A 48,564-nucleotide genomic window follows, 5' to 3' on the forward strand; every position below is an offset into this window, starting at 1 on the left:
TTTTAGAGCGGGAAAAGGGACTCGGACCCTCGACCCCGACCTTGGCAAGGTCGTGCTCTACCAACTGAGCTATTCCCGCGAGGGTGACCCAATTATAGAAATAAAAATTCCAATTGTAAAGGGTATAAGGTGAAAAAAAATGTTTTTTTTGAGATACGAAAAAGCCCCGCAAAAGCGGGGCTCAAACTCATAATCAACTCAATAATTACAATTTCATATCGCTCAGACGAGTGCTTTCAACCCTATCGAATTCCAGCTGGATTTCTGCAGAAGGTTCCTTGGTCAAGAGGCTCACGACGACGATCGTCACGAAGGAAAGGATAAAGCCCGGCACAAGTTCGTAAATCTGGAAGATTTCGGCGGAGAAGCCAGAGAGGTAGAATTTCCAGATAAACGTCGTAAGGCCGCCCACGAGCATACCGCTGACGGCGCCAGCGAGAGTCGTGCGCTTCCAGAAGAGAGCGAGCAACATGATCGGACCAAACGTTGCACCGAAACCGCCCCAGGCAAAGCTCACGAGGCTCATCACCACGTCAAGGAAGCTCTTGCCATGCTTCACGCCGTCGGCACTCGGAGCGCCCTGCATAGCGACAAGCACTGCGATAAGCGTAATCACCACGACCACGCCACGGCTCACCCACATCACTTCCTTGTTGCTTGCGTTCTTGCGGAAGAGGTGCTTGTAAAGGTCGTTACTGAAAGCGGATGCAGACACGAGGAGCTGGGAGTCGGAGGTACTCATAATGGCAGCGAGAATGGCGGCCATGAGGATGGCGGCAATTGCCGGATGGCAAAGAGCCTGGCAGAGAATCATGAAAATGCGTTCTGGGTCATCAACGGTGATGCCGTGAGCCGTCACGTAATAGCGTCCAAGGAGAGCAATCATCACGACTGCGGCAAGGCAGATAATCACCCAAGTCATGGCGATACGGCGAGAATCCTTGATTTCTTCGGCGTTCTTGATGGACATGAAGCGCACGAGGATGTGCGGCATGCCAAAGTAGCCAAGACCCCACGAGAGGCTAGAAATGAGCGCAATAAGGCCAATGGACTTACCCGTCGTTGCGTTCGTGAAAAGGCTCATCAAGTACGGATTCTGGGCGTTCACAGCATCCATCGTCGAAGCAAAACCGCCCGAGCCGCTCATGATCATCACAGGAATCACGAGGACTGCGATAAGCATCATCGAAGCCTGGATAAAGTCCGTCCAGCACACCGCAAAGAAGCCGCCCATGAACGTGTAGCTCACCACCACGACAGCACCGAGGATAAGGCCCGTCGTGTAGCTCATGCCGAAAATCGTGCTGAAAAGCTTTGCGCAAGCGACAAAGCCAGAGACCGTGTAGAACAGGAAGAACGCGAGAATGAAAATCGAGGCTATCACGCGGATGATGCCCTTATTGTCGCGGAAACGGTTCGAGAAAAAGTCCGGGAGTGTAATCGAGTCGCCGCAGAAATGGCTGTACTTGCGGAGCCTGCGACCGACGATTTTCCAGTTGAAGTACGTACCGATTACAAGGCCGATACCGATCCAAGCTTCGGAAAAACCGCTCACGAACACGGCGCCCGGGAGGCCCATCAGCATCCAGCCGCTCATGTCAGACGCCTGGGCGGACATGGCGACCACCCACTTGTTCATGCCGCGGTTACCGAGGTAATAGGCGTTCAGGCTGTTCGCCTTGCGAGAGAAATACGCTCCGATGCCAAGCATCATCAGCAGATAAAGGATAAAGACGACAATCGTCATAAGACCTCCGAAATGTTTTTCTAAAAGTTAAAAATTTTCTTCTATAAATAGAAGATGTCCGTAAAAACAAGGCTTGACTGGATTCCTCCGCCTCTTGGTCGTCGGAATGACGAACTATAATTCGCGAAGTTGGCGGTTATAGACAATGCGCTTGCCTTTTACACCATCGGTTGCGCAAACATGGTCTACGGGAGGCTTGAGCAAGTTCGCCACAAGATGCGCGGCAACGGTTTCTGCATGCACCGGGCGGAAATGCGCCGGAACCCATTCCGGGTGCGCCCCGAAAAGCTTTTGCATCAGCTCTTCGCCAAAGCGCTTGTCCTTGTGCTTCCCGAGGAGGAGCGATGGACGCACGAACGTAAGGCTATCGAAACCCATCATCGTAAGACCTTCTTCGAGTTGTCCCTTCAGGCGGTTATAGAAGAACGGCGAATGCGGATTTGCCCCCATCGCGCTAACGCACAGAAAATGTTTGACGCCCTGACGCTTTGCAAGTGCCGCAAGCGTGAGCGGCAAACGCAAATCGACTTTTTCCTGGGCGGGCTTACTCCCCGCCTGCTTGAGCGTCGTCCCCAGGCAGCAAATCACAGCGTCGCAACCGGTCAAGTTATTGCAAACGCTAGACGCCCATTGCTCTTCGGGCCTTGCACTCAAAAGAGCATCAAAATCCACCGCCTCAAAATTGAACTTCGATACGCCATTAAAAATGCCCAGCGCATTCAAGTCTGGGACCGAACGCACCGGGCAATAAGCAGATTCCACGTCATCTAAACGGGAAAGCAACTGAGCGACGCTCTTCCCGACAAGTCCTGTTGAACCAAGAAGAGCGACTTTCATTAGACACCTTCGTTGACTTCGTCTCTCGGACGCATCCAGCCCACTTCATCACCGCGAACCGGGAGCGCCGTCACAACTCCAGCCTCGTCAACGATTACGGCAATACCCGAAAGGTAATTGACCCAATGATTGGTCTCTTCGTAAATTTTCAAGTCAATCGTTCTCTTGGAAACGAGAATGATAAGCGGAGCCACCAGCATGTCATGGCTAATAAGGACGCTAACACGCTTCCAGTTCGGCATGTTCGCCACAACGACTTCGTTCACAAACTGGTTTCCGCGCTGGAAGAAGTCGTGGAAATAAGCAGGAATGGTCGCAGCAACAATTTCGTTCGTGTACGGAACACCATAAGCATACTGGGCGATATATCTCGGGTTTCCACCACGCTTAGAAACAAGCGCATCCAGTGTATCCGAAGGAACTGTCAGGAAGTAGCTGCCATAAATGCCTTCGTCCCAAGTAACCACTTCCACATCCGTTTCGCCACGGCCAGTAGCAATATTCTCGGCCGTTGCACGAGTGCGCACAAAGTCCGTCGAAGCATAATAGAAAGCTTCGTCGCCAGCAAGCTTCGTTCCGAGAGTCTGGGCCATCTGGATACCGATCGGAGTCAACGGGGAATTCTTACCCGTATTGTTCTTGGAACGCTTGGAATGGCGAAGCACAAACGCAATCTTACTCGTCTTAGGCACAGCCTTGTAGATATCACCAGCATCGTAGAAGCCATCAGCATCCGGAGCCAACGCAAGTGTGCCCGGAGTCGTTTCAAAAGTATAGAATTCCGTGCCTGGCGGAATGGCGCCATCACTTGAAGAAGTCACCGTAGAAGAATTGGCATCCGACGAACTTGCCGGAGCGCCAGAATCTGCAACCGAGGAACTGGAAACGGGGTTCAAAATATTTTCGCTCGAAGAAGACTGGGTATCGCCAGGCTGACTTTGCGGCTGATCGGCACTAGACGATGAAACAGCCCCCATATTCGGAGCAAGGGGGATCGTGCTAGACGTATCGTCACCGCAACCGGCAAACATGCAAAGCCCGACAAAAAGGGCACTCACAACATACTTAGCGGAAATATTTTTCATTTTCAAAAATCCTTATATACTAACATTGAAATTTAGATTATTCCCCAAAATTTCCTCGTAAAAATTTCCTAAACACGGCAAAACTATGTATATTTAGATCATCACTTTTATCAGAGGCTGGATGTTATCTAGTAAATATTGGTTCATTGTTTAGTGCCTTGGAAGACGAATGTTTTCAAGGCGGTCTTCCAAGGTGATTGTGCCGATTCACACAAAAATTTTGGAGATAAACAATGAAAAAATACAATATCCGCACGGAACAACCGCGCGACTTTAAAATCGTCGAAAATCTCACCCGAGAAGCATTCTGGAACGTTTACCGTCCCGGTTGCGTGGAGCATTTTGTCCTCCACCATTACAGGAACGACCCAGGCTTTATCCCGGAACTCTCGCTCGTCATGGAAGTTGACGGACAAATTATCGGACACGTAATGTACGCGTGGTCGAAAATCGATGTCGACGACGGACGCAAAATCCGCATGATGACCTTCGGGCCCATCAGCATCCACCCCGACTACAAGCGACAAGGATACGGTAAGGCGCTCCTCGACTATTCCATGGAACTCGCCCGCAAGATGGGCGCAGGTTGCCTGCTCATCGTTGGAAACATCGGATTCTACGGCAAGAGCGGTTTCGTCCCCGCTTACACCAAAGGTATCCGCTACGCCGACGACCCGAACAGCGACGCGCCATACTTCTTGTGCAAGGAACTCGACGAAGGGTTCTTGAACGGAGTGACCGGTTCGTACAAAGACCCCGAGGGCTACTTCGTGACCGAACAAATGCCCGAAGAATTCGAGAAGTACGAAGCAAATTTTCCGCATAAAGAAAAGCTAGTACTCCCCGGACAATTGTAATCAAGCGCTTTCCCCGCAATAACGAGATGCGCGGCGACGCAATCGGAACGTTCCGCAACACCCCGGGAATGCACGGAAAATAGCAACGGCAGCTCGCGCAAGAGGCGGGCTGTTTTTCTTGTTAAAAAATTACACTTCCTGAAAAGGCTTACAACAGTGGTTTACAGAATTAACGTATTGCAAATCTCGTAAAAATTTCTAAACTTTCCTTGGATTGAATAATCAACACCAGGCAGGTTAGATTTATGGCTAAAACCAAGAATGCAAGTGATATTACCGTGCTCGGTACCGATGCGGAAGCTTTCCGCAAGGCATTTACCGACCACATCCACCACACGCTCGCCCGCAGCAACTACACGGTGACGGACCACGAAAAGTTCCTCGCTGTGGCTTACGCCGTGCGTGACCGTCTTGTTGACCGTTGGATCAAGACGCAGAACACCTATTACGAAAAAGACGTCAAGCGCGTCTATTACCTCTCTCTCGAATTTTTGATTGGCCGTACGCTCGGCAACTCCGTGTTGAACCTCGACGTCGAAAGCGCCGTGACGGAAGCTCTTGACGAAATCGGCATGACGCTCGAAGAACTCCGCGAACAGGAAGTGGACGCAGGTCTCGGCAACGGCGGTCTCGGCCGCTTGGCAGCTTGCTTCCTCGACTCCATGGCTACGCTCGAACTCCCGGCAACCGGTATGGGCATCCGTTACGAATACGGTATGTTCAGCCAGAAGATCGTGAACGGCGAACAGGAAGAACAGCCGGATAACTGGCTGCGCCTCCCGAACCCATGGGAAATCGCCCGCCCGGCTAACGCTATCAAGGTGCCGTTCTACGGCTACGTGGTCAGCTGGATGGACGAAAACGGCCGTCTCCGCAACCGTTGGGAAACGAAGGACTACGTGATGGCCCTCCCGTACGATACGCCGATCCCGGGTTACAAGAACAACACTGTGAACAACCTCCGCCTCTGGAGTGCCAAGTCCGCCGACGACTTCGGCCTTAGCTACTTCAACAACGGTGACTACATCGCCGCTGTGCAGGACATGGAACTTTCCGAAACGATTTCCAAGGTCTTGTACCCGAACGACGCTTCCATGAACGGTAAGGAACTGCGCCTCAAGCAGCAGTACTTCCTCTGCTCTGCTTCTTTGCAGGACATCATCAAGCGCTTCAAGAAGCTCCACAACAACGACTGGAAGCTCTTCCCGGAAAAGGTCGCCATCCAGTTGAACGATACGCACCCGGCAATCTCCATCGCCGAAATGATGCGCATCCTCCTCGACATCGAAAACCTCGAATGGGACGAAGCTTGGGACATCGTAACGCACACGTTCGCTTATACGAACCACACGCTCATGCCGGAAGCTCTTGAAAAGTGGCCGGTAAGCTTGTTCGAAAAGCTCTTGCCGCGTCACCTCCAGATCATTTACGAAATCAACGCTCGCTTCCTCCGCATGGTTTCCATGAAGTGGCCTGGCGACAACGCTCGTCTCGCCCGCATGAGCCTTATCGAAGAAGGCGGCTGCAAGATGGTCCGCATGGCATACCTCTCCATCGTGGGTTCGTTTGCTGTGAACGGCGTGGCAGCTCTCCACTCCGACCTCCTCAAGACGACGCTCTTCAAGGACTTCTACGAACTGTGGCCTGAAAAGTTCAACAACAAGACGAACGGCGTGACGCCGCGTCGCTGGGTCCGCAAGGCTAACCCGGCTATGTCCGAACTCATCACTTCTAAGATTGGCGAATCCTGGGTCAAGGATTTGGACGATTTGAAGAAGCTCGAAAAGTTCGCCAAGGACGCCCAATTCCAGAAGGACTTCATGGCGGTCAAGAAGCAGAACAAGGAACGCCTCGCCAAGTACCTCAAGGCAACGCAGAATGTCGATGTTGACACGAACACGTTCTTCGACGTGCAGGTCAAGCGTATTCACGAATACAAGCGCCAGCTCTTGAACATCCTCCATGCCATTCACCTTTACATCCAAGTGAAGGACGGCAAGGAAATCATGCCGCGCACCATCATGATTGGTGGTAAGTCCGCTCCGGGTTACTGGATGGCCAAGCAGATTATCCGTCTTGCCAACGCAGTGGCTTCTATCATTGACGCTGATCCGGATTGCAAGGGCAAACTCAAGATGGTGTTCCTCGAGAACTACCGCGTGTCCTTCGCCGAAAAGATCATCCCGGCTGCAGACCTTTCCGAACAGATTTCTACCGCCGGTACCGAAGCTTCGGGTACGGGTAACATGAAGTTTGCTTTGAACGGCGCACTCACGATTGGTACGCTCGACGGCGCTAACGTCGAAATGAAGGAAGAAGTCGGTGACGACAACATCTTCATCTTCGGTCTCACCGTTGAAGAAGTGACGGACCTCCTCGCTAAGGGTTACCGTCCTCGCGACTTCTACGAAAAGGACGACGATCTCCGCCGCGTGATTGACCTCATCGCTTCTGGCTTCTTCAGCCCGGATCATCCGGAAACCTTCAAGCACATTGCAGAAAAGCTCTTGTCGCATGACCCGTACATGCTCTGCGCAGACTTCCGCAGCTATGTGGATATGCAGAAGAAGGTTGCCGATGCTTACCAGGACAAGAAGCACTGGGCAGAAATGGCAATCCTCAACGTCGCTCGTATGGGCAAGTTCAGTTCTGACCGTACGATCAAGCAGTACGCCGAAGAAATCTGGAACGCCAAGCCGTGCAGCATTAAGCTGTAAGACTAGACGAAAGATCGGCCTGCGGTCCTACAGACGAAAGACGAAAGTAGACGCAGGTTAGAAAGTTATTATAAGAGAGTCCGCGATGAATGTCGCGGACTTTTTTTATTGAATAGTTGCGAGCTTGACGGCGTTCGCGGCGCTTTGCGCGGCTCGCCTACCCCATTCAGAACAGGCGCCCGCCATCAGCTTCAGAAAGAACTTGTGCTCGTTTTCAAGCGAATCCGAAATGTGAACGACCTCGCCATTCTCGTTATGCGGAGCAAGACTCACCGAGTAATCGCTCGCCGGTGAGCCTTCGGCTTTTGCAAATTCCACAGAGATTGTCCGCACATCGATATCGCTATTGCGGTCTACAATAAAGTTGAGTTCAGCGCCTGCATGCGCGCCCTTTACAATGCTTATTTGCATTTGCGCACGGTCATCGTTTTTTGAAATCGTGAACTGCTCCACTTTCAAGTCATCATAGCAAAACATCGAAAGGCAAAGGCTCAAGTCATGCACAAGCAAATCCAACGCCACGTTCACATCGCGGCATCGCGCCGAATACTTGTGTTCGCGACGGAATTCCAGACGGAACGAAGAATTCGCACATTCCCTCATACGAGCCGCATCTCGAAAACTGCGCGCGGCATTTTCAACAGCGCCAAGTTCCGCCATAAAATGTTTGCGGAAATTCAAGAATACCGAATTAAAGCATTCCGACTGCGCTACAAATAAAATCACATTATTTCGGATTGCCAAATCCACCAGTTCTTGCGCTTGATCACCAGACGTGGCTAGCGGTTTTTCTACAAATACGGAGACCCCATGTTCCAAACAAAGTTTCGCATACTGGTAATGCGTTGTAGCCGGAGACGCAATCACGGCAAAATCAATCTTTTTATTTGAAACAAATTCATCAGCAAGCGATGTGCGCAGATTCCCAGCGCTATCTAAATCTTCCAAGTCAAAAATCTTTAAAAACTGTACGCCGGAATATTCAAAGAACTTGCGATGGCGTTCACCCATCGTGCCGTTACCAAATAAAACAGCCTTGTATTTTCTATTCATGAATTATATTAAACCGAAAAATTTATTCATTCGACTCTGAGTACTTTATACTCTTTTCCATATACATTCGTTTGTCCGCAGTTTCCATAGCCTGCATAAAGCTGAGTGATGGCGACGGGATTTCGCAAGAACCGAACGAAACGCAAATAGGCTTACCCTTCAAAAGCAAAGCCCGTGACATTTCATTCATGTTATCAATATATTTTTTGCACTCTTCTTGCGTCGTATTCGGGAGCACAAGGAAAAACTCGTCCCCGCCCACTCGGAACATCACCGCATTTTCAGGAAGCGCCACGCGGAATAGCGACGCAGTCAAGCGAATCAGCTCATCACCGATAACGTGTCCATACGTATCGTTTGCTTGCTTTAGACCATCGCAATCCGCAGAAATCAAGCACATCGGGCACATTTCCGGCTTAATGGGATTTACAATCCATTCCTCAAAATAATTTCGGTTGTATAAACCCGTGAGCATATCAGTATGGGCATACTTTTCAAGTTTCTTTTCAAGTAGAACCTTTTCTGTGACATTGTTGATAAGGCCGACAATGCCAATGATATTACCATCATCATCGCGAACAGGATTCTTGATAAGCTCCAAATATTCAGTCACGCCATCTTGATTGATTTCGATAACATAACTCGTACCCTTGCCAGTACGAATAATTTCACGATCCTGTTCCATCGCGAGTTTTGCATTCTCTTTATCCTTGCGAATTTCCAGATCTGTCTTGCCAGCAATGTCCCATGAAGGATCGTCTGCACCTTGCAAATGCCGCCAATAATGTGTTGAAAAAACGTAACGGCATTCAGTATCCTTGAAAAAAATATTCGACGGAATTTCCTTCAAGATCTTCTTGAAGAGGTCATAATCAATCTTCATCAATTCCATAGAATACTCCTTCTCCACCGAAACACCATACAACCATACTTTTTAATTTAGCATTCACTTTGGTCTATTGCAACTGGTCCCGCTAAAGATTTATATTTGAAAATGGAATATTCAAGAGTTCAAGACCCGCTATAGAGGTTTATATGGAAATAAAGAAGACAAACGCTGCACGTATTTTGGACAGACAAAAAATTTCATACGAACTCATCCCGTACAAGGTTGATGAAAACGATCTTGGAGCACAGCACGTGGCCGACAGCCTCGGCGAAGACATCAACCAGGTTTTCAAGACAATTCTCGTACACGGAGATAAAATCGGATACCTGATTTGCGTAGTGCCAGGTAATCTCGAAGTTGACCTGAAGGGAGCCGCCAAGGTGAGCGGCAACAAGAAAATCGATACCGTTCCGCTCAAGGATTTAACCCCACTGACAGGCTATATTCGTGGCGGCTGCAGCCCGCTCGGACTCAAAAAGAACTTTCCGATTTTCATTCACGAGACAGCAATGCAGTTCCCGTACATTTACGTGAGCGCTGGCGAACGCGGTCTGCAGTTGAAAGTGGCGCCAGCGGACTTGATCAAGGCAACGCGAGCAACAGTCGGCGTAATAGCCCGTGTTCACCCGGAAGATCCGGACGCAAAGTAATTAACAACAAAGGATGGTTTGGTTTTATGGTTTGTGAGTTCAAAAATATCCGTTCGGGCATTGCCGCAATTGGGTGTGCCGTATCAATGGTTTGGTTGGCAGCATGCTCTGGGGACAAAATCTGCGAGCCACCCATTCTCGATTCGAGCAGCTCTGAAATTGCCGCGAGTTCATCCTCCTCGTCCGTCATTCTGAGTGGCGATAGCCACAAAGAATCCAGTAACTCTCAGAATTCCTCAAGCAGTTTGGCAGTTCAATCTTCTAGCAGCATAGAAGGCGGATCGTCGCCCGCCTTGACGAGTTCTTCATCATCCTCGACTCTTTCTACGATTTCGTCATCCTCGGAGCGAAGCGGAGGGGATCCATCCAGCAGCAGTTCCTCACGTCAATCCGGGCTTGATCCGGAATCTTCCAGCAGTTCACCGTACCTCTGGAACGACGAATTCGACGGCGACGATATCGACCCTACCAAATGGACTTTCGACATCGGCACAGGCGCAAGCGGCTGGGGCAACAACGAATGGGAATACTACACTGATCGCAAAGAGAACGCCTACGTCAAGGACGGCGTCTTGCATATCCGCGCCCAGAAAGAAAATTACGAAGGGCAAAAGTACACCTCCGCACGCATGCTCACCAAAGGCAAGTTTGCTTTCAAGTACGGCACCGTAGAAGCGCGCATCGCACTCCCGACCGGCAAGGGAATCTGGCCTGCATTCTGGATGCTCGGAGAAAACTTCGACACGGTCGGATGGCCCGCCTGCGGCGAAATTGACATCATCGAAGCCGTCAACAGCGAAAACAAAATCTACGGTACAAACCACTGGGCAAACGGCGCTGAATACGCCACCTACGGCAACAACACCGGCAACTACCGCGACAAAAAATATGAACTCGACATCACGCAGTTTCACACGTACAAATTCACGTGGGATGAAAAGTACATCCGCATGTTCGTCGATGATTTCATGTACCACGAAATTTTAATCGAAGACAACACGGGCGACACTGAAGAATTCCACAAGCCGTTTTTCTTCTTGCTGAACGTCGCCGTGGCAGGCAACTGGCCCGGCTTTGAAGTGGACGATTCGCAGTTCCCGAACGAAATGCTCGTGGATTACATTAGAGTAGGAAGTTGGAAGTAGACAGTAGGCAGTTAGCAGCTACTGCAAATCTACGCACTCTACTTCGTGCGGTGCATTTTTGCATTCATTCTTGATGCAATACGCGTAGCGGTAGCCGTCGTGCAAATCGATCTCCTGGAATGAATATTCCGGGCGATTGCCATCGTGAAACAGCGAAACATTTTCATTCTCGTCCACGTGCAATGCAAACATATCCGGCATAAGCGACAAGCCGCAGCCCGTCACTTTCATATAACATTCCTTGAGCGTCCACAGCCTGTAAAACGCCTCGGACTGCGCTTCGAGCGTTTCGAAATGTTTGATCCACGCAGATTCCTCGGGCTTGAAAAAACGCTCGGCAAGCTTGCCCCGGTCGCCCTTGATCATTTCAACATCACAGCCGACTTCGAATGGCGAGATCACGCACATCACGCGCTCGCCCGAATGCGACAAGTTAAAATGTACTTCCGGGAAATCCACCAAATATGGCTTGCCATTTTCGCCATATGCAATACGATCGTCAGCGCCGAGAAGCCCTGCATCGCGACATGCCTTCTGGAGCAAAAGCCCAACGCCAAGCGACTGCATTTTGCCTTTAGGGAACTTAAACGACATTGCCTTTTTTTGGCGATATTCGGGAACTTGCCCCAAAAAACGCTCAAAAACGGACGTTTCTTTCAACGCAGAAATATCGGCAATATAAACACGGATCGTTTCAATCACAAAAAAAATATAAAAAACTGACTTTCCGACATTTATTTATATAGTTTAAAAAAAGCACAATTAAGCAAGGAGAATTTTATGGCAAAATACAAGTGCGAAGCCTGTGGCTACATCTATGACCCCGCTGTAGGCGATCCGGACAACGGCATTACGCCGGGCACAGCTTTTGAAGACCTTCCAGACGATTGGACATGCCCCATTTGCGGCGTCGGCAAGGACATGTTCGTTAAGGAAGAATAAAATCCGCTAAGTTTTCGCCGGGTTCAAGCACCCGGCATTTTTTATCGGCTACGGCGGCGATCATTTGCGCTTGCTTCGTAATACGCCTTTTTGTCATCATACATGCGCTTATCGATGATTTCCAGAATTTCATCAAGGCCATTCTGTTTCAAATCAAAGATTCCCACGCCAATCGAAGCCGAAATCTTGTATTTCTTGATGCGTTTCTTGTTGAAGTCCGTCATCTTTTGCTTGATTTTATCGCGATAAGAAGCCGCAACCTGTTCATTGTCCGTATTTATAACAACAACAAATTCGTCACCAGCATAGCGAACCGCAGTGCCGTGCGATTCCAATGTTTCACGCAAAATTTCAGCCATCGTGAACAAAGCATCATCACCCTGGGAATGGCCTAAATTATCGTTGATGCTCTTAAAGCCATTCATATCTATCATCATCATTGCAATTTTGTTACTGCGCTTCAAGGTTCCCGAAATACGGTCCAAATAATAGCGATTAAACAGTCTAGTTAATTTATCGATAAAGATGTTTTCATTTTGCAACGCAAGCATAAGGCTTGTAAAGCCAACGGCAATACCAACCCACACTGTCGATATTCCATAGAAAAAGTTTTGCAAGCATACACAAATGAATATAGGCCACACAAATTGCAATACCGGGAAAAATTTGACACCACCGCTACGTGCTCGACCAATCAAGTAAATAATGACGCCATCTATCATGAAAGCAACTTCCATCAAGTTATTCACCATAAACAAAGGACCGCGAGAATACACGTTAGCCTCGCTAATCCTAAAAACAACAGGATAGAAGAAATTGGCGATCAACAAAGCAAAAACAAGACCGGAAATGGTTGTCATGAGGATGCACTGGAAGCGCGACACATTTCCATAAATATGACGGGAGACAAGCATCACCCAAAGCGGGCCGATCACTAAATTCGCAAAGAACAAAACAAAATTCGAGACATAGCTGAGCGCCCTAAACAATTCACCAGGATGATTATCCACAGCAAAGGATGCGGCATCAGCAACGCACGCGCAAACAATAAGCAACATGATTCCGAGAAGCAGCCGATCCTCTTTATTTTTCTTTTGCAGTTTCCAAGCGCCACTCCAAATAGCACCAAGAATCAAAAAGAGACCCAACATATCGGCAATATAAATTTCAACCAAATGGACTTCTTGCATAAGTTACCCAGCAAAGAGAAGATATCATTCAAGTTATAATAATTTCACAGTACTCTCAAGGAGTAAAATGCATTTTTTACGATATATATGGCATAGATGCAAAAAGTTGACAAAAAACGTAGGCTCAAAGGAAGCCTACGTCTGCGAACTACATTCGACTGTTAAATTAGCGAACTACTTTTCTGTCGTCTGCGGTCATGTCGATGAATGCCTGGACGCTCATCTGGCCCTTGTCGCCATCCTTACGCTTACGGACAGAAACGAGACCTTCAGCAGCTTCCTTCTCGCCTACGATGAGGAGGTACGGAACCTTCTGGAGTTCGCACTGGCGGATCTTGTAACCCAACTTTTCGTTGGATTCGTCGATTTCAGTACGTACGCCGGCAGCCACGAGTTCATCCTGTACCTTCTTGGCGTAGTCCACGAACTTTTCAGAAATCGGGAGTACGCGAGCCTGCACCGGAGCAAGCCACAGCGGGAAGTCGCCCATGAATTCTTCGATCAAGATGCCGAGGAAGCGTTCGATGGAACCGACAGCAGCACGGTGCAACATCACCGGAATGTGCTTCTGGTTGTCCTTACCGACATATTCGGCACCGAGGCGCTGCGGCAAGTTGAAGTCCACCTGAATCGTACCGCACTGCCAATCACGACCGAGGGAATCCTTCAGCGTGAATTCGAGCTTCGGGCCATAGAAGGCACCTTCACCCGGGTTGAGCACGTAGTCAAGACCAGCGAGCTTCGTAGCTTCGGCGAGAGCGGCTTCAGCCTTGTCCCAGATTTCGTCAGAACCCACGCGCTTTGCCGGGCGGGTAGAGAACTTCACCTTCACATCGTCGAATCCGAAGTCGTGGTAGATTTCCTTGACCAAGTGGCAGAAGTCAGCCACTTCGCTTGCAATCTGGTCTTCGGTGCAGAAGATATGAGCGTCGTCCTGCACAAAGCCACGCACACGCATAAGGCCGTGCATCGTACCGGCAGGTTCGTAACGGTGGCACTTACCAAATTCGGCAAGGCGCATCGGAAGGTCACGCCAGCTGCGGAGCTGAGAATTGAAAATCAAAATGTGGCACGGGCAGTTCATCGGCTTCACAGCCATTTCGACATCGCCAGCCATCGTCTTGAACATGTTTTCGTTGTACTTGTCAGCGTGTCCGGACTTGAGCCAAAGAACCTTGTTCACAATTTCCGGAGTGATCACTTCGAGGTAGCCACGATGGTCGATCTTGCCACGGATGTAATCCTTGAGGGCGTTCACCATCTTGGTGCCCTTCGGGTGCCAGAACACCATGCCAGGAGAATGGTCTTCGATGTGGTAGAGGTCCATTTCCTTGCCGATCTTGCGGTGGTCGCGCTTGGCGGCTTCTTCGAGCAACTTCACGTAAGTTTCGAGACCTTCCTTGTCTGCAAAGCAGGTTCCGTAAACACGAGTGAGCTGGTCGCTCTTCTGGTCGCCGTGCCAGTAAGCACCGGAAATCGAGAGCACCTTGAAAGCCTTGAGCTTGCCCGTAGAAGGCACGTGAGGACCGGCACAGAGGTCTTCCCAGTTCTTGCCCGGTTCGCCCGTTACATAGAAACTCAACTTGCCATCCGAACCTTCACGAGCGAGAGCACGTTCAGCGTTATCGTGCTTGTACTTGTCGCCTTCCGTGCGAGCGAGACCTTCTTCGGCAGAAACTTCGCAACGAGTGAACGGACGGTCTTCCTTGATGATTTCCTTCATCCGCTTTTCGATCTTCGGGAAGTCTTCTTCCTTGAGCGGAGTCGGTGTCATCAAATCGTAGTAGAAACCCTTGTCAATAGCCGGACCGTAAGCGAGCTTTGTGCCCGGAAACAAGTCGCAGATAGCTTCGGCGAGCACGTGGCTACAGCTGTGGCGGAGGAGCATCAATGCATCCGGATCGTCGTTGCTCGGTGTGATGATGCGGATGGAACCGCTTTCGGTGAGCGGACGGGTGAGGTCCAATACCTTTTCGCCGAGTTTAACGCCAAGAGCCTTGCGTGCGAGGCCTTCAGAAATGCTCTTTGCGATTTCGAGGCCGGTGGTGCCCGATGCTACGGAACGTACGGAGCCATCGGGGAAGGTCAATTCGATTTGTGACATAAATAATCCTTTTTATGGGCGGTTCTCGCCCGGTTCCCCAGAAATACGACATCTGGCGGTGCGCGGAAATTTAGCTAAAGGCGAGCGTTGCGGCAACCAAGCTTGCTTGGTTTGACATAACCGAGCCGCGCTAAATGCACACGAAGTGTGCCAAGTAGAAAAAGACTATAAGAGTGGCTAGTGGTAGTGGTTAGGGAATGTGAGCAATTTTTGCACTAAAAACGTCATTGCGAGCAAAGCGAAGCAATCCATACAAAAAGGAGGGGAAAGCCTTCCCCTGAGTCGCACGGCGTTGCTCCCCCCCCCCTTCGCCTAGGGGCTTAGCCCCTAAAACCTCATATTTAAAGTTACGATTATAATTTGCTTCAAAAGAATTTATTGAGTATTTAGTCCGCTTGATTACTTTTTCCCAAATTGCATTTGGAACATAAAGTTTGCTAATTATCTCTTTTTAGTACTTGATAACGCAAACGAAGAGAAGGATCCCTTCCAAGACATTTCATATTCACACGATCAACACTGTCATTTTTGTTAACCTCAATATTTTTATCATTTGCATACTTTACAAATTCTTTTATTGCAGTTATCCAAGAATGGAATCTTCGGTTATATGGAGATTGAGATATTTTAGATGGCGGAAATGCTAAATCTTTTCTAACAGGCTGTTTTCCCTTGAATTGCCAGATATTCAATATATTTTCAAATAATTCTTCATCTGTGTAATTAATGATATTTCCAGATTTTAATCCCGCTTTTTCCAAAGCGTTGTTCCAACTTCCAAATCGTCTTGTATTTGTAGAAACATCATATAAACCATTTATTGAATACGTTTTCTGAGTTAAGGCAATTCCTCCCACTACTTTGGAAACACGTGTTATATCGCTTAATAAGTCTTCATCCGATTTAGGTGAGTTTTTAGGATTTTCATATTCAAAATAAGCTTTGGGGCTATCAGAGCGAACGGTAGTCTTCGTTTCGTGATTTTGAGAACTTTCTAATACATTGTCATTCTTATTTTTCATCACTGTTCACTCCTTGATTTACAGATAAATAATATAGTAAAGAGATGCTTAATAGTATGTTGAATGCCTTACGCCTTATACCGCGCTCTTTTCTCCGCGACGCAAAGTCCCGTTTGTTTAGAGCGTTTCCTAAACTTCATTTTAGGGACGAGAGTCATCTGGATACCCATAGCGTTCAATACTTTGAAAATGGTTTCAAAACGCGGATGGGCTTTTTCGTCTAAAGCCTTATAAAGGCTTTCCCTACCAAGGCCTGTTTTTTCGGCAATCTGCGACATGCCCTTGCTTCTAGCGATGTGTCCAATGGCACGTAGAAACAGCGCAGGATCATCAGATTCGCTGACCATATTCAAATATTCGGCGACGATTTCTTCGCTGTCGAGGTATTCGGCAATATCTAAAACTGTAGTTTCATTTTTTTTCATTTTGCATTCCTCGCCAAATTGCTTTAGCCTTTTCTATATCACGATCCTGCGTTGATTTATCACCACCAATAAGAAGAATAACGATTGATTCTCCATTTCTCGCAAAATATAGTCTATAACCAGGTCCATAATCAATCCGCATTTCTGATACCCCATCACCGACGGATTTGTAATCCCCGAAATTACCTCCTTCGACTTGAGTCAAACGAAAGAGTATCCGAGCTTTAGCCCGAATATCCCGTAATTTACTCATCCATTTCTTAAATGTAGGAGTCTGATTTATCGTAATCATACACCCTAAATGTATCTAATCGGATACAAACTGTCAAGGGGTATATAGGCATATGCAGAACTTTCCATAAATCGGAGATTTCTTGACGTTTTTTGCTTGACCGTGATATTGCAGAAATGTATGGTATAGAAATAAAGGCGCTGAATCAAGCAGTGAAAAGAAATCCTGAACGTTCCCCAGATCTGTTTCAACTGTCCTCGGATGAATATCAGAACGTAAAGAGATCTTTATGGTCACAATTTGTGACCATAGAAAATGCGGAGGATCAACGCGGGCGACACACCAAACATCTCCCTTGCGCATTTAATGAGCAAGGTGTCGCGATGCTTTTAAAACCAAGATTGAAACAAGACTTATTGAACATGAGCTAGCTCAGTAATCCAACACATCACTCTCTCTTGACCGTCGTTGTAACCTCCAGCGTATCGACTTCGCTGTACGGAGTCTTGTAAACCAATTTCCAAGTAAAAGAGCTATCCTTCAAAGACAAAACGTCCATTGCATAAAAATGAGATTCTGGAGGTGCTGGCATGTTCGTGTATTTAGAATTTCCACAATAAGTTGGATAATTGCCGCAATAACATGTATAGTGCGGAAACGAACGCATCACAGGACAAGAAATAGAAACAGAATGTATTGTCGACACCGTTTTGAGATTCAAGCTTAAAGAATCCTTGCGTTCGCTTTTTTCTTCTGGATTTGCAATTTTTGTGGAGTCTTTTTTCTTTCCCGGTTCATAGAAAGTAACGCCACTAGGTAAATCAATGGCAGTTAACTCGTAAGGAGACGAGTATGTTTTTGAATGCGAACAAGGGAATGTTCTCTTTACCGAAGCAAATTGTTTTCTAAAATAAGCAGTGTCAAATTCCGCATATATAGGACGAGGGATATAACTCGTTTTCTTAAACAGGCCAAAATTTAGATTTATGTAAGCAGTATCTTGATACGTATTTGTGTCCGGTCTATATTTCCGCAAAAGCGGATAACGCGGATTACCTTTATATATATCGTCAGGACACAACTCCGCATGGCAGTGAAATTCATCCCCATTTATCTCGCAGTTAGAGGCTCGCCATACAGAAATTTCGCCTTTGTGATCTTTAATGCGATAATACACCAAAGCATTTTCAGGAATGCGATTGCTATAGTACAGAAAGAACAGCGTTCCTGCAACCAAAACAAGCAAAATAGGTAAAGCAATTTTCAAAACGAGCTTAAACTTCATATGGCATAACATACAAAAGTCAAACAACAAGCGCAAGCAACTTCACAAATTCATTCGCCATTTCACAAAAAAACAGCACTTGTTTTTCTCAAACTATAATTGTATATTGCATACAGCACCAGAAACGGTGATGTTAATAGATCGCAATCCGCGCAAGCGGGGCGATCTTTTTTCGTCTTAAGGAGAGGAAAATGAACAAAATCAAACTTGTAGGAATCCACACAGAAGGGGCCTTGCGCTTGTGGTACGGACCCGAAACGAAAATAGGGGTATTTGCGTCGAGAGATTTTGACGTGAACGATTACCGCTTGGAACAATGGGCTACAGAAATGGGGCGACGCCATCAATGCATTGTAGGCACATTCCATTCCGATGCAGAGCGTCGCATTTTGGATATTGCACTTGCAAACGGAGCGTTTGCCGTCTGGATTCGCGGATGCGCCCTCCCCCGCATTTATCATGGCGAAGTAGAAAAAGCGATGAGAAACGACCATTTGCTGACGCTTTCATGTTTTCACAGGCGACACCACAATGAAGCGACCGCACGTTATTGCATACAGTTGGCATCATTATGTACCAAAAAGCACACGTTCTTTTTAAACGAGAACGATTCGCTGCTAGAATCTGTTTATCGCAAGGTCGCCAGGTTTCCCAACACGCAACTTTTCAGCAAATAAAAAACTACTTATCCCAACGGCGATAAACATTCGCAAGAATTGCGCCGGAAATGTTATGCCATACGGAGAAAATGGCTCCAGGAACAGTCGCCATCGCAAGCGAAGAAAACGCCGTTGCCGCAAGGCTTGTAGCAAGCCCAGAATTCTGCATGCCAATTTCGATGGAAAGCGCCTTCGTTTTAGGCGTAGAGAACTTGAGCATTTTGCCGAGGCCAAAGCCACAGCCGTAACCAAGTAAATTGTGAAGAATCACCACCGCAAACACGATGGCGCCCGTGGAGAGAATCTTCGCTGCATTGTGCGAAACGACCGCTGCGACAATCATCGCAATTGCAATCACGGAAACAAGCGGCAAAACTTTAATCGCCCGCGCAGTCCATCTGCCAAAGAACTTGTTGATAACAAAGCCAAGCGCGATCGGCACAAGCACAACCTTCACGATGGAAAGGAACATTGCCATCACATCGACGTTCACCGTCGTTCGGAGCAGCAAGTATGTAATCGCAGGAGTCAGCACAGGCGCAAGGAGCGTATTCACGCTCGTCATCCCGACAGAAAGCGCGACATCGCCCTTCGAGAGATAAGTGATGACGTTACTCGCAGTGCCTCCCGGGCAAGTGCCAACGAGAACCACGCCAGCCATTAAAGCGGCATCTAGTCCAAAAATCTTTGAAAGCAAAAAGGCGAGTACAGGCATCACCACAAACTGCGATGTGCAACCGATGATGACTTCCTTGGGTCGCAAGAACACTAGCGCAAAATCGCTCAACTTGAGCGTAAGCCCCATGCCAAACATCACGACCATCAAAAGGTAATTCACCCACGAGAGCTGGATCCAAAGTGTCGTACTCGGAGCAAATAAAGAGAGCGCCGCAATCGCAAGCACCACCACCGCCATCCACTTGCCGATAAATTCACTGATTTTTTCAAGAATACGCATCGCTAAACGTCCTAGCCAAAGCAAAAGTTTCGGGCATTCAAAGAGCAGCCCCAATGAATATAGAATATTTACAATTTTCACTAGAAAAATTGACATCGTTATTTTGAAAAATCAAGTATATTAATAAGGTGAATAGCATACTCCAATTATTGTCAAAACACAGAAGTGGCATAATGGGCTTTGCCATATTATGGATTATGCTGTTTCATTTGCCCGTTCCTACTGATTTTGCGTTTCTAGATTTTTTTAAGGCGCTAGGTTACGGCGGGGTCGATATTTTTCTATTCCTATCGGGATTTGGGTTGTATTTTTCCATGTCCCGAAAAAACTTTTCATTAAAGAAATACTACAAGAGCCGTTTCTTTCGAATCATTCCTGAATTCTGGCTTATCATTTGCATTGTCTTCTTGACACAGATGAATTTCAGCCTTAAAAGTTTCATCTTTCTGTTTTGCAGAGCGACAACATTGAGCTATTGGATGAAGCTGCAAGAAGAACTATGGTTTATCCCTTGTATCATTTTCTTATACATCATCTTTCCCGTTTATTTTAAGTTATTTAAAAAATACGGAACAAAAGTTTCTTTGTACTTCGTGTGCGCAGGCTTATCTCTTATTTTAATTTACGCTCTAACTTGCATATACTATTACGACAATAAAAATTTCGGAGGATTCATTATATTCACATACGCAAGGATCCCGATATTTTTCATAGGTGCTTATTTTGGGCACTTGGCAAAGGACGGGAGCAATATCGCCTTAAGCAAAAAACTAAAAACAATTGGACTCGTCTCTGCAATCATCGCCCTAATCATTTTACAATGTTTTATGATTTATTTTCCAAGAGAATTACACACCTGTTCTCTGGCGTATTTGCCTTACATCATCATCACCCCTACCCTGTGCATCATCCTTGCCAACTTTTTTGAGAAATGGAAAGTTCTCGACAAAATATTTACCGTCATGGGGCTTTTATCTTTGGAACTATACTTGTGTCACGTATATATCTACAAGCTTTTCTTTGTCTTTATAGACTACCTGGATAAAGATTCTTCAAACATTCTCATCATGCTTATTTCATTTATGGCGGCGTACACACTATTTTTCATCAACAGAAAAATTTTCACAAGAAGAACAAACATTAGAATCAGGCCGTAGCTATGGCGTACCGCCAATCGATTTTAAAGCTTTTATTACATTTAAAATATGAAATCGATAAAAGTACTTTTTCTTGCAACTGCAGCTTGCTTTTTTGCAAACGCATGTACCGTATCAGCCCCAGAAGACAACTGCAAAGAAGCCTCCTACGACAACATACTGTGTTATGAATATTCTGTTGACGATTGCGGGAATATCATTTGCGCACCACCGTCATCATCAGATTCAAAAAAATTTTCATCTAGCAGCACTGTTAAAAGTTCTTCCAGCGAAAAAACAAAATCGTCTAGTAGTGTAGCTAGTTCTTCATCTGTCAAAAGCAAAAGCATCTACGAAGCGGTCCAAGAATCCGGCAAGTACACCACGCGCGATTCCGTAGCTGCATACTTGTGCAAATTTGACAAGTTGCCGACAAACTACGTTACACAGGACGAAGGCAAATCTCTTTACGAATCAAAAACAGGCAAGTCTTTCGAAAAGTGGAATTTCAACCCGTGGACAACTATCGGCATGATGATTGGCGGTGACAAGTTCGGAAACAGCGAAGGTCTTTTGCCCAAGGGAACATATCACGAAGCCGATGTCGATTACTCGGCCAAAAATCGCGGCACCAAGCGTCTCGTTTATCAAAGCGATTGCGTCATTTACTATACCGCCGACCATTACGAATCCTTTAGCCAGCTAGAAATCAAATAAATTTTCACACTGAACCCTACCCCATTTTTGAGGAGGTCTTATGAAATTCAAAAAAATTTTGTGCAGCGCAGCATTCGCGATTTCTGCGACCACTGCACTTGCGGCACAGAACGTCATCGAGGTTGACGACACGCAACCGGGCATCAAAATCAACACAGATAATATGATGGGGGCCGATCTTGCCATCTGGAATCCGCCCACGCGCTATTACGACATGGCGCGCGCCCTCGCCACAGGCGGTTACTCGATTTTCCGTTTCCCGAACGGGAGCCTGAGCAATGACTACCACTGGAACGGAGCCGGCAAATACGACAGCACGGGACTCTGGATCCCAAGCGACACAAGCTGGGCACCGGGATTCCTCGGCGAAACGATTTACCGAGGCACGACAAAAGACAACTACGGATTCATCCGTCGCAGCCACCTTGCCGATGGCGACAAGAGCACTATGTGGTGGGGAGAAATACTCAACCCGAACGATCCGCCTTGGGTTGTCATTGAATTCCCCGAAAAGAAAGACCTCGATTCCATCATCATCGACTGGGGAAATCTCCGCCCGAAGTCTTTTGAACTTTCGTACTGGACCGAAGACTACGCCGAATACCCGGGAGTTCACCAGAATCTTGAAAACAAGCTAAAAAGATTGGGAACCGTCAAGGTTACGAGCAATCAGACTAAGTACAAGTTTGCAACAACTCGCGCACGTTATGTAGCAATCCGCTTCAAGACAACCGACTTGCCATCTAAAGGTGTGCAAATTCGAGAAATGAAACTCTATAGCGGCTCCGATGATTTACTCGCCGGAAACGATTACAAGTTCTTCGCGATGTCCACGCGCAATGGCGACAAGCCGCGCACCGACTGGACCAACATCAAGTGGCATTTCGAAGAATTCATGACCTACATCAAAAAATTCCCGGAAGGAAGACAGAACGCCGTTATCTGCGTCAACGCAGGTACAGGCACCGTCAAGGAAGCCGCCGCTTGGGTCCACTACGCCAACAAAGTCAAAAAGTACAACATCAAGCAATGGCAAATTGGCAACGAGCTTGACGGCGAATGGGAAGAATCCGGTCCACTTTCGGCAAGGCAATACGCCGCTCGTTTTATCGAGTACGCCCGCGCGATGAAGGCCGTTGACCCGAGCATCATTTTGCACGGTCCTCTCCTCAGTACGCACAAAATGCAACAGAAAGGCGCCGGTCTCATGGATGGTAAATACTGGATGGCCGAATTTTTGCGCATCGTCGGCGAAGCCGAAAAGGCCGACGGCAAACGCTATCTCGACGTCGTTGACTTGCATACATATCCGTACTGGGCACCCGAAAATCTGAACGCCGCAGACATGCTCAAGGCAAGCCTTGACGTCGGCCACAACGCCGATACGCTGAAAGCCTGGATGAACAAGTATCTCGAGGGCAAGCGTCGCGTATTCCTCTCGGAATTCAGCACGTCCGTGCAAGGGAGCCAAATCTGGATGGACTACCCGCAAGCCGCCGGCATGGCAAACATTTTCGCACAATACCTCGTCCGCTTTGGCGACCGATTCCAGGCGCTCCCGTGGGACGCCTTCGGCAACGTCTTTGAAGGCCCTGACCATACATGGGGAACCATCAGCATGACCGCCCTCGTCAAGGAAGGTTCCTGGAACCTCTGGGGAAGCCTTGAACCCACCGCCGAATACTACGGAGTCTATATGGCGTATATGCGCTTCCTCGATCCGGGATTAGATTATGCCGTCGTTCCCGTCAAAAGCACAACCGAATCTGTCGTACCATACGCCGTTTGCCACCTCGGAGATCAAGATCGCTGTCACGTTTTGCTTGTGAACCTCACAGACACCAAGCAAATTGTGCAGGTTGACCGTAAGAGTGAAAAAAAGAAGCCGGGCAACTATCGCACCGAAGTTGACGTATTCGGAGCAGAACAGTTCAAGTGGATTGGCGACCAAAAAGACGCTTATCCGTACCCGAAAATGGGACCAAGCGGTCGTTTGCTCGAAGGCAAGAACCGCGATATCGAAATTCCGCCATTCGGAACTGTCGTTGTCCGCATGAACGCATTCAACCATACGAAACCCACTAGCCCAACGATTATCGCAGCAGCACTCGAAAAGAAAGTAATGACCGTTGGCGATACGCTCGATCTCTTTGTGACCGCCACGGAAACATCTTCAATACCGCTCGCCGGAGCCAACATCCAAATCAAGAAGTGGGACAATAAAGGAACACTTACCGTCCGTGCTACACCTGATGACGGCAAATGGAATTCTTCCATCGAAAGTTTCCACATTCAAGTTCCTGTCACAAACAAAGTGTCTATCGGCAAGAAGGAAATCAAACTCACCGTCTCGAATGGACCGAATTCGAATGGACTGAAATGGCCGGACACGCTCAACATTCCGTTCCGCGTCCGTGGCGCTTACCGCACTACAAGCGTCATGCAAAACTTCGACAACGGTCTAGATAACGTCTCGTGGTTCCCAGTCGTCAATGGCGACAACGCCACCTCCATGGATGCCAAAATCTATAACGGGAATCCGCCTCTCGGCGGCTACATCCGCCACGACTTCATCGTCGAGCAACCACCTAATCTAGGCTGGCCGAACTACTCCGGCGCATACTACAACGTTCCCGAAGAAGTCAAGAAATCCGTCGGCATCGTTTTCGATTACGCCACAACGCACAACAATCCGCAAGGCTATATTGAACTGCAAATCATGTCGAGCCAAGTCGAAGACTACGACGAATTCATGGTCCGCCTCAAGAACACTCGCGGCAACTGGGTTCGCGACACGCTCATCTGGGAAAACATGAAGCAGGAAGGCTGGGGCAAGACGATTCCGCAACTCGACCCGACCAAAATCAAGAACTTCGCGTTCCGCGCACGTCACAGCGGCAAGGGCTACATCAGCCTCGACAATATCTACCTGCTCGGCGAAGACGGCAAGGAAGTCCCGATGCCCAAAGGGCTACGGAGACTCAGGTAAGTATCCGCAATTCGAGACGTGTAAGGTGATGCCGGTTCAAGGCCGGCATGACATTAAAAATGCCGTCCTCGCAATAAGCAGGGGCGGCGATTTTCATTTGAAAGCTTAATGGATCCCCTCCCTAACGGTCGAGGATGACCTTACGCGAGTTCGTTCACGTGCTGAAGCACGAGCTTTTGAGCAGCTCCATTGTACAAGACAGCATCATAGTTTTCGCCATTCTTGCCCACGCGCGATTCCGTCACAATGCCATTCTGAGCGCCCGATTCCGTCGGTTCAAAGAAAATCTTGCCAAGTGCAGTTTTCTTCTCTTCAAGCATATTCTGAGCCACGAACCAGTCGCGAATTGTCTTGAAATAAATCTTTTCAACGTTGGAATTCTGCGGGAGCAAATCGTTCAAGCGCCTTGCAATTTCGCTTACCGGCACAGGAGATTCATCGCTCGGATAATTCTTAAGCTGGTCCTCAGTTACATGGAATTTTTCTTTGCCCGTGCGACCCGATTCACCAGATTCCGCACGTTCCTTGCGTCTAGCCAAGCGTTCGTTCGCCTGAGCAACGCACTTATCAACGTTGTTCAAAATAAATTTCTGGGCATCGACATTGCACTTCGTGTAAATCGAATGGTGTCCACGAATATCCGCTTCGACCTTTGCAAAGCCAAGCTCTTCACCACGCGGAGTCGGCAAATTCAAGTCCTTGCCCTTATCGTTTTCTTCCTTCAAAAGAATGCCTTCTCTCGAAAGGACCTCGGCAACGTCAGCATACACAAGCGGCATCATTCCACTTTCATGCGGAATCAAGAAATTCAAACGGCGTACAACACCAGAAACAGAAATCGGTTCTTCGGACACTTCATATTTAGACAACATTTCTGGAGTAAGAACAAGTTCCTGGGTTGCCAGTTCGCGCACCTGACGTGGTTTTAAAACTCTTTGCGGTTTTGGAGCAGCCACCTTTTCACGACGTTCCATTACCGGCATCACTTTTTGCTTTAAATAATCGGCCACATAAGTAAGGCACTTGCTAATACGATCCTGCTTGCAGACATCAGTTTCCGGGAGCATTTCCTCAGTCAGAGGATTCACTCCGCAAGAAAGCTTTCGGAGGTACATTTCGGCACGTTCAAGAATCTTAATTTCAGCTGGCATTTTAAATAATCCCTCATGAATCTTTTCGGACATACCCCAATATACATCTTTTATAGACAAAAAAAGCCGGCACAGTATTTAACCGCACCAGCTTTACGCCTATACACCAATTTTTATTTAAATTTTAGCCGTAAACGAAGCCAAGAACAATAGCGATCAACGAAAAAATTACGACTTGCCTAAGAACAACGATGTCTTCTTTTTGCATTTAGCTACCTCTCTGTTTTTTATGTCCCTAAAATAGATTTAAAAAAAGGTAACCGAGCAGATGTAAGAAAAACATCATTTTTGCTCTATGCCAGCGTGACATTCATCATATTGTCAATTCGTCAATAAAACTTACAAAAAGCTTTATTCTCGCCGAATGTAAATAATCTATTTCATAATAGAGGTTCACGCATGTTAAACATTGACGAAATTGGCGATTATAGAGATTTGCTAAAAAATTTTTTCGTGCAGAAAAAATTGGAATTTCCTCTTTTCTCTTATAAAATGATGGGGCAAAAACTCGGCCTAGAAACAAGCCAAGTTTTCCGAGTTCTCAACAAGGAATCACATTTACCAGCACAGAGCATTCCGCTTTCGAAAAAGTTACTGGGTCTCAAAGGACGCGATGGCGAACTTTTTGAAATTCTGGTAGCCGCATCACGAACAAAATCTAAAGCCAAAAAAGACAAGCTTTACAAGATGGCCCTCGCGCTGCAAGACGTCAGCCTCCGCAAATTAAATTCCAATGAAATCTTATTTCTCAGCCGCTGGTGGATTCCCGTTGTCCGCTCAATTATCGAAATCAATGGCGGCAAAGCAGATGTCCGTACGCTCGTCAAGCAAATCACGCCCGCCGTTTCCGAAGACCAGGTGAAAGAAGCCATCCGCGTCTTGAGGGAACTCAAAATGATAACGCCGCTCGCCTCCGAGCGCTACGCCGTTTCGACAGTCAATTTTACATCGGCAGGAGCAACCAAGGTCACCGCCATTCGCAGTTACCAGAATCAACTGCTCACACTTGCGCAAAACGCGCTCGTCAACATTCCGCCAAGCGAACGTAACATTTCATCAGTCCTCGCCTGCGTCGATGACGAATGTCTAGAAGATCTCGTCGAGATGACTTGCGAATTTCGCAGACAGGTGCAAAAGCGCGTTGCCGAAGTTACAGCACCCAAGAAGGTCATGCAGTTCGTCTTCTCGCTGTACCCCGTTGCGGACATTTCAGAAAAAGAAAACGCGAGGATAGCATGAAAAAGTTTTTAGCTCTTCTATCCTGCATTTTGCTATTCGCCTGTTCCTCGGATAAGGATTTTGCAGGCGCAAGCACCGTTGAAACAGAAAACGCTTGCATCATCAACGTCGTAAACGTCGATTCAAAACCGGCCGCCAACGTTATAGCAAGGATCCGTCCGCTTTGGTACGTCGAAGGAGTTTCTAAAGATTCATCCGTCATGCCAAACAACGTTCGAGATGCAATCCTGGAAGTCACCGCCGATTCTCTCGGCAACATTGTCATGGATTCCATCAGATTCGATAAAGGCTACATCGAAATCATCGACGGCAACGCAGGCGTTTTCCAGAGAGTCGCATCAAGCGACTTAAGAAAGAACAAATTAACAACCCTGAAGATGGAACAACTCGGCTCCGTTTCTGGCAAGGCGGAACTTTCCGAAGGAGCAGACTACGCCTGGATCCAAATTTACGGCACCGATAGAATAGCAAAGACGAATAAAGAGGGCGAATTCACGCTCGATTCACTTCCGCCCGCAAGCTATCAAATTCGAGCGATTTCGCCTAACGAGCAAGCCACCATTGGCGAAGCCTCCATTACAATTTCCGCCGGAGAAAAGAGCGATATCCAAACGCTCGCAAAGCCGACTCTTGAAAACGAGCAGTTGGAGCAATGGGCACACGCCCGCACCATTCCGCTCGACTCGACCGTTTCTGATTGGATGAAGCCCATTGCAGAATCCACCGTTGTCTTTGTGCGATTAAACGAAACGAACTTCGACTTTAGCGAAGCGATGGAAAACGGCTATGACATCCGATTTACCGACCAAAGCGGGAACCGCCTCGCATTCAGGCGAGCGTTCTGGAACAGCACAACGCAAGACGCCCCGCAATCTGCCGAATTCCAAATTCGCATCAATGGAACTTCTAGCGTCGAAAGCATCGAAATGTACTGGGGCAAGACCGCCGCGCTCGACGCAAGCGCAAGCAGCAACATTTGGGCAGGCCTCCCCGACTCGCTCGTGAAAGCCATCCATTCCGTCAAGCTCATCGATTTCGAAAAACAAAAACTCGAAACAGCATTTGATTACAGCGACGGCGCTCGTGAATGGTATTTCTTGCCGCAAGATTCCAACGTCACGACAACACCCTCAAGCGAAAACGCAAGCGACGCTTTCGAATTTAACGAAGATCGCAACGGCTACGTATTCCACTGGAAGAGTTCCTCCAAGACAAGAGGCAAATGGTCCATGATCGGAACGCGCATCAACCGCATTCCAGCAAGCCTTGAAGGCATCGATTCCATCGCATTCTACGCCAAAGGCAAAGGCGAGCTCGGCTTTGCGATTGAAGTTCTCGAAGAGCCAACCGGCAAAACAAAATACGTTGACAATCTCGATTCCACCTGGAAACGCTTTAGCTTCACGCCAAGCGATTTTGTCGAAGGCGACGGCGAATACGGCAACAAAGGCTGGGACTTTGTAAAAGCCCGCGTCACAACATTCACCATCTGGATTGTAGATGACAGCGAAATGTGGATTGACGACGTTATTTTATACGGAGTAAACCGCGATAATTTCAACTAGGGACCGTGCGCGTCCCTAAATGTCCTTACCGCTTTTGGCAAGGAACGCAAGCAACACAAAGCATCCCGCAACCACACCAATCAAAGGCAAGTCCGAAAGTTCTCGCAGCACCATGCGCAAAAGGCGCACCATCTGCGAACTCGCAAAAGCATACCCCACGCTGCACAGCACAACGAACAACGCGAAACGCCCGATGAACGGGATGCTTTTCGTAATGCGCTTGAAATAGTTGTTGATGCAGGCGCCATAGAGCATCAAAAGCGTTGCAATTAGCCCGACCGAAATCGAATTCAGGTGCGCTCTCAGAAAATTGGCAAACTGGTGGATGTAAGGTTGCATAACTTCAATATAGTCAAAGTAAATCGTTCAGCAGTTCATCAAGCTGGCGTTCCACATGCATTTTATCGCCATCGTTCATGATCGTGCGAATCCGCTTGCCTGGGAAAAGTTCTGGAACACAGGCCCCACGCTGGTTTTCAATGCGGCGTCTGGCATCGCATTCACTGAGACCGCGCTCTACCAAGCGTTCCAAGCGCACATTTTCAGGAGCATCGACAATCCAGATTTCATCGAGCATTTTCACAAGTTCTGGATCTCGTGAAAAAAGCGCAGCCTCCACGAACCGGCAACTGCCCGCGGCACTCGTCAACGGCACGGCATTTTCACTAGAAACGCCCGAGCCATTCTCAGCATTTTCGTCAAGAAACTCAGCAACAGCGCGGTCCAAGTACGGGTAGACAATCTGCTCCAGCTTCACGCGGGCACCCGCATCTGCAAAAACGCGGTCCGCAATCAGCGCGCTATTCACGCCCGCAGGCGTCAAGCATTCCTCACCAAAGAACGAAGCCATTTCAGCGCGCAACCCCGCCGAATCGCGGTAAAGTTCATGAATTTTGCGATCGGCATCAAGCACCTGGAAATTACGCGTACGCAGCAAGCGCCCTATAAAGGACTTGCCCGCACCAATAGAACCCGTAATTCCAATCTTTAGCATAACGCCACTACTCCGCGTCCGTTAAAATCAACGACCGAGCGAAATCAGACACAAGCCAATCACCACGCCCAGCATCGCAAAAAACTTCATCTTGCTCTTGCGTTCCTTGAATATAAGAATTCCCGCCAAGAAGCTGATGAACACACTCGAACGACGCAGCACTGTAATGATAGAAATCAACGCATCCGAATCGCTCACCGCCAAAAAATAGCAACGGTCAGCCACAATCAACAGCGCCGCCACCGCCAAAAACGACCAGCGGAACTGAAACGGAGTCGTCTTCTTGCGCGTCGGGTACCACGTAAACATCGTCGTCAGGAACTGCACCACGCACATGTAAATACTGAACCACACCTGCACCGTCAACGGCTCGAAATTCATGCGCTGCAAAATAAGCTTGTCGTAAATGCCGCTGCATGCTGCAAGAATCGTTCCAAGGAGCATTGCCACGACCCAGCCGTTGCTAAAGAAATGCCCCATCTCCTTACGTCCCGCAAGCGAAAGCCCGATGTACGAACAAACGCAAACCACAATACCGACCCACTGCATCACCTGCGGGCGTTCGCCCAAGAACCCGACCGCGATCATGATTGTAAACAAAGGAGCAAGTGCACGAATCGTCGTCGAAATGCTGAGCGGCATATGCGCAATCGCACTGTACGTAAAGAGCCAGCTCCCGCCGACAATCACCGATTTAACCATCAAGAACAGGTGATCGTGCAAAGTAAGCGGTTCGCAGTGTCCCGACAAAAGCACGGGTAGCATAAACAAAGCGTAAAATACACTGCAAAGTAACAGAACCGGCCGAACCGCGTTATCCTGAACCGATTTCTTCTTGGCCAAATCATAAAAGCCGAGAAAAACAGCCGAAGCAAAAGCCAATATTAACCATGACATAACGCGCCAAATTTAAAAAATACCGCCCATTCTTCAAAGAGTTTGCTATAATTTAATAAGCAACCAATCATAAAGGGGACTCAAAAATGAGCATTAAAACAAAAGCAGCTTCACTCATTGAAGAATTCAAGGCTTTCGCCTTCAAGGGAAACATCGTTGACATGGCCATCGGTATCATCATCGGTGCCGCATTCGGAAAAATCGTCAATTCGTTCGTCAGCGACGTCATAATGCCGACCGTTACCGCCATCATCGCCAAGTGCGGTGGCCAGAACGCAGGCGAAGGCATCAAGACCCTCGTCTACACAACCTCCGAAGGCATCGCCATTCCTTACGGCACCTTCATCGGTGAAGTCCTGAACTTCCTGATTGTCGCTTTCGCCGTATTCCTCCTGATGAAGAAATTCCTCGGCTTCATGCAGAACATGCGCAAGAAAAAAGAAGCAGAAGCCGCAGCAGCTCAGGCAGCACCTCCGGCACCGAGCGCCGAAGAAAAGCTCCTCACCGAAATTCGCGACCTCTTGAAGAACAAGTAATATAAAGGGGGACAAAAAAGCCCCGAAGCAAAAAACGCGCAATCCCTTGCGCGTTTTTTTATTGTCATGCCCACTTAAATCTTCAATTCAATCATCGAGTCCGCTTTAAACGGCAGATCTTCTGCCTGCGGCGTCGCAATCACGACCTGGCATTCCTTCTCGCGAATAAGAGCCGCAACCGCATCACGACGGTTCACATCCAGCTCGGCGAAAATATCGTCTAACAATAAAATCGGTTTTGTCAAGTAGCGCGACGCCACATCGACCGCCGCAAACCGCATCGCGACCGCCGCCGAGCGGCATTGCCCTTGCGACCCGACAGAACGCATCTCGTAGCCCGACGCACACAGCGCCAAGTCATCACGATGCGGCCCAGCCATCGTCATTCCCTGCAAGCGTTCCACAAATTCCAGATCCGCAAGCTTTCGCGCAAACGCATTCCGCAGCATTTCCTCGCTCACGGCATCCGAGCTGTCCGCAGCATCCCCGGCGGCATTTCCATCAGCATTCACAGAGCTTGAACATTCCGCGCACTCCCCGCGAACCTCATTCGTCGCGCCCGCCGGAATCTCGTCCATCATCTCGTCCGAAAGCGGGTCTGCCGCATCTAGCGCATCAAGCGTTTTTAAAATCGAACTCTTGTAAGCGCAAGTGATCTCATCCACCCCGCCCGAAAGCTTGCGATAGTACCGCGTGATAATTTCCGAGACCTCTTTCGAAAGCGCAATTCGCGCCGCCCAGAGCTTTGCGCCAAGTTCTATCAGCTGTTGCGTCAGCACACGGAACAAGTCCTCACCGCCAACCGCAGCGCCATTCTGCTTGAATTCCTTGAGCCATTTATTGCGCTGCTGCAGCACGCGCTTGTAGCGGCGCAGCACCAAAGCATTCGCCGCCGAGCGGTAACAGAGAATTTCATCGAGCCAATGCCTGCGCACTTCCGGCCCGCCACGCAAAAGTTCAATGTCCGAAGGCTGCATAATCACAGCCGGACACGTCCCGAAAAACGCTGTCGGAGACTTAAGCGTTTCACCGTTTTCGCGCACCTCGCTCCCGCGAGAAAACACACGAAGCGCTCGCATTCGCTCGCGCCCTTCGTCTTCAAATTCACCTCGAAGAATCAGCTCGTTCTGCTTCCATGTAATCAGCTCGCGCAAGTCACGCGACCTAAACGAGAATCCCTGCGCAAGCAGGTGGATCGATTCCAGAATCGTCGTCTTGCCGCAGCCATTCGGCCCGCAAATTACGTTTATGCCAGCATCGAAGTTGCAGTCCATAGATTCTAGACTGCGCACCTTCGAAATGAACATTTTGGAAATCAAGGAATGTATCCCCGCAAACCAAGATTAAACGGAGTCCAAAGCCCCGCTCGTGATTCATAGAGGAACGCGTAGTTCACCTCGATCGGGAACTTCTTGCGACCAACGCGGATTTCAAACTTGTAGCCTGCACCAATCATCCAGTCCAGATCATCCATACCCAGGCGGAGCGTTCCATTCGGGATCACTTCGCATTCAAAGCCCACGCGTCCCGTCCAGACATGAAGCTGCGGGTCAAATGCCAAAAGCGTATCAGCCACCTGATAATCCAAAGCCTCAAGCCAGGCGTAGACAGGCTTGCCCATAATGTTAGAGCGGTAACCAAGCCCAATCTGCAACACCTTCGGGCGTACGCCCTCAGTCGATGCAAGCGAATTGTCCTTGCTCGGGTTCTTCGACCATTTTGCAGACAAGTTCTCACTAAAGCTCAAATTGCGGATCACGACAGAAGAAGACCATTTATCATTCCACTGGCGGAACCAGCTCAAGTTGATCGTCACCGGGCTGCGGAACGATTCTTCAATGCCTTCGTAATACTGAGCAATGTCCAAATTATCATAGCTCATCGAGAACGAAAGACCAAACGCATCACGTCGCGTGGCGCGGAAGGCAAAACCGAGATAGAACATCGAGAAGAACGGCTCGGCCGAACCCATCGTCTGGTCATCATCGTCGATCACCTTAAAATCGGTATCTCCACGGTAAAGCATCGCAAAGCCAACGCCCATGCGCTTTCCGACCTTACCTTCAATGCCCAAGGCGCCACCCAGACGGTCCAAGTCACGCCTTTCAATATTCATCGTAATGCCGATATTTTCGCGAAAGCCAAGCAAGGCCGGATTCCAGTACGCAGCAGGCATCGTCGCCGTATCCGCCGTACCCGTGTTACCACGCCCCAGTTCACGGACACCGGCGCCCATGCGTTCCACAAAACCATCAAAACCGCCAAGTTCAGACTTTTTCGTAAATCCAAGCGCCATTGCCGAAGTTGCAAAAGCTCCAACAGACAAGACCGCAACGACAAGATTCTTAAACTTGATCATCTGAAGTTACCTCCCAGCGTCATTGCCTTGCCCCAGCCAATATGGCCATGATTGTCCTTTACCCTGATATAGTAAACGCCCATCGTGCAGTCTTTACCATGATCATCACGACCGTCCCAGAAATCTTCTTTCGGGTTCGTGCTTCGAGACGCATCGGCATCGCGAACAGCGTCCTTTACAATCGTACGCACCTTGCGCATATCGTAACTGAACACTTCAATCGTAATCTTCGACTCCTTGCCTACTTTATATGAAACCAGCGATTCATCACCAGGAACAATCACGGACGGGACCATTCGAATAGATCCCAAGTTATTGTCAAGTTTTGCGCGATTCAAAATAACAGTCCAGGTCGCTCCAGAATCCGCAGACACAGAGACACCGTTTCCATCCGTCGCAATAGCAAGCCCCATGCGGTCTTTCGAAAGCGGGAACGTGCACATAGACCCGATAACAGCCTTACGGTCCGTAGCACCGGTTTCATAACCATAAAGCCACTGGAGCTTATCATCATCGTCTTTTTCCCAAGCCCTGATTCCCAAAGAATCCAGTTTCATATAACCGCTAATGGCACCGCCAATGTTACGGACCAGCACAAAAGCGGTCTTTCCCAAAAACGCAACACTGCTTACCGTGTAATCGGCTTCATCGTAAATATCCTTTTTCTGGACCTTACCTGCGGTATCCAGGAAATTCACCTTGGAAAAGTCTTTCGCCTTTTCGCCATACAGCTGCCAGAGTCCGCCTACGACATCATCGCTGTTCTTTTTCTTGTAGCTGGTCTCAGCAACAATCTGGAGCGACTTTCCGCCCATCCAAAGGCCCGTGACACGGGAATCCTTCAGCTTTTCCGAAACATTCTTAAGCCCACTCGATGACTTCACCCAGATGCCCTTCGCAGTTGCAAGCCAAAGTTCATTGGTCTCCGGATGCAGGCGAACATCAAAAATTTCAGGATTATTTTCTAAATCGAGCTTTGCATTTTTCTTAAGAGCTTCAAGCGTTTTGGATTTCAGATTTAGGACAAACGTCGTATCTTTTGCGCCGTTTTTTCCAGACATATCGTGAACCATGACGCCCAAAGCGCCACGAGCGACCCAAAGGCGTTTAGCCGTAGAATCGTAAGCAAAGCCACTTGGCGTATACAGCATCGGTTCGCTTTCCAAAGTATCCGCATCCAGCATGAACTCAATCGGATTTTCATTGATACTCTTCAAATCCGGGACCGAAAAGAATCCAAGCGGCTGCAAATAGCGATCGTTCTTGTCCATTCCAAACATCGGAAGCACAAGGCCCAGCTTAGCGCCAACATAAGCTGCAGGGACTCTCCTACGTTCGGCACGTTCATCATTGCCATACATAATCCCATCGTGGACCGCCGTAAGAGTATCCGAAATCTGCTCCATCGCAGTAGATTCTAGCGATACAGTTCCCTTGCCCGAGACCTTGAATTTCAACAACGTAATTCCGCTATATCCACCATTTCGGGAAACCGCCCACAACGCCCCGTTTTCACCAGTCGGCGCAACAGCAAATACATTGTTGCTGAACAGCGTTTCCGCAGCAAAAGCATTCCCGCACAAAGTCCCACACACAAGGAGACCTGCGACAAAAGCGGCTTTCATCATGCCTAGTTTCACGAGCTACCTCATATCGATTTCGTCAACGCCAGCAACAGGCTTGTACTTGAAATCTTCGTTAGAAATTTTCTTGACCACTTTCAAATCTATAATGCCATACCAAGTAGCATTCCCGGCCGGGTCCTCAGTGTAGAGCCGCACCGGAGAATAATCCTTCTTTGAAAGCCACACTTCCATCTTGGTAAACTGCCCGGCATACTTTGCCGGATCCAGCTTTAGAATCCAAAGCTTTTGCCCTGCAAATTCACCTTCCCCCATTTCGAGGGCCTTGCAGTTCAGATACTTGAACAAAAGCTCCGACGGATGCAGCGAACTCGACAAGTCTTCCACGGCCTTAATGAGGACCTGCTTCTGTTCCACATTCCACTGCCAAAGGCTCTCGCCATCGCTATAAAACTTGATCCCCAGCAGGTCAAGCTTAAAACGGTCACCTTCAGCAACCAGAAGGCTACCCGACTGCGTTCTGATATCAGGAGAATCCGCCTGGAAGACCTGCGCCCTGAAATTGAGGCTCCAAGCCTTGCCCGATTTAAACCAATCCTTAGATTTTGCCAAGACCTGGTCTGCAGTCAACGCAAAAACACCTTGCACAAGCGCAAGCAACACAAAAAATAAAACACGGGAGGAAAACTTCATATCCACCTTCATTAAAGACTCTATCAAATTTACAAAACTGTAGTGATTAAGACTTAACATATTCGTATTTTTGGGGTTCCAGGAACAAAACATTGGTCTCACAGCAAAGATATTTCTATCTTTTGCTCGTAAAAATCAAATAAATCTTTTTTGGAAGGATTGTATGCGTAAAATCATTTTGCCGATTGCCCTTGCAGCTACCAGTTTTGCAGCGGCCGCTGACATCGAAATCCACGGGAATGTCGATTTTGACTTCGCGAGCTACTTCGACAAGGACTTTGACCCCACAAACGCCGCCAACCAGGACATCGATTTGTACGTGAAGGCAAATCTCGACGAAAATGTTTCTGTGACCGTTTACACAAACACAAAGAGCAATGTAACGAATGCAGACCAGGCTGCAGAAATCCGCCACGGACTCGCCCGTTCGACTGCCATCAACAGCGCAGACGACCGCTACACCGCTTTTAACTTTGACGGCGTAGAACTCCGCTGGACTCCGTTCCAGGATGTAAGCTTGGTCTTTGGCGACTTGACCTACAACGCAGGTGCATTCAACTATTACTTCTGGCGCGATCCGAGCCGCTATGCCGCCATCGCCCGCAACCATACCGTTCGCGGTATCGGCGTTGAAGTCGGCAACGAGAAGTTTGGCGACGGTAAAGTTTACATCGGCGCAACCGAAGAAAGCAAGAGCGCTATCGCCGTGTTCGCAACTTACGGTCTCAAGCTTTTGAACCGTCCGGACGAACACCTGACCATCACCCCCAGCGTGGACTGGGTTTTCGGTTCTGAAATCGGCCGTGGCTACACCTACTTCTTCGGCACGGAACTTGACTATTCCAAGAGCCTCGAAGTCTTCAACTACAGCGTCTATGCCGCTTACGGTTTGCACCCGTACAAGGGCAAGGCCGTCCACTCCTTCCTCGTTGAACCGAGCTTAAATTACGACTTCTTCAACTTGGGTCTCAACTACTTCTACGCAATCGTCAACAAGGAAGACGACTACAAGGCCGCCGACCAGATTTTCACGGACGACCAGATGCTCTTCGCTGTTGAACCAAGCTTCAACATCACAAAGAAGTTCTCCCTTGGCGTAAGCTTCGAATACCACGATCCTGATTCTCAAATCAAGGATGACGAATTCGAATTTCTCGGCATGAACTTCTACCTCTACCCGACCATCAACACGAATCTCGTATTCTGGTTCGGATATAACTTTAGCGAAGACAAGAATCCAGTCGTCGGCAAGTCCAAATTCGCCCTCGGCATGAGCGCCCACGCAGAATTCTAATCAGTGGTTAGTCAATAGTTATTAGATCCCCGACACACCGTCGGGGATTTTTTTCATCCTCCATTTTCGTCATCCTCCGTTAGGAGGATCCATACAGTCCCGAAAGCCTTTGCATTTTCTCGCAAGGCAAGGCTTTACTGGACCTTTCGCCCCTAGCGGGTCTCAAGGTGACGAGATGTAAACGCGGGTCTCAAGGTGACGGCCAAACGGCACAAAAAAAGACCCGCCGCGCATCTGCGGCGAGCCTCAAACAGTCTTTAAATTCCGTTACGAATTAGTGACCAAGGTACTTACGGCCAATGCCGAAGTTGTCCTTGTATTCGATGTAGTCCGGAACAAAGCTACCCGGGAAGGAGAAGCTGATATTCACAGAGCACTGGAATTCGTTCATCAACTTGCCCTTGCCCTTGAACTTCTTCTGCTTCTTTTCAATCTTTTCGTCGCCCTTCTTGCCTACGAGCACTTCAGCTTCGCACCAGCCCGTATTGCCCTTGGCAAAGACTTCCTTGCCTTCGGTAGAGACGAGCTTGATCTGGGACGGATCGAGTTCAGTGTTGTTACCCGTAGATGCCCAGAACTGGAGTTCGCCAGAAAGGGAGGTCTTGGTCATCTTGATGGTCGGCATGGCCATCACGTAGCCCCACTTGTCCACGCGCTGCTTGCCGCTCAAGTCCGGAACGTTTTCGCCGAAGATGAGGAAGTAACCGCGTGTGGCCTTGCGGCTCTTGTTCAATGCAGCCTGAATGTCCTGGTTCGTCGGAGCCATTTCAGCCATGCGGAGGAGCAAGTATTCCTTCACGACCGGATCGTCTTCACCAGTAGCTTCGCTCAAGTTGCGGGCGACATAGAGTTTTTCCGTTTCTTCACGGATGCTCTTGATGGCAGATTCTGCAACGTGGCGAGTCTTTGCGACAGATTCGGCAGAGTCGATCTTTGCAAAAGCGTTGATGATCGTTGCGTAGTCCACACCTTCCTGTGCAGCCTGGCGCTTGCCGATATCACCGAGCGTCTTCACGTATTCTTCGACGGTCGCGTCTTCCTTGACCTTACCGATATTGGAGGCTGCCTTTTCAAAGTAGTTGCTGATGAGTTCACTGCCCAAGTCCTTCTTGGATTCCATATCGCCCGCGCGCACGAGAGCGAGGGTGAAGTTGTCAAAGAATTCATCGGACATCTTGCCCTTCTTCTTTGCCTCAAGATAAGAGTTGATAGCATTGCGGTAACGGCCTTCCTTAAGGTGTTCGTCGCCGCGCTTTTCGTTCGTACCCTTACAGCCTGTCATCGCAAAAGCGACAGCAGCAGCCATAGCAGCAATGAAAATCTTCTTCATTTTGTATCCTTCAGATGAAGTTTTATTAGAAAATATTGAAAAGGACTCTTTATCAGGTTAAAAAATAAAATACACCCTTTCAGTTGAAATTTAAATAAATAAATTTATACATACTTACTTTTGTAGGTAAATTTTTATTTGGAGTGCACAAAAACCAATGAATATACTCGTCGTAACTCCAGAAGCGGGAAATTGGAAGGTCCCAAGCCCTCTCGCAACTGCAGTGAACTGCATGACAGCCGCATTTGCCAATGCCGGCTCCAATGTCATTACCTGTTCACCGTTCTATAAAGACCATATTGTAGATCCCGACAAGTATCATTGCGTTTACAAAGGCGTCGAAGCACTGCAGAACAAGCCGTTCGAAGTCTGGCGTTCCGACGAAGACCCGCTCCACACTTATATATATAATGAGGAATATTTCGGCAGGCCCTACGTCTATGGACCGCCGCACTCGCTCCCCTACAGCGACAACCACCTGAGATTTGCTATGTTCGCCTCCGCCGCGCTCACATACAGCGCACAAAGCGGCATCGAGTTCCAGGCGATTCTCGGACACGAATGGGGCGGAGCCCTTGTCGGCGCCCTCTGCCATACGGTCTATCAGGAAACATTCCACAACATCCCGTTTTTCTTCAACGTCCATAACATCACCTACGACTTCCATGTGCAGCCGAGCGAAATCGAAAAGATCGGCCTCCCGCGCAAGGACTTCAACATGGACGGCTATGAATTCTGGGGCAAGGTGAGCCTCCTCAAGGCAGGCATCCTGTACGCAAACAAGGTGCTGTTCCCGTCGTCGGGCTACCGCGACGCCATGCTCAACACGAACCTCCCGGGCGGGCTCAGCGGATTCTTGAACCGCAACAGCGACAAGCTCCTCGGGATCCAGTTCGGCGTAAACTACAAGTTCTGGGACTTCAACGACACGGCCAAGCTCCCGATCAAGGAAGCCAAGCGCGGCGCAAAGGCAAGCCTCGGGCGCCAGTTCGACATGGACCTCTCGAACAAGCTGATCATTTACAGCCACATGGACATGGAATCGGGCAACGCCTCCGAAACGCTTGCCACAATCCTTTCGGACATCGCCAAGCAGAACGCGCTCATCATCGTAGGCATGTCGCCAGAACATCCCGAATGGAACTACTACCAGGAAGTTTCGCACCAGTACAGCAACTTCGTCCGCATCCTCCAGTTCGATTCCGAAGAAGCGAACAACAGAGAAAAATTGCGCGACACGCTTGCTGCATCTGACATTTTGTTCGCAGCCAACCTCCAGGAGCCGTCCGCCTCGATCATCCTCAAGGCGATGGCCGCAGGTACGCTCCCACTCACGGGCAGGAACGTCGGCATCGCAAGCATGCTCACCGACTACACGCTCGAAACCGCCGGCGAGGCAAATGCATTCCTTGTCGATGACGCAAACGCACCGCACCAGATGCTGCGCCGCATCAAGGACGCGATCAACGTATACAATACGGAAGTCGCCGATTGGGACAAATGCGTAGTGAACGCCTACAGCGGCTTCCATTACGAATGGGCAAAGACAATTTCAAAATATTTACTAACTTTGGGTGAGCTGGGGCTTTAGCTCAATCGGTTAGAGCGTCGGACTCATAACCCGTTGGTTCCCGGTTCAAGTCCGGGAGGCCCCACTAATAGCGCTATCTCACAAAGGTAGCGCTATTTTTTGTGCGTAAAAAACAGAACAAGTTTAATTCAGAATAACAAGCGGAACCCATCTAAAGTAGAACGACTGTACAAAGTCCGACTGTTCTATGGACACCATCGGCCGGTGATCGCCGCGAACGATAAACCTGTATTCAGGGTGCTTTTCAGCAAGCCGAGCAATCATCCGCAACGTATTCTCTTGCAACGTGAAGTAAGTGCAGTCCACATCGGAAAGCGAAAAGATCTTGCAGAAATAGGACTTCTCGAACATGCCAGACCATTCATACAGCGGATGCGCATCCAAGGTCGTCCAATAAACAAACTTAGGCGTGGGTTCGCTGAGGAGAGAATCTATATATACAATCATCGCCGAATCGCAAATTCCAACGAAGCCGTTTCGGCAGCTCGGAAGCCCTAGCGCCTCGAACTGCTCCTTGAAGAGCATCTTGTCAAAACCGAATTTCGAATAGTTTTCTCCACGAGCATAGAACTCGCTATCGTAGCCGTGAACATACCACGTCTGCAAATGATGCTCTTTAAACTTGAACGGCAGAGGCTCCTCCCGAATCTTCCCGCGCAGAGCGCCAAAGTCTTCCCATTCCGACCCCTGCGTATGCGAAGCATTGCGCGGATAAAGCCCCAAGAAGCGGGCATGCGAATACGCAAACGGCGAAAGCAAAGCCCTCGTCTGGTCCAGCGATTTTTTCACGCCATAGCTTTCCACAAGAATCATGACCGTCGGCTTTGAAAAATCATCGACAACAGATCTTTCTTTTTCCCAAACCGGATACGCACTCCTAATATCGTCATTCAAAATCGTATTGTGCCGCGAAACTCCAGGCATGCAAAACTGATGGAACCACTTATATACCGTAAAATCAAGAATCGGCTGCTGCGGCTTCAAAAAATTCAGGCCGGCATTCAAAAGCAACACAGAGACAACAATAGCAAAGCCCGCCCGATGTGAAAGCTCCACCCTACGCGCACCCCACAGAACCTTTCGCGCAAAAAGGAGTTCAAGCGAAACAACGAGCGGAGGCACAACAATAAAAAGCAGCGCACCCCACCAGAAAAATTTCGCAAGCCCCCACGCATCCGGGAGCGTCAACAGCACCGAAGAGTAGAAGAAATTTTCAGCATCGGCCACAACAAATAAAATTGCAAACAGAGTATACACCGGGAGCAAGAATCGGCACCGCCGAGGAACCACAGACGCAACAAGAATCATCAGCGCATAAAAGACCAAAGTCGCATACGAGCAAACCGAATGAGCGACAACGGCCCACACAGCCGCAGGCGCCAAAAAAGCCAGCTTATAAAAAAGATTAAAACGCGGCAAAAGCAAGAGGACCATCAAAAACAGGACATCTGCCGACAAAATCCCATGCAACTGCGGAGAATCATAAACCCTGCTCGCCACATACGCAAAAAACGCAGCCACAAGCGCAGGCAAGACAAAATACAGAATGTTTAATTTTCTCCGCAACATATCACCCGCTCCACATGATAAAATAAACTACATAAAATAAAGCCGATGAAATATGAAAATTTTTATTCAACCTGTATTTCTCGCTCCAAATTATCTTATTTTTTAAACAGAAACATCATTATGGAGTACTATGGAAAAGCAAGGATTTTCCATTATTGAATTGATGGTCGCCCTCGTAGTCATGGGCGTCCTCGCGGCGGTCGCAGTCCCGAAACTTTTCGGCATGATCGACAAGTCCAAAGCCGCAGAAATCAGCCTCGCCGCAGGCACTTACATAAAGCTACAGGACATCTATTCTTTCGAACATCACAAAGGCGGCAGCTGGCAAGCCATCGGGTATAAATCCCCCGCCGGGAACTCCACAGGCAAGGCCCGCACATCCGTTTTTGAATACGACGCCTCCCAGAGCACATACAACTGGACCGCAGAATCCATCGTCAACTTAAACGAGTGCCCCAAAGGAAAAAAATGGTTTGTCAACTACAAGCTAGAGACAAACAACCACGCCATTTACTGGGCTTCATCCGACGACGTGACAAACTGCAGCGGAGCGTTGACTCCAAAATTCAGCAACTTAAGCACAACCGCCACAGCCATCACATCCGCAGGCGGGATGGAATAATCAAAGTTCATACAAGGACATGGGCTAAGTCCGTTACACACACATATCCCTGAATGTTATTAGCTTGACATTGGGCATTTCAGACACCAATTGAATGAATTTCTTGGTGAATCCGCTCTTACTAAAGAAGATAAAATGTTTTTCTCCTCCACCCAAGAGTTCAGCCCTGCCAAACAATTCGTTCATTACATCAATATCGACTAATTTATTTGTCCATTTACATTCGCAAAAAAGTTGCTGATTATCGGCAAAGCCCAAAATATCAATTTCTTCTTCCCTTTTTTTTCGAGGGTTGTTACCCCACCATCGCCCCATGTTTTCCGGCAAAAAAGGCAATACCGCCAGCCCCTTTTCCGTGTAAAGGTACTGTAGGCAGATTTCCTCGAAGACATGTCCCATGTATTCGCCAATTTTGTCCTCTACAAATTTTTTATAAACCAAGTCCCCGACACCGCGATTTATGTTTGTTTGGTAATGCCATACAAACGTAAACCAAAACCTGTACATTGTATCACTTATGACATAAATCGTTTTTCTGCTACTTTTTTCTGTAGCGGGAATTTCGCGCCGCACAATGCCTAGCTCCATAAGCGAAGACAATACATTGCTTGCCGCGCTAGTTTCAAGCCCAACCTTGGTAGCGATCTCGTTCAAACGGCTTGCCCCCTGGGCAATAGCGGTTATTACAGCGTTATAGGTGGCCGGAGTTCGCATTTCCTGTTTCAATAAATTCAGGGGTTCTTCAAATAAACGACCTCCCGGCCTAAAGAAAATGTCTATTAAATTTTCATTCAAGTCCTTTTTGGAGTTTATATGCGTGTAGTACTCGGGAACACCCCATAACGCGCCATATAGAATCGCCTGTTGCTCAGGAGTAAAGTCAGCACACAAAGCCCTGCTTTCGAAAAAATCAAATGGCTGAATTTTTAGTTGCGATGTTTTACGGCCATAGAGAGGACTTTTGTACCCAAGTACCTGATTTTCCATAAAACTCATGGAAGACCCACAAAGGACAAGCATCAATTTTGACTTTTTCCACGCATAATCAATATGTTTCTGCAACAAAGAAGGAATAGACGGGTCCGCTTTTGCCAAATAGGGGTACTCATCTATTACAAAGACTAGTCTTTCATTCTGACATAAAGTGTCTATGTACGCAAAGACCTTTTCAAAACTATCAAAAGTTGAATTCGGCCCCCCGGAATATTCCAAGACTGTTTGGGATAGCTGCGACAAGTTTTCTGATACAGACGCTTCGATCCCCATAAAAAAGATAGCTTTTCTACCTTCGCAAAACTCGTTCAGGAGCATGGTCTTTCCGACCCGCCTGCGTCCATAGACAACAGCAAACTCAAACTTTCCCGATTCAAAGAGGGTATTTAACGCATTGAGTTCTTTTTTTCTTCCAAGGAACATAATTTACTCACTCTTGATTTACTAAATCGTAAATTAGCAAATTAAGCATACACTGTCAACAAGACGTTCTCTAAAACACCATTTATGGAGAACTTTAAAATTCCCACTTTGAATCAAAGCCGAGAATTCGTTCGCATTGGACGTTTTTTATCATATTCATCTGCGAAAGACGATTCTCGGTGAATTTATCATCACACGGAACAGTTAGCGGAGTCTCGCGAATATCCTCTACACATTTCTTGATTTCAGGCGTGAGAATTGCACGAGCCGGAGCGACGTAATCGCTACCGATTACAGGGCCACGCTTGGACAAGTATGCGTCAAAATCAGGCTTTGATCCATCTGCGCGCGTTCCAAAATCGAAGCCATCTTCGGCAAGAGGAACAAAAGCCATATTAAAGTCGAAACAAGGGTTCAGTGTGATACGTTCAAAGGTCTCGTTATTTACCAAGAAGCCGAAATTTCCAAAGTGCCTATCAGAATTCAGCGTAATGCAATCCGCCACAACCATTCGACGGAATTCGTCTTCGCAATTAAATTCGCGATAAATTTCAAGCAGCTTCGGAAGAGTCAACCGCTCTTTGTAAAACAGCGCTATCGGTCGATAACCAAATTCCTGGCTTGTGAAAATTTTGCAATCAGAAACAACACGACCATCGTATTTTCTCAAATCGTATTTTACCGAACTACAAATTTTTTCAAAAACCTGGCTTGCAAGAACTTCGCCATACGGTTCAAGCCCAGCATTCCTGGCTCCTGAACTTCCCGTTTTTACAAGATGGATTCCGTCTTTCTCGTTCAACCAACATTTATCGTAAGCTCCGTCAGTTGTGAGTTCAGGAGATGTTGTAGACATCTGGATTCCAAACAAACCGTTTCCATCAAACGACAGCTTCGAAATTACTTCATCAAATCGATTCTCATATAGATTGACATCTTTCCAAGAAACATTTTCTCGTTCGCTTTTTACCCAAAGCGTGTCAGTCAATGAAAGACAATGAGTCAGAGCGATAAAACCGCTCTTTGTTTTACCCCCACATAATTCCAATATTTTATTCACGTGGCTGCGGTGTTTTGCAGCACTTCTATCAGCCACCCATGAGTCAATATTTTCGCACCAGAATGGTAGGAGTGAAAACGTTTTTACGATTTTGCAAAATTCAAGTTCACCTTCACCTTCGATGATGAAGTCGCAAAGGCGAGTTTCCCTATTCATAAGAGTGTAGATTAAATTTTGCATATCCTTATATGATATAGAATATTTCGGGAAAGAAGTCAACTCAGCTTGTTTTTCAGCTTATTAAACTTGGTTAGGTCTACAATATCATCCCGATAAACACAGTTTTTTATTCTTCATCCATAAACTTTCATATTGCTAGATAATATAACTTTTATTATATTTTCTAGCAATATGAAAAAAGCTCTTGAAAATGCTCAAAAACTACTTGAATTCGCCCCGAAAGTGGGTGGAGTACTTTCGCTATCGGAGCTAAGCTCCCTTTTTAACATATCTAGTCAACAAATGCTTTGGATTAAAATCAAGCAATTTGAAGAGGCAGATTTGCTAAAGCGCTATTCTCGTGGCATTTATGTAACCCAGAACTTCGATCCTATGATTCTTTCGGCAAAAGTTCGCACGGATTCATATGTTTCTTTCGGTTCGGCTTTAGCGTTTTATAAGTTAATCGGCACAGAAAGCCCATTTTTAGTCAGTTGCGTCGTCACATCAAAGGCCAGTGAATATAAAGGTGATGTAAATATCTCGTACGCCAAAATATCAAAGAACATGTTCTTCGGGACGAAGATTCTTGAAAATGGAGTACGGATCGCAACTACAGAAAAGGCGGTCCTTGACACGCTCTATTTTTATCAGCACAAAAAAACATTTTACTTTAATGTTTTTCAAGACATTAATTTTTCAACATTATCAAAAGAAATCATGGATTCGTATTTGGAACATTACGCCAATCCAAGATTCAAAGCATTTGTAAGGAACACCGTTTATGGAGAACTTTAAAAGCACCGAAGCCCTATTGTCGTGGATTGTTGATTTTTTCGCTCAAAAATTTGGCAATTCCGCAATTTTGAAAGGAGGCATGTCGCTTCGTTTAATGCACAGCCCTCGATACACAAACGATGTCGATTACATTTTTATTCCCTTCGATTCAAAAAAAGACGCGAAAACGCTTGTCGAAGAAGCGCTTTCGCTAGTTGAAGGACTAAAGTACAATACAACAATGAACTCAAAAGCGTTGCGCATAATTGTGGATTATGCTGGACAACAAGCTCAAATCGAGATTAATGTTGAAATGGAGTGCCCATCCATACCGATGTCATCATCGTTGCTAAGCACACCTTATGGCTACCCGGCACGCATAATTCGCGTAATGGAACCTGGGGTTGCGTTCGCGCATAAAATCGCCGCCTGGAATGAACGAGAATTGATGAGAGATCTTTATGATGTCTATCAGTACGAATCTCTGTTCAGAACAGCCCCCAATATGGAAATTTTGTACAAGCGATTAAAAAGCGCTCGCTCGTATAAAAATGTCGTGGCGGCAAAAAATATTGGCGCCCTCGTCGAAAAAATGCGCAAATGTGCCGAGAACTTGACGGAAAGCTCTTTTTCAGAACTTGTTCCGTTACTGGATGCTGTCGAACTCGCTGGGCTATCTTTCAGGATGAGACCATCCATATTAGCGCTTTGTGATAAGATGACAAAGCAGTCACTCTAATAGCACCGATGTTGGTGAAGTACGGAATCAAAGCCGAGAATTTTTTTGCAATTCCAATACTTTTTCTTTGGGCAGGTGCGAATACTTTACAATTTCTTCGATAGGCACGTTGTCGGCAAGCATAGCACCCGGAGCGACGTAACCGATCAACTCCCAGGAACCGACCTTGTTCGCTTCAGATGCATAAGCATCCTGCAACTTCACGTAGGTTGCTGAGAGAGGCGCTTAAAACAGCGTTCTTCTTTTTGCTTTGCAAAAAAATCTCAGGATTTGACAACTGCTTGACAAATTTGCAAAATCGCTTGTCAAACTGTTTAAAAAGTTGTCAAACTATCGATTTTTGTTGCTAAAAATTATATATTATTTGTCAACAAACAACTGGAGAAGCCCAAATGCAAGAAAAGGACCTCGTGTCGTTAGTCAAGCAGATTCAATCCAATCGTTGCGAAACGCAATATCTCGAGCTTAAGGCAGCCCATGAAGGCTGCCCCAAGCGTTTGTACGACTCTTTATCTTCTTTTTCGAATCAAGATGAAGGCGGAACGATCATCTTTGGTGTTGACGAAAAGCTGAATTACGACATTGTAGGAGTTTATGATGCTCAGGATATTCAAAAAAAAGTGAATGAGCAGTGCAAGGAGATGGAACCATGCGTCCGGCCCCTTTTCACGGTTTGCACCATCGATGGCAAAAAGGTCGTTTCCGCAGAAATTCCTGGTGTAGAAATCGTTCACCGCCCCGTGTTCTATAAAGGAATTGGACGAATCAAGGGTTCATTCGTTAGAGTCGGTGATTCTGACGAACCGATGAGCGAATACGAAGTTTATAGTTATGAAGCTTACCGTAAGCACATTCGTGATGATGCTAGGCCAATTTCGGAAGCTCCCGTTCAATCGTTAAACCAGTCCGATCTTGACGGATATATCCAGCAGTGCAAAAAAGAACGTAAAAATCTGGCTGTAAATGTAAGCAACGCCGAAATCCTAGAATTGATGGGTGTTTTTCATTCGGGAATACCGACAGTAGCAGGAATACTCGCTTTTTCAAAATACCCTCAGGGATATCTTCCTCAATTCTGCATAACTGCAGTCCGAATTCCTGGCAACGAAATGGGGGAACTTGGAACTTTTGGAGAACGTTTTATCGACAATGCAAGAATAACTGGAACAATCCCGCAAATGCTGGAAGATGCGATTTCTTTTGTTCAAAAAAATAGTCGTCACAAAACGATTATAGACAAAGAAGGAAGGCGGATCGACAAAGAAGAATACCCCATCGTAGCTGTTCGCGAAATCATCTTAAATGCACTTGTTCATCGGGATTACAGCATCTATTCCGAAAATGTTCCCGTTCGCATTGAAATGTACGATAACAGGCTCCAGGTCATAAACAGTGGCGGGCTCTATGGAAAAAACACATTGAACAATCTAGGCAAGGTTCGCCCTGATACGCGAAATGCGGTCCTTGCAAATATTCTTGAAATTTTGAAGGTTACGGAAAACCGTTATTCGGGAATACCGACAGTACAAAAAGAGATGCAGGATGCAGGACTTCTCCCCCCGGAGTTTTCTGTACGACATGGGGAGTTTTACGCAATCCTTTATAATTCCGTGAATGAACAGGAATATTCCGGCAAACCAAGCGATATCCTAGCGTTCTGTTCGGTTCCAAGAAGCCGTGCGGAATTGCAGGCGTTTACGGGCAAGTCGCGTTTCTACACGATGAGCCACATAGTTCAGCCGCTAATAAATAGCGGTTCTCTAAAGTTGACGCTTCCCGAGAAACCGCAGAGCAGCAAGCAACGATATGTAAAAGTCTGATGTAACCTACGTGAAGTTGCAGGATGCATATGTTGGCGAAAGCAACCAGATTGGTTCTTGGACATTGATTGGCTACACTGGCCCGGGTACCAAAGTTGATGGTCAAACAGATTCTACCACGACGACCAACTTCAACTATGGTGGTGAAGCCTATAAGGGTGCTGTTCCGGAAGGTGCAGCATCCCTCACTCCGAACTTCACGGCTCTTTCTCACTAATAGGAGAGATTGTTTAACTTAAAAAGAGAACTTCAATCGGGGTTCTCTTTTTTTGCAACCTAGCAACATTTAAAAAAGCCAACTCATTCAAGAGATGGCTTCACACATAAAATTAGTCAAATTACGATTATTTTGCCGCCTTAGCCGCCATCGTCTTCTGCAGTTCCAATACTTTTTCTTTGGGCAGATGCGAATACTTTACGATTTCTTCAATAGGCACGTTGTCGGCAAGCATATCAAGCGCCGTCGCAGTACGCTCGCCATCACGCCCTTGTTCAGCCCCCTTTTCGAAGCTTTCATCAATAGCGTCACTA

Annotated in this window: 46 protein-coding genes, 2 tRNA genes and 1 pseudogene; 21 read left to right on the top strand and 28 right to left on the bottom strand. The window is 47.7% G+C overall.

What is annotated here, in order from left to right:
• Nucleotides 1-6: 6 nt before the first annotated feature.
• The 4 genes from ACJMM9_RS14115 to ACJMM9_RS14130 form a co-directional block, all read right to left on the bottom strand.
• Nucleotides 7-79 (bottom strand) — tRNA-Gly (locus tag ACJMM9_RS14115).
• A gap of 126 nt (nt 80-205) precedes the next feature.
• Complete coding sequence (gene putP, locus ACJMM9_RS14120) at nt 206-1,747, bottom strand: sodium/proline symporter PutP (protein WP_405328263.1); 1,542 nt, start codon at nt 1,745-1,747, stop codon at nt 206-208.
• Between the two features lie 114 nt (nt 1,748-1,861).
• Nucleotides 1,862-2,584, bottom strand: a complete 723-nt coding sequence (locus tag ACJMM9_RS14125; protein ID WP_405328266.1) for an NAD(P)H-binding protein — start codon at nt 2,582-2,584, stop codon at nt 1,862-1,864.
• Nucleotides 2,584-3,669 (bottom strand): histidine phosphatase family protein, encoded by a 1,086-nt coding sequence (locus tag ACJMM9_RS14130; protein ID WP_405328269.1) that lies wholly within the window; start codon nt 3,667-3,669, stop codon nt 2,584-2,586. Before ACJMM9_RS14130 ends, ACJMM9_RS14125 begins: the two co-directional genes overlap by 1 nt.
• Before the next feature lie 233 nt (nt 3,670-3,902).
• Here ACJMM9_RS14130 and ACJMM9_RS14135 point away from each other — a divergent pair, with 233 nt between their 5' ends.
• On the top strand, nt 3,903-4,526 hold the full coding sequence (locus ACJMM9_RS14135) for a GNAT family N-acetyltransferase (protein WP_405328272.1): 624 nt from the start codon (nt 3,903-3,905) through the stop codon (nt 4,524-4,526).
• A gap of 245 nt (nt 4,527-4,771) precedes the next feature.
• Entirely contained in the window at nt 4,772-7,243 is a 2,472-nt protein-coding gene (locus tag ACJMM9_RS14140; RefSeq protein ID WP_405328275.1) for a glycogen/starch/alpha-glucan phosphorylase, read from the top strand.
• Between the two features lie 105 nt (nt 7,244-7,348).
• On the opposite strand, the gene ACJMM9_RS14145 is transcribed toward ACJMM9_RS14140, so the two are convergent.
• Both ACJMM9_RS14145 and ACJMM9_RS14150 read right to left on the bottom strand, forming a co-directional pair.
• Entirely contained in the window at nt 7,349-8,296 is a 948-nt protein-coding gene (locus ACJMM9_RS14145; protein WP_405328278.1) for a Gfo/Idh/MocA family protein, read from the bottom strand.
• A 22-nt stretch (nt 8,297-8,318) separates the two neighbouring features.
• Nucleotides 8,319-9,188, bottom strand: a complete 870-nt coding sequence (locus ACJMM9_RS14150) for a diguanylate cyclase (protein ID WP_405328281.1) — start codon at nt 9,186-9,188, stop codon at nt 8,319-8,321.
• A gap of 143 nt (nt 9,189-9,331) precedes the next feature.
• Here ACJMM9_RS14150 and ybaK point away from each other — a divergent pair, with 143 nt between their 5' ends.
• A complete protein-coding gene (gene ybaK / locus ACJMM9_RS14155) occupies nt 9,332-9,835 on the top strand; it encodes a Cys-tRNA(Pro) deacylase (RefSeq protein ID WP_088640483.1) in 504 nt (167 codons plus the stop codon).
• 86 nt (nt 9,836-9,921) lie between these two features.
• Nucleotides 9,922-10,980 (top strand): glycoside hydrolase family 16 protein, encoded by a 1,059-nt coding sequence (locus ACJMM9_RS14160; RefSeq protein WP_405328284.1) that lies wholly within the window; start codon nt 9,922-9,924, stop codon nt 10,978-10,980.
• A gap of 18 nt (nt 10,981-10,998) precedes the next feature.
• Here the strand turns inward: ACJMM9_RS14160 and ACJMM9_RS14165 are convergent, their stop codons facing one another.
• Nucleotides 10,999-11,574: a 4'-phosphopantetheinyl transferase family protein gene (locus ACJMM9_RS14165; RefSeq protein ID WP_405328287.1), complete on the bottom strand. Its 576-nt coding sequence runs from the start codon at nt 11,572-11,574 to the stop codon at nt 10,999-11,001.
• A 186-nt stretch (nt 11,575-11,760) separates the two neighbouring features.
• On the opposite strand from ACJMM9_RS14165, the gene rd reads away from it, so the two are divergent.
• Nucleotides 11,761-11,922 (top strand): rubredoxin, encoded by a 162-nt coding sequence (rd, locus tag ACJMM9_RS14170; RefSeq protein ID WP_405328290.1) that lies wholly within the window; start codon nt 11,761-11,763, stop codon nt 11,920-11,922.
• A 41-nt stretch (nt 11,923-11,963) separates the two neighbouring features.
• On the opposite strand, the gene ACJMM9_RS14175 is transcribed toward rd, so the two are convergent.
• From ACJMM9_RS14175 to ACJMM9_RS14195, 5 genes are all read right to left on the bottom strand, one after another.
• Nucleotides 11,964-13,112 (bottom strand): GGDEF domain-containing protein, encoded by a 1,149-nt coding sequence (locus ACJMM9_RS14175; protein ID WP_405328293.1) that lies wholly within the window; start codon nt 13,110-13,112, stop codon nt 11,964-11,966.
• A 166-nt stretch (nt 13,113-13,278) separates the two neighbouring features.
• Complete coding sequence (thrS, locus tag ACJMM9_RS14180) at nt 13,279-15,216, bottom strand: threonine--tRNA ligase (RefSeq protein ID WP_073423449.1); 1,938 nt, start codon at nt 15,214-15,216, stop codon at nt 13,279-13,281.
• A gap of 437 nt (nt 15,217-15,653) precedes the next feature.
• Entirely contained in the window at nt 15,654-16,238 is a 585-nt protein-coding gene (locus tag ACJMM9_RS14185) for a homing endonuclease associated repeat-containing protein (RefSeq protein WP_405328295.1), read from the bottom strand.
• 68 nt (nt 16,239-16,306) lie between these two features.
• Nucleotides 16,307-16,663: an addiction module antidote protein gene (locus ACJMM9_RS14190; RefSeq protein WP_405328298.1), complete on the bottom strand. Its 357-nt coding sequence runs from the start codon at nt 16,661-16,663 to the stop codon at nt 16,307-16,309.
• Entirely contained in the window at nt 16,650-16,955 is a 306-nt protein-coding gene (locus ACJMM9_RS14195; RefSeq protein WP_405328300.1) for a type II toxin-antitoxin system RelE/ParE family toxin, read from the bottom strand. Before ACJMM9_RS14195 ends, ACJMM9_RS14190 begins: the two co-directional genes overlap by 14 nt.
• A gap of 92 nt (nt 16,956-17,047) precedes the next feature.
• Between ACJMM9_RS14195 and ACJMM9_RS14200 the strand changes: the two genes are divergently transcribed.
• A complete protein-coding gene (locus ACJMM9_RS14200) occupies nt 17,048-17,326 on the top strand; it encodes an ORF6N domain-containing protein (RefSeq protein ID WP_405328303.1) in 279 nt (92 codons plus the stop codon).
• A gap of 17 nt (nt 17,327-17,343) precedes the next feature.
• On the opposite strand, the gene ACJMM9_RS14205 is transcribed toward ACJMM9_RS14200, so the two are convergent.
• A complete protein-coding gene (locus ACJMM9_RS14205; protein WP_405328306.1) occupies nt 17,344-18,180 on the bottom strand; it encodes a hypothetical protein in 837 nt (278 codons plus the stop codon).
• A gap of 191 nt (nt 18,181-18,371) precedes the next feature.
• Between ACJMM9_RS14205 and ACJMM9_RS14210 the strand changes: the two genes are divergently transcribed.
• A complete protein-coding gene (locus tag ACJMM9_RS14210; RefSeq protein ID WP_405328309.1) occupies nt 18,372-18,857 on the top strand; it encodes a hypothetical protein in 486 nt (161 codons plus the stop codon).
• A 4-nt stretch (nt 18,858-18,861) separates the two neighbouring features.
• Here the strand turns inward: ACJMM9_RS14210 and ACJMM9_RS14215 are convergent, their stop codons facing one another.
• Nucleotides 18,862-19,797, bottom strand: coding sequence for a bile acid:sodium symporter family protein (locus tag ACJMM9_RS14215; protein WP_405328312.1), 936 nt, complete (start codon nt 19,795-19,797; stop codon nt 18,862-18,864).
• Between the two features lie 173 nt (nt 19,798-19,970).
• On the opposite strand from ACJMM9_RS14215, the gene ACJMM9_RS14220 reads away from it, so the two are divergent.
• Genes ACJMM9_RS14220 through ACJMM9_RS14230 form a run of 3 tightly spaced genes read left to right on the top strand, consistent with a single transcriptional unit; the run spans nt 19,971 to nt 24,639 of the window.
• A complete protein-coding gene (locus tag ACJMM9_RS14220) occupies nt 19,971-20,954 on the top strand; it encodes an acyltransferase family protein (protein ID WP_405328315.1) in 984 nt (327 codons plus the stop codon).
• 48 nt (nt 20,955-21,002) lie between these two features.
• A complete protein-coding gene (locus tag ACJMM9_RS14225; RefSeq protein WP_405328318.1) occupies nt 21,003-21,650 on the top strand; it encodes a ribonuclease domain-containing protein in 648 nt (215 codons plus the stop codon).
• Nucleotides 21,651-21,690: 40 nt separating this feature from the next.
• Nucleotides 21,691-24,639 carry a glycoside hydrolase family 44 protein gene (locus tag ACJMM9_RS14230; protein ID WP_405328321.1) on the top strand — a complete coding sequence of 983 codons (2,949 nt, stop codon included), beginning with the start codon at nt 21,691-21,693 and terminating at the stop codon, nt 24,637-24,639.
• Between the two features lie 140 nt (nt 24,640-24,779).
• On the opposite strand, the gene ACJMM9_RS14235 is transcribed toward ACJMM9_RS14230, so the two are convergent.
• Nucleotides 24,780-25,790 carry a hypothetical protein gene (locus ACJMM9_RS14235; protein ID WP_405328324.1) on the bottom strand — a complete coding sequence of 337 codons (1,011 nt, stop codon included), beginning with the start codon at nt 25,788-25,790 and terminating at the stop codon, nt 24,780-24,782.
• Between the two features lie 399 nt (nt 25,791-26,189).
• On the opposite strand from ACJMM9_RS14235, the gene ACJMM9_RS14240 reads away from it, so the two are divergent.
• Both ACJMM9_RS14240 and ACJMM9_RS14245 read left to right on the top strand, forming a co-directional pair.
• Entirely contained in the window at nt 26,190-27,029 is an 840-nt protein-coding gene (locus ACJMM9_RS14240; protein WP_405328327.1) for a DUF4423 domain-containing protein, read from the top strand.
• Complete coding sequence (locus tag ACJMM9_RS14245) at nt 27,026-28,594, top strand: carboxypeptidase regulatory-like domain-containing protein (protein ID WP_405328330.1); 1,569 nt, start codon at nt 27,026-27,028, stop codon at nt 28,592-28,594. The genes ACJMM9_RS14240 and ACJMM9_RS14245 overlap by 4 nt, the downstream gene beginning before the upstream one ends.
• A 15-nt stretch (nt 28,595-28,609) precedes the next feature.
• On the opposite strand, the gene ACJMM9_RS14250 is transcribed toward ACJMM9_RS14245, so the two are convergent.
• Genes ACJMM9_RS14250 through ACJMM9_RS14260 form a run of 3 tightly spaced genes read right to left on the bottom strand, consistent with a single transcriptional unit; the run spans nt 28,610 to nt 30,485 of the window.
• Nucleotides 28,610-28,933 carry a DUF3392 family protein gene (locus ACJMM9_RS14250; RefSeq protein WP_088640469.1) on the bottom strand — a complete coding sequence of 108 codons (324 nt, stop codon included), beginning with the start codon at nt 28,931-28,933 and terminating at the stop codon, nt 28,610-28,612.
• Between the two features lie 13 nt (nt 28,934-28,946).
• Nucleotides 28,947-29,588, bottom strand: a complete 642-nt coding sequence (coaE, locus tag ACJMM9_RS14255) for a dephospho-CoA kinase (protein ID WP_405328333.1) — start codon at nt 29,586-29,588, stop codon at nt 28,947-28,949.
• Between the two features lie 27 nt (nt 29,589-29,615).
• Nucleotides 29,616-30,485 carry an EamA family transporter gene (locus tag ACJMM9_RS14260; RefSeq protein ID WP_405328336.1) on the bottom strand — a complete coding sequence of 290 codons (870 nt, stop codon included), beginning with the start codon at nt 30,483-30,485 and terminating at the stop codon, nt 29,616-29,618.
• A gap of 86 nt (nt 30,486-30,571) precedes the next feature.
• On the opposite strand from ACJMM9_RS14260, the gene mscL reads away from it, so the two are divergent.
• Entirely contained in the window at nt 30,572-31,021 is a 450-nt protein-coding gene (mscL, locus tag ACJMM9_RS14265) for a large-conductance mechanosensitive channel protein MscL (RefSeq protein WP_405328339.1), read from the top strand.
• Between the two features lie 74 nt (nt 31,022-31,095).
• On the opposite strand, the gene recF is transcribed toward mscL, so the two are convergent.
• From recF to ACJMM9_RS14285, 4 genes are read right to left on the bottom strand one after another with little or no spacing between them, the layout of a single operon-like run.
• On the bottom strand, nt 31,096-32,328 hold the full coding sequence (gene recF / locus ACJMM9_RS14270; protein WP_405328341.1) for a DNA replication/repair protein RecF: 1,233 nt from the start codon (nt 32,326-32,328) through the stop codon (nt 31,096-31,098).
• Between the two features lie 8 nt (nt 32,329-32,336).
• Nucleotides 32,337-33,380 (bottom strand): hypothetical protein, encoded by a 1,044-nt coding sequence (locus ACJMM9_RS14275; protein WP_405328344.1) that lies wholly within the window; start codon nt 33,378-33,380, stop codon nt 32,337-32,339.
• On the bottom strand, nt 33,377-35,008 hold the full coding sequence (locus tag ACJMM9_RS14280; RefSeq protein WP_405328346.1) for a hypothetical protein: 1,632 nt from the start codon (nt 35,006-35,008) through the stop codon (nt 33,377-33,379). Before ACJMM9_RS14280 ends, ACJMM9_RS14275 begins: the two co-directional genes overlap by 4 nt.
• Before the next feature lie 15 nt (nt 35,009-35,023).
• On the bottom strand, nt 35,024-35,656 hold the full coding sequence (locus ACJMM9_RS14285) for a LolA family protein (protein WP_405328349.1): 633 nt from the start codon (nt 35,654-35,656) through the stop codon (nt 35,024-35,026).
• A gap of 163 nt (nt 35,657-35,819) precedes the next feature.
• On the opposite strand from ACJMM9_RS14285, the gene ACJMM9_RS14290 reads away from it, so the two are divergent.
• Nucleotides 35,820-36,950, top strand: coding sequence for a hypothetical protein (locus ACJMM9_RS14290; RefSeq protein ID WP_405328352.1), 1,131 nt, complete (start codon nt 35,820-35,822; stop codon nt 36,948-36,950).
• 274 nt (nt 36,951-37,224) lie between these two features.
• On the opposite strand, the gene ACJMM9_RS14295 is transcribed toward ACJMM9_RS14290, so the two are convergent.
• The gene (locus tag ACJMM9_RS14295) at nt 37,225-38,280 is read right to left on the bottom strand and encodes a hypothetical protein (RefSeq protein WP_405328355.1); all 1,056 of its coding nucleotides are present in this window, start codon (nt 38,278-38,280) and stop codon (nt 37,225-37,227) included.
• A gap of 157 nt (nt 38,281-38,437) precedes the next feature.
• Here ACJMM9_RS14295 and ACJMM9_RS14300 point away from each other — a divergent pair, with 157 nt between their 5' ends.
• Entirely contained in the window at nt 38,438-39,871 is a 1,434-nt protein-coding gene (locus tag ACJMM9_RS14300) for a glycogen synthase (RefSeq protein ID WP_405328358.1), read from the top strand.
• A tRNA-Ile gene (locus ACJMM9_RS14305) sits at nt 39,862-39,935 on the top strand. The genes ACJMM9_RS14300 and ACJMM9_RS14305 overlap by 10 nt, the downstream gene beginning before the upstream one ends.
• Before the next feature lie 59 nt (nt 39,936-39,994).
• Here ACJMM9_RS14305 and ACJMM9_RS14310 read toward each other — a convergent pair.
• Entirely contained in the window at nt 39,995-41,440 is a 1,446-nt protein-coding gene (locus ACJMM9_RS14310; RefSeq protein WP_405328361.1) for a sulfatase-like hydrolase/transferase, read from the bottom strand.
• 130 nt (nt 41,441-41,570) lie between these two features.
• Between ACJMM9_RS14310 and ACJMM9_RS14315 the strand changes: the two genes are divergently transcribed.
• Complete coding sequence (locus tag ACJMM9_RS14315; protein WP_405328363.1) at nt 41,571-42,062, top strand: type II secretion system protein; 492 nt, start codon at nt 41,571-41,573, stop codon at nt 42,060-42,062.
• Nucleotides 42,063-42,095: 33 nt separating this feature from the next.
• Here the strand turns inward: ACJMM9_RS14315 and ACJMM9_RS14320 are convergent, their stop codons facing one another.
• On the bottom strand, nt 42,096-43,478 hold the full coding sequence (locus ACJMM9_RS14320; protein WP_405328366.1) for an ATP-binding protein: 1,383 nt from the start codon (nt 43,476-43,478) through the stop codon (nt 42,096-42,098).
• Between the two features lie 94 nt (nt 43,479-43,572).
• The gene (locus ACJMM9_RS14325) at nt 43,573-44,718 is read right to left on the bottom strand and encodes a hypothetical protein (protein ID WP_405328369.1); all 1,146 of its coding nucleotides are present in this window, start codon (nt 44,716-44,718) and stop codon (nt 43,573-43,575) included.
• Between the two features lie 171 nt (nt 44,719-44,889).
• Between ACJMM9_RS14325 and ACJMM9_RS14330 the strand changes: the two genes are divergently transcribed.
• A complete protein-coding gene (locus tag ACJMM9_RS14330) occupies nt 44,890-45,495 on the top strand; it encodes a hypothetical protein (protein WP_405328372.1) in 606 nt (201 codons plus the stop codon).
• Nucleotides 45,482-46,213 (top strand): nucleotidyl transferase AbiEii/AbiGii toxin family protein, encoded by a 732-nt coding sequence (locus tag ACJMM9_RS14335; RefSeq protein ID WP_405328375.1) that lies wholly within the window; start codon nt 45,482-45,484, stop codon nt 46,211-46,213. The genes ACJMM9_RS14330 and ACJMM9_RS14335 overlap by 14 nt, the downstream gene beginning before the upstream one ends.
• A 27-nt stretch (nt 46,214-46,240) precedes the next feature.
• Here ACJMM9_RS14335 and ACJMM9_RS14340 read toward each other — a convergent pair whose 3' ends face one another.
• Nucleotides 46,241-46,417, bottom strand: a complete 177-nt coding sequence (locus tag ACJMM9_RS14340; RefSeq protein WP_405328378.1) for a hypothetical protein — start codon at nt 46,415-46,417, stop codon at nt 46,241-46,243.
• Between the two features lie 188 nt (nt 46,418-46,605).
• Between ACJMM9_RS14340 and ACJMM9_RS14345 the strand changes: the two genes are divergently transcribed.
• Both ACJMM9_RS14345 and ACJMM9_RS14350 read left to right on the top strand, forming a co-directional pair.
• On the top strand, nt 46,606-48,033 hold the full coding sequence (locus ACJMM9_RS14345; protein WP_405328381.1) for an ATP-binding protein: 1,428 nt from the start codon (nt 46,606-46,608) through the stop codon (nt 48,031-48,033).
• A gap of 10 nt (nt 48,034-48,043) precedes the next feature.
• Complete coding sequence (locus ACJMM9_RS14350) at nt 48,044-48,250, top strand: hypothetical protein (RefSeq protein WP_405328384.1); 207 nt, start codon at nt 48,044-48,046, stop codon at nt 48,248-48,250.
• Between the two features lie 127 nt (nt 48,251-48,377).
• Here ACJMM9_RS14350 and ACJMM9_RS14355 read toward each other — a convergent pair.
• Nucleotides 48,378-48,564, bottom strand: a pseudogene (locus ACJMM9_RS14355) (hypothetical protein); the annotation flags it as partial.

This window comes from Fibrobacter sp., from assembly GCF_045112255.1.
Lineage (GTDB): Bacteria > Fibrobacterota > Fibrobacteria > Fibrobacterales > Fibrobacteraceae > Fibrobacter.

Excerpts from the sequence above, each read along its gene's own strand:
- ACJMM9_RS14295 (WP_405328355.1), bottom strand. The coding sequence starts at position 38,280 with ATGAAGAAGATTTTCATTGCTGCTATGGCTGCTGCTGTCGCTTTTGCG.
- ACJMM9_RS14230 (WP_405328321.1), top strand. The coding sequence starts at position 21,691 with ATGAAATTCAAAAAAATTTTGTGCAGCGCAGCATTCGCGATTTCTGCG.
- ACJMM9_RS14345 (WP_405328381.1), top strand. The coding sequence starts at position 46,606 with ATGCAAGAAAAGGACCTCGTGTCGTTAGTCAAGCAGATTCAATCCAAT.
- ACJMM9_RS14150 (WP_405328281.1), bottom strand. The coding sequence starts at position 9,188 with ATGGAATTGATGAAGATTGATTATGACCTCTTCAAGAAGATCTTGAAG.
- ACJMM9_RS14315 (WP_405328363.1), top strand. The coding sequence starts at position 41,571 with ATGGAAAAGCAAGGATTTTCCATTATTGAATTGATGGTCGCCCTCGTA.
- rd (WP_405328290.1), top strand. The coding sequence starts at position 11,761 with ATGGCAAAATACAAGTGCGAAGCCTGTGGCTACATCTATGACCCCGCT.
- ACJMM9_RS14175 (WP_405328293.1), bottom strand. The coding sequence starts at position 13,112 with ATGCAAGAAGTCCATTTGGTTGAAATTTATATTGCCGATATGTTGGGT.
- ACJMM9_RS14185 (WP_405328295.1), bottom strand. The coding sequence starts at position 16,238 with ATGAAAAATAAGAATGACAATGTATTAGAAAGTTCTCAAAATCACGAA.
- ACJMM9_RS14335 (WP_405328375.1), top strand. The coding sequence starts at position 45,482 with ATGGAGAACTTTAAAAGCACCGAAGCCCTATTGTCGTGGATTGTTGAT.
- ACJMM9_RS14310 (WP_405328361.1), bottom strand. The coding sequence starts at position 41,440 with ATGTTGCGGAGAAAATTAAACATTCTGTATTTTGTCTTGCCTGCGCTT.
- ACJMM9_RS14160 (WP_405328284.1), top strand. The coding sequence starts at position 9,922 with ATGGTTTGGTTGGCAGCATGCTCTGGGGACAAAATCTGCGAGCCACCC.
- ACJMM9_RS14130 (WP_405328269.1), bottom strand. The coding sequence starts at position 3,669 with ATGAAAAATATTTCCGCTAAGTATGTTGTGAGTGCCCTTTTTGTCGGG.
- ACJMM9_RS14260 (WP_405328336.1), bottom strand. The coding sequence starts at position 30,485 with ATGTCATGGTTAATATTGGCTTTTGCTTCGGCTGTTTTTCTCGGCTTT.
- ACJMM9_RS14330 (WP_405328372.1), top strand. The coding sequence starts at position 44,890 with ATGAAAAAAGCTCTTGAAAATGCTCAAAAACTACTTGAATTCGCCCCG.
- ACJMM9_RS14325 (WP_405328369.1), bottom strand. The coding sequence starts at position 44,718 with ATGCAAAATTTAATCTACACTCTTATGAATAGGGAAACTCGCCTTTGC.
- ACJMM9_RS14300 (WP_405328358.1), top strand. The coding sequence starts at position 38,438 with ATGAATATACTCGTCGTAACTCCAGAAGCGGGAAATTGGAAGGTCCCA.
- ACJMM9_RS14205 (WP_405328306.1), bottom strand. The coding sequence starts at position 18,180 with ATGAAGTTTAAGCTCGTTTTGAAAATTGCTTTACCTATTTTGCTTGTT.
- ACJMM9_RS14220 (WP_405328315.1), top strand. The coding sequence starts at position 19,971 with ATGGGCTTTGCCATATTATGGATTATGCTGTTTCATTTGCCCGTTCCT.
- ACJMM9_RS14290 (WP_405328352.1), top strand. The coding sequence starts at position 35,820 with ATGCGTAAAATCATTTTGCCGATTGCCCTTGCAGCTACCAGTTTTGCA.
- ACJMM9_RS14215 (WP_405328312.1), bottom strand. The coding sequence starts at position 19,797 with ATGCGTATTCTTGAAAAAATCAGTGAATTTATCGGCAAGTGGATGGCG.
- ACJMM9_RS14275 (WP_405328344.1), bottom strand. The coding sequence starts at position 33,380 with ATGATCAAGTTTAAGAATCTTGTCGTTGCGGTCTTGTCTGTTGGAGCT.
- putP (WP_405328263.1), bottom strand. The coding sequence starts at position 1,747 with ATGACGATTGTCGTCTTTATCCTTTATCTGCTGATGATGCTTGGCATC.
- ACJMM9_RS14320 (WP_405328366.1), bottom strand. The coding sequence starts at position 43,478 with ATGTTCCTTGGAAGAAAAAAAGAACTCAATGCGTTAAATACCCTCTTT.
- ACJMM9_RS14250 (WP_088640469.1), bottom strand. The coding sequence starts at position 28,933 with ATGCAACCTTACATCCACCAGTTTGCCAATTTTCTGAGAGCGCACCTG.
- ACJMM9_RS14125 (WP_405328266.1), bottom strand. The coding sequence starts at position 2,584 with ATGAAAGTCGCTCTTCTTGGTTCAACAGGACTTGTCGGGAAGAGCGTC.
- ACJMM9_RS14240 (WP_405328327.1), top strand. The coding sequence starts at position 26,190 with ATGTTAAACATTGACGAAATTGGCGATTATAGAGATTTGCTAAAAAAT.
- recF (WP_405328341.1), bottom strand. The coding sequence starts at position 32,328 with ATGTTCATTTCGAAGGTGCGCAGTCTAGAATCTATGGACTGCAACTTC.
- ACJMM9_RS14245 (WP_405328330.1), top strand. The coding sequence starts at position 27,026 with ATGAAAAAGTTTTTAGCTCTTCTATCCTGCATTTTGCTATTCGCCTGT.
- ACJMM9_RS14285 (WP_405328349.1), bottom strand. The coding sequence starts at position 35,656 with ATGAAGTTTTCCTCCCGTGTTTTATTTTTTGTGTTGCTTGCGCTTGTG.
- ACJMM9_RS14225 (WP_405328318.1), top strand. The coding sequence starts at position 21,003 with ATGAAATCGATAAAAGTACTTTTTCTTGCAACTGCAGCTTGCTTTTTT.
- ACJMM9_RS14165 (WP_405328287.1), bottom strand. The coding sequence starts at position 11,574 with ATGTCGTTTAAGTTCCCTAAAGGCAAAATGCAGTCGCTTGGCGTTGGG.
- ACJMM9_RS14140 (WP_405328275.1), top strand. The coding sequence starts at position 4,772 with ATGGCTAAAACCAAGAATGCAAGTGATATTACCGTGCTCGGTACCGAT.
- ACJMM9_RS14190 (WP_405328298.1), bottom strand. The coding sequence starts at position 16,663 with ATGAAAAAAAATGAAACTACAGTTTTAGATATTGCCGAATACCTCGAC.
- ACJMM9_RS14145 (WP_405328278.1), bottom strand. The coding sequence starts at position 8,296 with ATGAATAGAAAATACAAGGCTGTTTTATTTGGTAACGGCACGATGGGT.
- ACJMM9_RS14235 (WP_405328324.1), bottom strand. The coding sequence starts at position 25,790 with ATGCCAGCTGAAATTAAGATTCTTGAACGTGCCGAAATGTACCTCCGA.
- mscL (WP_405328339.1), top strand. The coding sequence starts at position 30,572 with ATGAGCATTAAAACAAAAGCAGCTTCACTCATTGAAGAATTCAAGGCT.
- ACJMM9_RS14210 (WP_405328309.1), top strand. The coding sequence starts at position 18,372 with ATGAACAAAATCAAACTTGTAGGAATCCACACAGAAGGGGCCTTGCGC.
- ACJMM9_RS14135 (WP_405328272.1), top strand. The coding sequence starts at position 3,903 with ATGAAAAAATACAATATCCGCACGGAACAACCGCGCGACTTTAAAATC.
- ybaK (WP_088640483.1), top strand. The coding sequence starts at position 9,332 with ATGGAAATAAAGAAGACAAACGCTGCACGTATTTTGGACAGACAAAAA.
- ACJMM9_RS14280 (WP_405328346.1), bottom strand. The coding sequence starts at position 35,008 with ATGATGAAAGCCGCTTTTGTCGCAGGTCTCCTTGTGTGTGGGACTTTG.
- coaE (WP_405328333.1), bottom strand. The coding sequence starts at position 29,588 with ATGCTAAAGATTGGAATTACGGGTTCTATTGGTGCGGGCAAGTCCTTT.
- ACJMM9_RS14195 (WP_405328300.1), bottom strand. The coding sequence starts at position 16,955 with ATGATTACGATAAATCAGACTCCTACATTTAAGAAATGGATGAGTAAA.
- thrS (WP_073423449.1), bottom strand. The coding sequence starts at position 15,216 with ATGTCACAAATCGAATTGACCTTCCCCGATGGCTCCGTACGTTCCGTA.